Here is a 56,874-nt window from a genome sequence, read left to right on the forward strand (position 1 = left end):
TATTCCCCGAGCCGGTGTCGGCGAATCTGTCGGCTGGTTGACGGAATCGATGGCCGCTGTTTCCTAGCATGGAGACGCAGTCCCTCCCTGTGTAGCAACGGGGGACGCGCCCAGAGGCGCGGGGCCTGCGCGACCCATTCCCAAGGAGACATTTCCGTGAACAGGACATTGCTGCGGCCGGCACTCACCGCGCTGGCCCTTCTCGCCCTCGCCGGCACGGCCACGGCGCAGGACGGCGCCGGCTACCCGGGCAAGACGGTGACCATCGTCGTGCCCACGCCGCCCGCCGGCGGCACCGACCTCATCGCGCGGCTGTTCGCCGACGTGCTGGGCAAGGCCTTCAAGCAGAGCGTGATCGTCGACAACCGCGCCGGCGCCAACGGCATCCTGGGCGTCGACTTCGTCGCCAAGGGGCCGGCCGACGGCACGCGCGTGCTGTTCACCTACGCCGCCACGATGGTGATCAATCCGGCGCTCTACAAGAAGCTGCCCTACGAGCCGCTCAAGGACTTCGCGCCCGTCGCGCAGGTCGGCCGCGGCGGCAACCTGCTGCTGGTGCGCAAGGACCTGCCGCCGAACACGCTCAAGGACTTCGTCGCCCATGCCAAGGCCCACCCCGACAAGCTGAACTACTGCTCGTGGGGCAACGGCTCGGGCGGCCACCTCACGATGGAAAGCCTGAAGAAGCAGGCCGGCATCTCGCTGCTGCACGTGCCCTACAAGGGCAGCAGCCCCTGCGTGCAGGACCTCATGGGCGGCCAGGTGGACGCCGGCTTCGCCGACATCTCCTCCACCATCGAGGTCGTGAAGGCCGGCCGGGTCAAGGCCCTGGCCTACAGCGGCCCCGACCGCCTGCCGATGCTTCCCGACGTGCCCACGATGACGCAGGCCGGGTTCCCGTTCAAGAACTACACCTGGTACGGCTTCTTCGTGCCGGCCAAGACACCGCCCGCCGTCGTCAAGCGCCTGAACGAAGAGATCTACCGCGCCCTGCAGGACCCGGCCGTGACCCAGCGCCTGCGCGAACTCAACTTCACCGACCTGCCGCGCCCCACGCCGGAGCAGTTCAAGGAGGTCCTGCGCCAGGACCTGCAGGACTGGAGCGCCCTGGTCAAGTCCATCGGCGTCACGCTGGACTGACGCCCGTCCACCACGACGCCGGGGCCCTGCCCCCCGCGCGTCCAAGAGAACACCCATGACACAAGAAAAATCCAACCCATCCGCGACCCTCGGCGGTTTCAACACCCTGCCCGGCCAGGGCAGCCACCTGCCCTTCGACGCGCCGCCCAGCGCCAGCATCGCGGGGCGCAAGCTGTCGGAGTCCACGCACGAGCGGCGCAAAGCGGTGCCGCACCTGCGCGACGACGCACCGAACGTGCTGATCGTGATGCTCGACGACGCCGGCTTCGCGCACCCCGACACCTTCGGCGGCGAGATCCACACGCCCACGCTGGCGCGGCTGGCCGGCAGCGGCATCACCTACAACGCCTTCCACAACTGCGGCGTGTGCTCGCCCACGCGCGCGTCGTTGCTGACGGGGCGCAACGCGCACCGCGTGGGCTACGGCCACATCTCCGAATACGCCACCGACTGGGACGGCTACGTGGGCGTCATTCCCAAGAGCGCCGGCACGATGGCCGAGGTGCTGGGGGCCTGGGGCTACAACACGGCCGCCTTCGGCAAGTGGCACAACACGCCCGCCAACCTGACCACGCAGATGGGCCCCTTCGACCGCTGGCCCACCGGCCACGGCTTCAACCACTTCTACGGCTTCCTGGGCGGCGAGAGCTCGCAGTACGAGCCGCGCCTGGTCGAGAACACCACGCTCATCGAACCGCCGCGCGACGAGGGCTACCACCTGAGCGAGGACATGGCCGACAAGGCCTGCGGCTGGCTGCGCCGCCACCGCGCCATCACGCCCGACAAGCCCTTCCTGATGTACTGGGCGCCCGGCGCGGTGCACGGCCCGCACCACGTCTTCAAGGAATGGACCGACAAGTACAAGGGCAAGTTCGACGACGGCTGGGACGCCTACCGCGAACGCGCCTTCGCGCGCCAGAAGGCGATGGGCTGGATTCCCGAGACCGCCGAGCTCACGCCCCGGCCCGAGACGCTCGCCAGCTGGGACAGCATTCCCGAGGCCGAGCGCCCGTTCCAGCGCCGGCTGATGGAGGTCTACGCGGGCTTCCTGGAGCACACCGATGCGCAGATCGGCAAGGTCGTCGACGAGCTGGAGCAGCTCGGGCTGCGCGACAACACGCTGGTGTTCTTCGTGTTCAGCGACAACGGCGGCAGCGCCGAAGGACAGAACGGCACCGTGGTCGAGCTGCTGGCGCAGAACCGCGTCTCCACCAAGATCTCGCAGCACCTCGAACTGCTGGAAGGCCTGGGCGGCCTCGACGCATTGGGTGGCCGCAAGACCGACAACATGTACCACGCCGGCTGGGCCTGGGCCGGCTCCACGCCGTTCCAGAGCACCAAGCTGATCGCCGCGCACTTCGGCGGCACGCGCACGCCGCTGGTCGTGTCGTGGCCGCGCGGCATCCGGCCCGACACCACGCCGCGCTCCCAGTTCCACCACGTCAACGACATCGCGCCCACGCTCTACGACATCTTGGGCATCACGCCGCCCATCGAGCTCAACGGCGTGCGGCAGGATTCGCTGGACGGCATCTCGATGGCCTACACCTTCGCCCATCCGCAGGCCGAGGGCCGCAAGGGCGTGCAGTACTTCGAGGTGGCGGGCAGCCGCATGGTGCACCACGACGGCTGGACTGCGGGCGTGTTCGGCCCGCGCATTCCGTGGGTCGCGGGCGCCGCGCCCGGGCTGGCCACCTGGGACCCGGACAACGACGTCTGGGAGCTGTACCACGTCGCGAAGGACTACGCCCAGGCGCACGACCTGGCGCAGGCGCAGCCCGCCAGGCTGGCGCAGATGAAGGAGATGTTCGCCGTGCAGGCGGGCATCAACCACGTCTATCCGCTGGGCGCGATCTACCACCTGACGCTCAAGCCGCAGCACCGCATCGCGCCCCGGCATACCTCGTGGCACTTCAGCGCCGACATCACGCGCATTCCGGAGAACTGCGCGCCCAACATCAAGACACGCAGCCACACGGCCAGCGTCGATGCCACGCTGGGCGAGCGCGCGAGCGGCGTGCTGTTCGCGCTGGGCGGCTTCAACGGCGGCATCTGCCTGTACCTGGACGACGGCCACCTGGCCTACGAATACAACATGCTCGGCATGTACCGCTTCAAGGCGCGCTCGCCCGCGCGCATCGCCGCCGGACGCCGCGCGATCGACGTCGAGTTCACGATGAGCGACGGCACGGCGCCCCAGCGGCCCGCGCGCGCCGTGCTGCGCGTCGATGGCGTGCAGGTGGCGGCGTGCGACATCGGCGTCACGGTGACGGCCATCTTCTCGGCCTGCGAGACCTTCGACGTCGGCTGCGACCTGGGCTCGCCGGTGGCGGCGGAGTACTTCGACCGTGCGCCGTTCGGCTTCGACGGGCACATCCACGATGTCTGGCTGCGCTATGCGGAGGCCCAGTCGTGAGCACGTTCATCACTGAAGCAGACGCCTACGCCATCGGCATCGAGGCCTACACCTACGCCTATCCGATGGTGGTGATGGAGCTGACGCGACGCGTCGCCACCAACGTCGCGCAGCCCGACGGCGCGCGCGTGCGCGGGCCGATGAACCGCTTCGTGCACGTGCCCACCTACCCCGACGCCGGCTTCAAGGACGTGGTGCGTCCCAACGCCGACACGCTGTACTCCAACATCTGGTACGACGTCGGCGACGAGCCGCTGGTGCTGACGCTGCCGGACATGGGCGAGCGCTACCACGTCATTCCGTTCTACGACCTGTGGACCGACGTGTTCGCCACGCTGGGCACGCGCACCAACGGCAACGGCGGCGGCCACTTCGCGCTCGTCGGCCCGCGCTGGCAAGGCACGCTGCCCGAGGGCGTGCGCGCCATCGTGAGCCCGACGGACGTGGGCTGGATCGTCGGGCGCATCCAGACCAACGGCGCGGCCGACTATGCCCATGTGCACACGCTGCAGGCCGGCTTCGAGGCCGTGCCGCTGTCCGCGTGGGGCCAGCCCCATGACCCACCCGCCGGCCAGGTCGACCCGGCGGTGGACATGCGCCCGCCCGTCGAACAGGTGGCCGCGCTCGATGCCGGTGCCTTCTTCGCGCTCTTCGCCGAACTGCTCCAGCGCAACCCGCCGCATGCCACCGATGGTGCGCTGCTGCTGCGCATGGAGCGCATCGGCCTGGTCCCCGGCCGCGGCTTCGCACTGGCCGAAGCCCCCGAGGCCGTGCAGCGTGCCCTCAAGCGCGCCGCGCCCGATGCCTACCGGCGCATGCTCGAGCGCGCACCGGCGATGCGCATGGTGCGCAACGGCTGGAGCCTCGGCAGCAATGTGGGCGTCTACGGCAACGACTACCTGGCGCGCGCCTTCGTCGCCTACGCCGGCCTGGGTGCCCTGCCGCGCGAAGAGGCGATGTACCCGCGCTCGGTCTGCGACAGCGAGGGCCAGCCGCTGTCGGGCACTTCACGCTATGTGCTGCACTTCGACGCGCACGAGTTGCCGCCGGCCGATGCGTTCTGGTCGCTGACGCTGTACGGCCCCGACCAGTTCTTCGTCGACAACGCGCTGAACCGCTACGCCATCGGCGACCGCGACGCGCTCGCCTTCAACGCCGACGGTTCGCTGGACCTGTACATCCAGCACGCGTCGCCGGGCCCGGCCAAGGCCCCGAACTGGCTGCCCGCGCCCGCCGGCCCCTTCAGCATGAACCTGCGCCTGTACGTGCCGCAGGCGCCGGTGCTCGACGGGCGCTGGGCACCGCCCGCGCTGAAGCGCCTGCCCTGACCGTATCGACTGCATCGTCTCCCACCCGAAAGGCACTCACTTCATGACCCGTTCCCGCTTCCGCGCGCTGCGCGCGCCCGGCCTGTGCATCGTCGGGCTCCACCTGGCGGCCGGCGCCGCCCTGGCGCAGGCCGACTACCCGAGCAAGCCGATCCGCATCATCGTCCAGTACCAGGCCGGCGGCTCGGCCGACGCGCTCGCGCGGCTGGTGGGCGACGGGCTCGCCAAGCGGCTGAAGCAGCCCGTGCTGGTGGAGAACCGCAGCGGCGCCGGCGGCATCATCGGCACCGACTACGTGGCCAAGAGCGCGCCCGACGGCTACACGGTGCTGCTGTCGGTGCCGGGCCCGATCGCGGCGAACCTGGCGCTGTACAAGAAGCTGCCCTACGACCCGCGCACCGACCTGCGCCACGTGTCGGACATCGCGAGCACGCGCACGATCATGGTCGTGCACCCTTCCGTGCCGGCGCAGGATTTCAAGGGCCTCGTCGAGGCCGTGCGCAAGGCGCCCGGCAAGTACGCGATGGGCTCCTGGGGCCCCGGCGTGCAGCCGCACCAGATGCAGGTCTTCATGGACAAGACCTACGGCACCCAGACGCTGCACGCGGCCTACAAGGGCGAAAGCCCGATGGCGGTCGACCTGCTCAGCGGCGTGATCCAGATGACCGTGGGCTCCATCAGCACCTTCCAGCCCTACGTCGCGGCCGGCAAGCTGCGCGCCATCGCCGTGCCGGGCGCGCAACGCGCCAAGGCCGCGCCCACGGTACCGACCTTCGCCGAGCAGGGCTACAAGGACGACATGTTCATGCTCATGGCGCCGACCTCGCTGCTGGTGCCCGCCAAGACGCCCGACGCCATCGTCGAAAAGCTCAGCCGCGAAGTCGCCGCGGTGGTGAAGCAGCCCGAGGTGCAGCGCCGCATCGAGGACATGGGCGCCGAGCCCATCGGCAACACGCCGACCGAAGCCTCGGCGGCGTACAAGGCGTTCCTGCCCGTGTCGCTGAAGCTCACGCGGGCCACAGGCGTCACGCTGGACTGATTGCGCCGCCGGCCGAGAACCGTGCATCACCCGCCTCCCGATTTCGAACCCCGGGTGTACACCCCGCAGCGCATCGCCGCGGTCGTCGCCACGCTGGCCTCGGACGGCATCCCCGCCGCACAGGCCCTGGCCGGCAGCGAGCTCGACGAGGCCGCGCTGCGCGAGCCCGGCACGCGCGTGTCGTATGCGCAGACGGTCACCGTGGTGCGCAATGCGCTCGCGCTGGCACGCAACCCCACGGTGGCGCTGCGCGCCGGCGCGCGCATGCACCTCACGGCCTACGGCATGTGGGGCTACGCGCTGCAGAGCAGCCCCACCTTCAGCGCGCTGATCGAGCTCGCCATCACGTACCGCCGCACCATCGGGCCGCTGGCCGACATGCACCACGACCCCGCGCGCGCGCCCGGCACCTGCAGCTTCGAGGTGCTGGTATCGCCCGACCCGCGCGACCCGCTCTACCGCTTTGCGCTGGCCTTCACCTTCGCGGCCCACCTGACGCTGGCGCGCGACCTGTACGGCGATGGCTTCGGCTTCACGGGCCTGCGCCTGGCCTGCCCCGCGCCCGAGCACGGCGCGGGCGTCTGGGAGGCGTGGTTCCAGTGCCCCGTGCAGTTCGGGCAGCCCGACAACGCGCTGCAGTTCGACCAGGCCTGGTGCACGCGCGCGCCGCGCCTGCACGATCCGCTCACGCACGCCATGGCCAGCGAGAGCTGCCAGCAGTTCGTGGCCGGACTCGCGCATGCCGGCGGCATCGCCGCGGCGGTGCGCCGCACGCTGGTGGAGCAGATGCCGTGGCGTTTTCCGAGCATCGAGTCGATGGCCCGCACGCTCGCGCTGGAGCCGCGCACGCTGCGGCGGCGGCTCGCGACGCATGGCACCACGTACCGGTCGATCCTCAACGAGGTGCGCCTGCGGCTGGCCATCGAGTACCTGCGCAAGACCCGCATGACCACCGAGGAGATCGCGGAGCGCCTGGGCTACAGCGAGGCCGCGAACTTCAGGCACGCCTTCGTGCGCTGGACCGGCACCAGCCCGCACGCCTACCGCCTGGCCTGCGCGCCGTGCTGAGGCCTCGGCTCAATCTTCCGCAGCGATGCGGTGCAGTCGGGGCAGGTCGACCACGGTGACCAGGCGGTAGCCCTCGTTGCAGCCGAGCACGCCCTCGTCCTTGAACTGCGCCAGTTCCTTGCCGACGGTCTGGCGCGACACGCCCAGCATGTTCGCCAGGTCGGTCTGCGACACGCGCAGCTCGGTGTCGCACGGCGCGCCGCTCGCGTCCCCGTAGCGATACACCATGTTGAGCAGCGTGATCGCCGTGCGCCGGCGCACCGAGCCCAGCACCTGGTCCTGCAGGATCTCGGCGCTCATGCGATAGCGCCGCAGCATGGTCTGGGCGATGCTGCGCCACAGCACCGGCTCCGCATCGAGGATGCGCCGCATGGCGGCACCGGGGATGTGGATGATGTGCGAATCGGCGCGCGCATCGAAGGCGAAGATGGGCTGCATGTCGTCGATGAGATGCACCATGCGCGTGATCTGGCCGGCCCCGAGCACCGAGAGGATGTACTTGTCGCCGGCCGCGTTGGTGGCCGCGATCTCGATCGAGCCCGACACGATCACGAACACCTCCCGCTGGTGGTTGCCGCGACTCACGAGCGGCGTGCGGCGCCGGTAGTGCCTGGCGCGCGCGGCGTTCGCCAACTCGCGCAGCCGGTCTTTCGGCCAATCGAGAAACACCGCGCACGTGCTCAGCCCGTGCTCGATCTCTTCCCTTGTGCTCTGCGATACGGGTTGCGGGTATTCCATGGGATGACTCAGCAAAAACTGTTGCCTGGTTGACGGATTCGAAGAGCAGCGATTCCTATCATAGGACCGGCCAATCAAAGAACAACGAGGAACTCCCTAAGTGAGACATGCACGTTCCCTGCCTGCACGCCTGACGCTGTTTCGCAGCACCACGGCGCGTTCGTTGATCCGGCTTCTTGCGTCGCCCATGCGACGCGATGCGCGAACGACGAGACCCCTGCGCGGCATGCGCGGCTCGCGCGACGCGATGCGAATGCCGTGATGCGCGGCCACACGCCCTGCGCGCGCGGCTAGAGGCCGCACCCCTTTTTCCCGAAGTCCCCGAAGGGCATCCGCCCTTCGGAACACCCGAGCCCTGGAACGCAGCGATGCGCACCAGCGGACTCGTTCATCCCTGAAGAAGCAAGCAAAGCAAGACCTGCCATGAAACATCACTCCCTGGCCGCATTGGCTCTCCTCACCGCCGCCGGTACCGCGTCGGCGCAATCGTCCGTCACGGTGTTCGGCATCGTCGACGTCGGCATCAGCCGCTACACGTCCAAGAGCACGTACCACAGCCCCAACCCCTTCGCGCTGCCACCGGCGAACGCCGCGGGCGGCAGTGCGAAGACGAGCCAGACCGCGCTGTCGAACTCGGGCTATGCGGGCAGCCGCATCGGCTTTCGCGGCACGGAAGACCTCGGTGGCGGCCTGGCGGCGAGCTTCTGGCTGGAGTCCGGCATCACCAACGACGACGGCGCCAAGGGCATCACCAACTTCAACCGCCGCTCGACGATGAGCCTGTCGGGTCCGTTCGGCGAACTGCGCCTGGGCCGCGACTACGCCGCGACCTTCTGGAACGACACCGTCTTCGATCCCTTCGGCACCAACGGCGTGGGCACCAACCTCATCGCCAACATCAACAGCCGCATCGCCGCCATCGCCGGCCCCGGCTCCGTCGTGGCCGCGACCGACAACTACATCCGCACCGGCAACTCGATCGGCTACTTCCTGCCGCCGAACCTGGGCGGTGTCTACGGCCAGCTGCAGTACACGCTGCACGAGAACACCAAGCGCAGCGACCAGCCCGGCACGCCGTCGGCCAAGGGTCGCTACGTGGGCGGCCGCCTGGGCTATGCCAGCGGGCCGCTCGACATGGCCATCGCCTACGGCCAGAGCACGGCCGCCGACAGCACCACGCTCAACGCGCTGGGCATCGCGACCGCCACGCAGGAGCGCAAGATCAACGCGCTGAACCTGGGCGCGTCGTACAACTTCGGCCCCGCCAAGCTGTTCGCCGAGGTCTCGCGCGTGCAGGACAAGAACGAGACGGGCACGCTGCAGAACCTGCCGGGCCTGGCGGTTCCGTTCATGAACACCGCCACGCGCAAGGACAAGTACAACGGCTACATGCTGGGCGTGACCGTGCCCGTGGGCCCGGGCCTCATCCGCGCGTCGTACGCCTCGGTGAAGTACAAGAACGGCGCGCCGGCCGCGACCGACCTGAACAGCCTGCTGTGGGGCCTGAACGGCAACCGCGACACCACGGCCAACCAGATCTCGCTGGGCTACGTGCACAACCTGTCCAAGCGCACCGCGCTGTATGCCTCGGTGTCGCGCATCCGCATCAAGGACGGCTGGAACAACCCCGGCGTGATGGGCGCCATCACCGGCGGCTCGGCCGCCTACCTCACGGGCGGCACCGCGCAGGCCGCGGGCTGGGCGCCGCGCTCGTCGATGGGCTACGACTTCGGCATCCGCCACGCGTTCTGAGCGCATGCGAAAAGAGGTACCCATGGCTTTGAAACACCTGTCGCCGTTGCTCATCGCGGCCCTGCTCGCAGGCGGATGCGCGACATCGCCCGCGCCGACCACTTCGCCGTCCGACGTCGGCGAAACACGCCCGGGGTCGGGCTATCTCAAGGGCTACCTGGCCTCGGCCGAGATGCCCGACAGCCTGGCGCTGCTGCCGCCGCCGCCCGAGGCCAACTCGGCCGCGCTGGCGGCCGACGTCGCCGCGTTCCGCAGCCTCACCGCGCTGCAGGGTTCGCCGCGCGGCGCGCTCGCGGTGCGCGATGCCAACCTGCGCTTTCCGGAGGCGGCCTCCACCTTCTCCTGCGCGCTGGGCGTGCGCATCTCCGAGCAGCAGACGCCGCACCTGAACATGCTGCTGCGGCGCACGCTGGCCGATGCCGGCGGCGCCACCTACAAGGCCAAGGAGAAGTACCAGCGCACGCGGCCCTTCGTGGCGCTGAAGGCCGCCAGCTGCACGCCGAAGGAAGAGGCGCACCTGGCCAAGGACGGCTCCTACCCTTCCGGGCACTCGGCGCTGGGCTGGGCCTGGGCCCTGGTGCTGACGGAGCTCGCGCCGGAGCGCGCGGATGCGCTGCTGCAGCGCGGCCGCGCCTTCGCGCAAAGCCGCGGCATCTGCGGCGTGCACTGGCGCAGCGACATCGAAGCGGGACGCCTGATCGGCGCGGCCACCGTGGGCCGGCTGCACGCCAACCCGGTGTTCACGGCGCAGATGAGCGCGGCGAAGAACGAGATCGCGCAGGCACACAGCCGCCCGGACAGCGCCCCGCCCGCAGCCGACTGCGCGGCCGAGGCGAACGCGATCGCGAGCTCCGCGGCGCTGACGCCCTGAACACGCGCCCCCTCGACCACCTCGCCCACGGCCAGCGTGTGTGCGGGTTGTCGAGGGGAACGCTGCGTGTGCGAAGCGGGTAGCCTCGCCAACTCCAACCACTCCAAGGAGACCTCGCATGCGCCATCGTTCCGTTCTGTCATGGGGTGCCGCGGCCTCGGCGGTCGCGCTCCTCGCTGCATGCGGCGCCATGTCTTCGGGCAAGGACGCCAACCCGATGAGCTTCTTCATCACGAGTGCCAATCCCGGCAAGGGCGGCGACCTCGGCGGCCTGGCCGGCGCGGACCGCCAGTGCCAGGCGCTGGCCGCGAGCGCCGGTGCGGGCGGCAAGACCTGGCGGGCCTACCTGAGCGCCGCCGAAGCGGGCGGCCAGCCGGCCGTCAACGCACGCGACCGCATCGGCGCCGGGCCGTGGCGCAACGCCAAGGGCGTGGTCGTGGCCACCAGCGTGGCCGACCTGCACAGCGCGAACGCCAAGCTCGGCAAGGACACCTCGCTGACCGAAAAGGGCGAGGTGGTCTCGGGCTTCGGCGACCCGGTCAACCGGCACGACATCCTCACCGGCTCGCGCCCCGACGGCACGCTCGCACCGGCCGCCGCCGGCAAGGACACCACCTGCGGCAACTGGACGCGCAGCGTCGACGGCTCGGCCATCGTCGGCCACCACGACAAGAAGGGCACCAACCCCGACCCGGTCGCCAACGCCTCGTGGAACGCGTCGCACGGCACGCGGGGCTGCAGCGTCGACCAGCTCAAGCAAAGCGGCAGTGCCGGCCTGATGTACTGCTTCGCCGTGAACTGAGTCCGCAGGGCAGCGCCCCGGCCCGTGCGTCGATCCACGGGCGGGCGCGCTGCGATGTGCCACAGACGACCCATCGGAGGACTTCATGATCCAAGCCACCCAGCCCCTTCGTGCAGCGCCGCGGCGCCTGCTTCTCTGCCTGGGTGCCGCGGCACTCGGCCTGGGCGCCTTCGGGGCAAGCCCCGCGTGGGCGCAGACGGCCTGGCCCAGCAAATCGGTCACGCTGCTGATCGGCTTTCCACCCGGCGGGCAGACCGACTTCGCCGGCCGCGTGTTGACGAACGGCATGCAGGGCGCGCTCGGCCAGCCCGTGGTCATCGACAACAAGGCCGGCGTGAACGGCAACATCGCGTCCGTCGAACTGATGAAGGCACCGCCAGACGGCCACAAGCTGCTGGTAGGCAACGGCTCGATGACGATCATGCCGCACGTGTACACCAAGCTCGGCATCGTCGATCCGCAAAAGATGACACCCATCGGCATCATGCTGCAGTCGCCGCTGGTGCTGGTGGTGCCCGCCACGTCGCCGATCAAGACCTACGCGCAGTTCGCCGAAGAGGTGAAGTCGCGCGCCAAGAGCGGCAAGGGCATCGACTACGGAACGGGGGGCGCAGGCTCGCTGATCCACGTCACCATGGAACTGCTGCGCGAGCGCCTGGGCAACCCGGCGATGAACCATGTGCCCTACAAGGGCAGCAGCCCGGCGATGGTCGACCTGATGGCCGGCCGCCTCGACGCCATGTTCGACGCCACCTCCGTCGTCGCGCCGTTCGTGAAGTCGGGCCAGCTGCGGCCCCTGCTGGTGACCAGCGACAAGCGTTCGCCGATGCTGCCGAACGTGCCCACCGCCGCGGAAAGCGGCATCAAGGACTTCAGCATCATCTCCTTCATCGGCCTGTACGGGCCGCCCGGGTTGAGCCCCGAGGTCGTGAAGAAGGCCAACAGCGCGATGAACGCGGCACTGAAGGAGCCGACCGTCGTCAAGAGCATCGTCGATCGCGGGGACGAGCCCGGTGGCGGCTCGCCCGAGCAGCTCGGCGCGATGACCCGCGACCAGTACAAGATGTGGGGCGCCGTCGTGAAGGCGAACAACATCACGGCCGACTGAGCTTCGGCCCCGCGCCTCGCATCAGGCGCTGAGCACTTCGCGCAAGTGCTCGACGAAAGCGCGCGCCGCATCGGGCAGGCGCCGCCCCGCCATGCTCTGCACCTCGAAATGCCGCTCGTTCATCTCGCGGTCGCGCAAGGTACGCGCCACGATCGTGCCGTTCTCGAGCTGCTGGCGCAGCGCGAGCTCGCCGCAGAAGGTCACGGCCTGGCCGTGTGCCGCGTAGTGCACCAGCGGGTAGAGGTGGTCGCTCGTCAATGCCGCCTCGAGCGGCAGGCGCTGGCGGGCGCAGCTGATGTTGAGCAGCTGGCGCAGCGTCGACGTGGGCGCCGGCAGCGCGAGCGGGTAGTGGACCACCTGCGCCAGCGACACCTGCCGCCGCTCGGCCAGCGGATGCGAAGGCGCCATGACCGCGCACACGGGCGAGGGATGCCGGATCTCGACGTCCAGGCCGTGCTCCGAGCCCAGGCTCACCGTCACGCCGAGGTCGACCAGGCCTTCGCGCACGCGGCGCGCCACCTCGCGCTGCACGCACATGTCGAGCGAGAAGCGGATGCCGGGACAGCGCGCCTGGAACGCAGCCACCAGGGCCGGCAGGAATTCGTAGGCGAAGCCCTCGGTCGCGGCCACGCGCACCTCGCCCTTGCGCAGGCCGCGCAGCGCGAGGATGTCGTCGGTCACGCGCTCGATGTCGAGCCAGGCCCGGCGCGCGTGCGCCGCCAGCAGCTCGCCGGCTGAATTGAGCGCCATGCCGCGGGCGCGGCGCTCGAACAGGAGGGTGTCGAGCTCGCGCTCGATCCGGCCGATCTGGCGGCTCACGGCCGACGGCGCCACGTTCAGCCGCACGGCCGCCTCGGTGACCGAGCCGACGCGCGCCACCTCCAGGAAGTAGCGCATCGACTCCTCCTGGAGCACGCGCTGGTTGATCGGGCGTTCGGTGCGCGCCCCGGTGCGGGCGGGAGCTGGAGGCTTGGAAGTGGGAGATTTCATCGGCGTGGTCTGCGTTGCGCCAGCAGCAACGCAACCTTCCAATCATTGTGCTTGCTACACCGCAGGGCGTGCCCCAGCATTTCCCCTCCCCCTCTTCTCTTCGCTCTACGGAAGGACCCTGTCAATGAACGCTCCCCGTTCGCAAGCGCCGCAGCGGCGCTGGTGCTGTGCCGTCCTCGCGGGCCTGGCCGCCTGCCTCGGCATGGCCGGGCCCGCGCTGGCACAGGCGCAGGCGCAATTGGCCTACCCGACGCGCCCCGTCACGCTGGTGGTTCCGTACCCGCCCGGCGGCAGTGCGGACACGGTGGGACGCCTGGTCGGCCAGCGCCTGTCGGAGGAACTGGGGCAGCCGGTGCTCATCGACAACCGCCCCGGTGCCGGCACGGCGGTCGGCGCCGCGTTCGTGGCCAAGGCATCGCCCGACGGCTACACGCTGCTGCTCGGATCGGGCTCGACCCTCACCATGAACCCGGCCATCCGCCCGAACCTGCCCTACGACGCCCTGGGCAGCTTCGAGCCGGTCGCGATCGTCGCGCGCATTCCGCTGATCCTGCTGGCCAACAAGAACGTGCCCATCGGCAACGTCAAGGAGTTCGCCAACGCGATGCGCGCAGCGCCCGACAAGTACTCGTACGCGTCCTTCGGCACGGGCACGTCCTCGCACTTCACCGGCGAGATCATCCTGCAGGCGGTGGGCGCGAAGATCATGCACGTGCCCTACCGGGGCAGCGCGCCGGCCATGACGGACCTGATCGGCGGCCAGGTGCCGTTCTCGGTGGACACCGTCACCGCCGCCATTCCGCAGCTCAAGGGCGGCAAGGTCAAGGCGATCGCCGTGACCACCCGGCAGCGCTCCTCGCAGCTGCCGCAGGTCCCGACCTTCGCCGAGGCGGGCTACCCCGAGGTCGATGCCGACACCTGGATCATGGTCGTGGCGCCGAAGGGCACCCCCGCCCCGGTGCGCGAGCGGCTGGAGAAGACACTCGCCAAGATCGTCGCCACGCCCCAGGCCCAGGCGGCTCTGCAGGCCCAGGGCGCGGAGCCGGCCTTCGCCGGCGCCGCCGCCTCGCTCGCGCAGATCGAACGCGAACTTCCACTCATGCGCGCCGTCGCCCGGCGCGCCAACATCCAGGCCGACTGAGTGCGGCACATTCCGAGAGCCATGACCCAACCTTCTTCTTCCTCCGATCTCGTCGAACTCTCCGCCGTGGAGCTGCGACGGCTGATCGGCACGCGCGCCCTCTCGCCGGTCGAACTGCTCGAAGCCTGCATCGCGCGCATCGAGCAGCTCAACCCCTTCGTCAACGCCGTGACTGCCACCTGCTACGAGCGCGCCCGCGCCGAGGCCCGCGCCGCGGAGCGGGCCGTGAAGAGCGGCGAGCCGCTGGGCCTGCTGCACGGCCTGCCGCTGGGCGTGAAGGACCTCGAGCCGACGGCGGGCCTGCTGTCCACCATGGGAACCCCCGCCTTGCGCAACCATGTGCCATCGAACGACATCGAGCTGGTGCGCCGCCTGCGTGCCGCCGGCGCGATCGTGGTGGGCAAGACCAACGTGCCCGAGATGGGCGCCGGCGCCAACAGCCGCAATCCGGTCTGGGGGGCCACGGGCAATCCCTTCGACCCCAACCTCAATGCCGGCGGCTCTTCGGGCGGTTCCGCCGCGGCCCTGGCGCTGGACATGCTGCCGGTGTGCACCGGCTCCGACACCGGCGGCTCGCTGCGCATCCCGGCCGCCAAGTGCGGCGTGGTGGGCCTGCGGCCGTCGCCGGGCATCGTGCCCAGCGTGCGCAAGAGCCTGGGCTGGTCGCCGATCTCGGTGGTCGGTCCGATGGGCCGCGATGTGGCCGACGCCTGCCTCCAGCTCGCAGCCACGGCGGGCCCGCATCCGGGCGATCCCTTGAGCTATCCGCTGGAGGCGTCGGCCTTTGCGCGGCCGGCGCCGCTGGACCTGTCGCGCCTGCGCGTGGCATGGACCACCGACTTCGGCCTGTGCGATGTCGACCCGTCGATCCGCCGGACGATGCACGATCGCATGGCCGCCATGCGCGGGCTCTTTGCGGCCTGCGACGAGGTGCGCTTCGACCTGGGCGAAGTGCACCGTTGCTTCGACGTGCTGCGCGCGGAGGCCTTCGTCGCCGGCATGCGCGAAACCTACGAACGCGCCCCCGAGAGCCTGGGCCCGAACCCGCGCAGCAACTACGAGATGGGCGCGCGCATGAGCCTGCCCGACGCGGCCTGGGCGCAGACGGAACAGACGCGCATCCTCCAGCGCTTCCAGAAGGTGTTCGAGAACTACGACCTGGTGCTCTCGCCCACGACACCGGTGTCGCCCTTTGCCTGGACGCAGTCGCATGCGCTGCAGATCGACGGTCGCCCGCAGGAGAACTACTACCGCTGGCTCGCACTGACCTACGTGGTGACGCTGACCACGCACCCTGCGATCAGCCTGCCGTGCGGCACCGACGAGCGCGGCATGCCCTTCGGCCTGCAGGTGGTGGGGCGCTTTCGCGGCGACCTCGCGCTGCTGTCGGCCGCGCAGGCGATGGAACAGGCCTTCGCGCCCGACCCGCGGCTGCGCCGGCCACGGCCCGATCTCGCACGCCTTCGCAAGGCCGAGCCGGCCCTCGACTCGATCGTGACCGCGCCGCCCGACGACCGGCACGCCAGCGTGCCCACCGACGGCGCCCCGGCACCGGTGGTCTGAGGTCCGCGCCGCGTCAGGCGCTTCGCTTCAGCAAGGTGGCCAGAAGCGCCAGGGCCCCGGTCAGCTCGTCGAAGCCGGGGCCGCCCAGGCAGATCCGCAGGCCGCTCGCCTTGTCCTTCGGGTTCGCCATCAGGGTCTGCGGCGGGGTGAGCTTCACGCCGGCTTGCGCCGCCGCGGCCACGACACCTTCGGCGGCATCGCGTCGCATCGGCAGCCAGACGTTGTAGGCATCGGGATGCCAGACCAGCTCGCCGGCAGCGAGCAGCGAGACGGCCAGCCTGGAACGCCGCCGGGCCTCGTGGCGCAGATCGCGCTGGACCGAGGCGACCACGCCGGTGGCCAGCCATTCGTCGACCACCGCGCAGGAGAACGCCGACGGCGCCATGGGCACATCCTGCAGAAGTTCCTGCGCCGGGCCGCACAGCTCGGGCGGCAGTGCCAGCACGCCGACCTGCAACCCCGGCCCGAGCGACTTGGAGAGCCCGTTCACATGCAACGCGATGTCGGGCGCCAAGGTGGCCAGTTGGGGCAAGCCGTCGGAGGCCGCTGCGTACACGCCGTCTTCGATGATCCAGGCACCCGCGCGGCGGCACACCGCCACGATGGCGCGCCGTCGCTTCGCGCTCATCGTGGCCGTCGTCGGGTTGTGCAGCGTCGGGGTGAGGTAGACCGCCGTGCCACCGGCGGGCGCCACGCCGTCGAGCGCCTGTGCGAGCGCCTGCGGCACCATCCCTTCCGCGTCCATCTCGACACCCTGGATGCGACACCCCTTGCGCCGGGCCAGCGCGAGGGCGCCGGGGTAGGTGATCCGTTCGGTCAGCAGCACGCCTTGCCGCCCGCACACCAGATCGAAGGCCAGCGACAGCGCCTGGCGTGCGCTGCTGGTCAGGACCAGCTGCGACGGATCGACGGCCAGGCCGATCGTTTCGAGCCAGCGGGCGAGAACGCGGCGATGTTCCAAGTGTCCGCCGGGTGGCGCGTACAGGTTGAAGTGATCCGCGTCGATCTTGCGCGCGATGCCCGTCAGCGTGCGCGCCAGCACGCGCGCACCGAGCGCGGCCGGCGGCGCGTTCGACGACAGATCGATCTGCCGGTCGCCGTGCGCCTGGTGGATCGCCACGAAGGTTCCCCTGCCCTTGACGCTGCGCGTGAGGCCCCTGCGCTCCAGGAGGGCATAGGCCTTCGTCACGGTGCCCAGGCCGATCTGCAGCGTCTTCGCCAGGTCCCGATGGGCAGGCAGGCGATCGCCGCCTGCGAGCCGCCCCTCGACGATGTCGTCGGCCAGGGCCAGCACCACGCGCTCGGTGGCGTTCGTGCCGTTGCTGGCCAGACGGGGCGTCCAGGAGGATCGAAGGAGCACGTGCGCGGCCTCGCAAATAAAAGTGTCACGTGACACTTTTTGAATATTCCAATAGTGTAACTTTCACTTCTCGGCCTCCGGAAGGCAGGCCGCCGAAGACATCTCTTGGTTTTGGAGCACCCGCATGGCCGTCAGCCAGATCGCACTCGTCTACGGGACGTACCTCATCGCCACTGCCAGTCCGGGGCCGAGCAACATGGCCATCATGGGCACCGCGATGCGTGACGGCCGTCGCCCCGCGCTCGCGCTTGCGGCCGGCGTTGTCACGGGCTCGCTTTTCTGGGCGATCCTGGCGGCGACCGGCGTTTCCGCGGTCCTGACCGCGTATGTGCAGGCGCTCGTCGTGCTCAAGATCGTTGGCGGCCTCTACCTGCTGTACCTGGCTTTTCGCGCGGGCCGGTCCGCCATGCGACCTGGCGCCGACGCGGTGAACGGCAGCGCGGAACGCGGTGCATTGCGCTACCGCACCCTCTACCGCCAGGGCGTGCTCATGCACATCGGCAACCCGAAGGCGATCATGTCGTGGATCGCGATCATCTCGCTCGGCGTGCGCCAGGACACGCCCGCTGGCGGGTTGCCGGCGATCGTGGGCGGTTGCGTGCTTCTCGGCATCATGGTGTTCGGCGGCTACGCGATCGTCTTTTCCACCGCATCGATGATTGCGCTGTATGCGCGGTTGCGACGCTGGATCGAAGGCGTGCTCTCGGCGGTGTTCGCGGCCGCGGGGCTGAAGCTGCTGGTCTCGCAGAACTGAATCCAATGAATCCCAGCGAAAGACCACGCTCATGAGCATCACCGTCCACATGGTCGACGTCTTCGGCGCCGGCCCGCTCTCGGGCAATCCGCTGGCGGTCGTCACCGGCGCCGACGCCCTCGCCACGCATGACATGCAGCAGCTGACGCGCTGGTTCAACCTCTCGGAAACCGCGTTTGTCTTCGCACCCACGCACCCGGAGGCGGACTACCGCGTGAGGATCTTCACCCTCGACCGGGAGATGCCCTTTGCAGGGCACCCCACGCTCGGCAGCTGCCACGCCTGGCTGTCAGGCCCGGGCGCGCCCCGGCAACAAGCCACGGTGATCACGCAGGAGTGCGGCGCAGGGCTGGTCCAGATTCGGCGCGACCAGGGACGGCTTGCGTTCGCCGCGCCACCGCTGATCCGCTCGGGCGCGCCGACCCCGGCCGAACTCGACGATGCACGGCGGCTGCTGGGCATCGAAGCCAACGACATCCAGGACGCCGCCTGGATCGACAACGGCCCCGGCTGGCTGGGAATCCGGTTGGCGTCGGCCGACAAGGTGCTGTCTCTGGAGCCGGCCCGCCGCTGGCCCACCCGCATCGACGTCGGCGTGGTCGGCCCTCATGCCGAGGGTGGCGATGCGGCCTTCGAAGTGCGCGCCTTCTTCACCGACCATCTGGGCGCCATCGTCGAAGACCCCGTCACGGGAAGCCTCAATGCCTCGCTCGCGCAGTGGCTCTTCGCCACGGGCGTGGCACGCGACGACTACGTCGCCGCACAGGGGACACGCCTGGGCCGGCAGGGCCGCATCCACCTGACCCGCGACGACGCCGGCCAGGTCTGGGTCGGCGGCGACACGCGCACGCACGTCAAGGGCGAACTGGACGGCCTCTGATCCGTTCACGCAACGCCTGCACAGACTTCACTCTGACTTCACCTGCGTTGCGCACACTACGTTTCGACAGCGGTTCGGCGCTGGTAGAGGCAAGGGGAAGAAAAAAGTAGCTCAGGGAAACGCCTCGATGCCGACCGCTGTCACCTTTCATCGCCCATCGAGAAGGGCGCAGGCGCACTCATCGCAAGAAAGGGCCACGGGCCAAGGATTACCATCGGCCGGGCGCACGCCGCGCCTCCCACGCCCATGACCGTCGTCACCGCCCCTGTGCCCCCTGCCATCGCCCAAGAAATGCCCGCACCCGACGGCCCGCTGTCGCGCGCGAGGCCGGGGCGCGAACGCATCATGGCGGCCATCCGCACGGCGGCCGTGACCGAATTCAGCCTGCACGGCCTGAAGGGCACCTCCACCCAAGCCATCGCCGCGCGCGCCGGCCTCACCAAGCCCCAGCTGCACTACTACATCGCCGGCAAGGAAGAGCTCTACGAAGAGCTGCTGATGCAGGTGCTGCATGCCTGGAAGGTGGTGTTCTCGTTCGAGGACGCCAGCGACCCGACCACGGTGCTGGGCGACTACATCCGCAAGAAGCTCGACCACGCCTTCGACAACCCGGAGATCTCGCGCATCTTCACGCGCGAGGTGCTCGACGGCGGACGCAACCTCGACCGCTACTGGCCCAACGCGCAGGCGTGGACGCAGAAGAAGGTCGACATCATCAACGGCTGGATCGCGCGCGGGCAGATGCGCCCGCTCGATGCGCGCCTGCTGCTGATGCACATCTGGGCCATGACCCAGAGCTACGCCGACTACGCGATCCAGACGCGCGTGATGCTCGGCCTGCCGCCCGAAGCGCCGATCGACCGCGAACCGATCGCGCGGGAACTGGTGGCGTTCGTCCTGGGCGGCTGCGGCATCAAGGCCTGAACTCCGCGCCGCCCTCGCTCAGCCCACGCGCGCCTCCCAGACCTGGCCCGTCGGGTCGGCCAATGCAAGCCGCATCATCTCGATGAAGCGGCGCAGGCGCGCCGGCTGGAAGCGCGCGTGCGGGTAGGTCAGGTAGACGGGCAGCGGCGCCACATGCCATTGCGGCACGAGCTGCACCAGCCGTCCGGCGGCGATGTCCTCGTTCAGCAGCCAGGCCGAACCCAGGCAGGCGCCCAGTCCCATGCGCGCCGCGCTTTGCAGCGCATAGAGGCTGTCGGTGCTCATGCGTGGACGGATCGGCACGCGCGCGATCTCGCCGGTCGGCCGGTGCGTGAGCAGCACCTCGTTGCGATAGAAGGTGCGCAGCGCGAGCCACGGCAGCTCGGCCAGTTCCGCCGCGTGCGCGGGCGGTGAGCGGCCCTCCAGCAGCGAGGGCGCGGCGACCACCACGCGCGGGACCTCCGAGACCTTGACCGCCACGGCCATGGCGTCGGTCATCTCGCCGACCTGGATCGCGCAGTCGACGCCTTCGGCGATGAAGTCGGGCCGGCGGTCGTTCAGCAGCCATTCGACGGACACGCGCGGATAGGCGCGCAGGTACTCGGCCAGCGGGCCGACCAGCAGCAGCTGGCCCAGCGCATGCGGCGCCACCACCCGCAGCGTGCCCTCGGGCTCGTCGCCCACGCCGCGCAGGTCGGCTTCGAAGGCGTGCCAGTCGGCGATCAGCTCGCGGGCGCGCTCGTAGCAGCGCTCGCCGTCTTCCGTGAGCTTCATGGCGTGCGTGGAGCGGCGCAGCAGCCGCACGCCCAGCGAGCGCTCCAGCGCCTGCAGGCGACGGCTCACGGTGGGCTGGGTGGCCCCCATCTGCAGCGCGGCGGCCGACAGGCTGCCGGCCTCGACGATGTGAAGAAAGGTCTGCATCAGCTCGATGCGGTCGACAGCAGGGGACGTGGACATGGCCTTATTTATACGTTTGGCGTATGGGCATTGTGCGATCCGCGGGACTACCAAGCCAAGCCCCCAGCGGGCACATTCCAACCCTTGCTTCGATAATCGAGGGTTAACACCATGTCTTCCATTCAAACCACGCATGCACCGGCCTCAGCGCCGGAGCACGGCCTGCCGGCCTCGCTGATCCTGCTGCTGGCCGCCGGCGCGGGCCTGTCGGTGGCGTCGCTCTACTACGCCCAGCCGATGCTCGGGGTGCTGGGCGCCGACATCGGCGCCTCCACCCGTGCGGTGGGCTTCATTCCCACGCTCACGCAACTGGGCTATGCGCTGGGCATCCTGCTGCTGGCGCCGCTGGGCGACCGCTTCGACCGGCGCCGCATCGTGCTGATCAAGGCAGGGGCGCTGTGCGCCGCACTGCTGGTGGCCGGCGCGGCACCGTCAATCGGCGTGCTGCTCGCGGCCAGCCTCGCGATCGGACTGGCGGCCACGATGGCGCAGGACCTCGTGCCCGCCGCCGCCACGCTGGCGCCCGACGCCACGCGCGGCAAGACGGTCGGCACGGTGATGACGGGGCTGCTGCTGGGCATCCTGCTGTCGCGCGTGGTGAGTGGCTTCGTGGCCGAGCACTTCGGCTGGCGCGCCATGTTCATCACGGCCGCGGCCAGCATCGCGCTCATCGGCGCCGCGGCCTGGCGCGGGCTGCCGCGCTTTCGGCCGACGACGCACCTGGCCTACGGCGCCCTGCTCGGCTCGCTGGGCACGCTGTGGTCGCGCCACGGCACGCTGCGCCGCGCGGCGCTGGCCCAGGCGCTGCTGGCCGTGGGATTCAGCGCCTTCTGGTCGACGCTGGCCGTGATGCTGCACGGCGCGCCCTTCCATCTGGGCAGCGCGGCCGCAGGCGCCTTCGGCCTGGCCGGCGCGGCGGGCGCGCTGGCGGCGCCGCTGGCCGGGCGGCTGGCCGACCGGCGCGGACCGGAACTGGTGACGCGCCTGGGCGCGGGGCTGGCGCTGGTGTCGTTCGCAGCCATGGGGCTGGCACCGCTGATGACGCCGCATGCGCAGCTGTGGCTGCTGGCACTCGCAGCGATCGGCTTCGACCTGGGCATGCAGGCGGCGCTGATCGCCCACCAGACGATCGTCTACGGCATTGAGCCCGGTGCGCGCAGCCGACTCAACGCCGTGCTGTTCACCAGCATGTTCATCGGCATGGCGACCGGCTCGGCGCTGGGCGCGCTGGTGCTCGCTTCTTGGGGCTGGGCCGGCGTGACGGCGCTGGCGACCGCCACGGCCGCCGCCGCGCTGGCGGTGCGGCTCTGGCCGCGCCAGGCAACGTAGTCGCATCAGTCGCGGGCTGACGCCCGCCTCCCCAGTCCGGTGCACCCGGACTGGCACGTCGCTTGCATAACCTGACCAGTTGCTCTGATTGATTGGTCAAATTCATGCACGTCCGCGTTGCCTGCCGTCTGTCGATGGAAACCAGCGCCCCCGCAAGCCCGGAGGAGGCGCGTTTCGCATGAACACGCCCACGCTGCTGGACAACGCACGGCTGCCGCGCTGGCTGCTGCCCGCCGACTGGCCGCAGCGCCGCGGGGTACCCGAACTCGCACGCATCGGCATCGAAGCCGGCCGCGTCCGGTCGGTGCAGCCCGCGAGGGACATCACGCCGGGGTCCGGCTGGGACCTCGCCGGCACGCTCGCCCTCCCCGCCTTCGTCGACGCGCACACGCACCTGGACAAGGCATTCACGCTGGCGCGCATGCAAAAGGTGCAGCCCGGCCTGCTCGGCGCGATCGACGCGATGCTGGCCGACCGCGTGCACTGGACGCCCGCCGACGTGCGCGAGCGCGCATCGCGCGGCCTGCAGTGGGCCTGGGCATGCGGCACCGCCCATGTGCGCACGCACGTCGACTGGTGGGAGCCCGACGCGCTGCCCATCGCCTGGCCCGTCATGGCCGAGCTGGCGCAGGAATGGGCCGGCCGGGTGCGGCTGGAGCAGGTCGCCCTCATCAAGCTGCCCCTGTTCGAAGACGCGTCGCAGGCGCTGCGCCTGGCGCGGCAGGTGAAGGCCACCGGACCGCACGCGCTGCTCGGCGGCTTCGTGCACTCCACCAATTGGAGCGAGAACGCGCTGCGCAACCTGCTGTTGGCGGCGCAGGCCTGCGAGCTCGACATCGACCTGCACGTGGACGAGGAACTCGACGCCTCGGCCGTGGGCCTGCAAACCACCGCGCGCCTGCTGCGCGAGATCGGCTACGAAGGCCGCGTGGTCTGCGGGCACCTCTGCGCGCTGGCGGTGCAGCCCGAGGCGCAGGCCTTCGCCACGCTGGACGCCGTGGCACGCGCGCCGATCACCGTGGTGTCGCTGCCCGCCACCAACCTGCTGCTGCAGGACGCCGTCACCGGGCGCACGCCGCGCCAGCGCGGCATCACGCTGGTCAAGGAAGCGCATGCGCGCGGCATTCCGCTGCTGTTCGCGAGCGACAACGTGCAAGACCCGTTCTGCCGCCTCGGCAGCTTCGACCCCGTCGAGGCGCTGGGCACGGCCGCGCTGGTCGCGCAGCTCGACGAGCCCTTCGACACCTGGTCGCAGGCGCTGTGCCGCAGCGACTGGCTTGGACGCACGCCCGCCACGACGGCGCCCACGCTGGTCGGCGCGAAAGCCGACCTGGTGCTGTTCACGCAGGCAGACCGCCACGGCTGGCCCTCGCGCAGCGCCACCCGCGTGGTGCTGCGCGACGGCCGCGTGACGCACGGCGACGCATCGCCTTTCTTCCCTGAATAAAGAACAAGCAAGGACCCCCATGCTCCACGGCTACATCCCGCCCCACCGCTTCCTGCCCTACCTGAGCTGGACCGAAATCGCCGCCCTGCCCGACCGCGAGAACACCGTCATCGTGCTGCCGTGCGGCGCGATCGAGCAGCACGGCCCGCACCTGCCGTGCTCGGTCGACAGCGTGATCGCCTCGGGCGTGATGGGCAAGGCGCTCGAGAAGCTGCCGGCCGAGGTGCGCGCCTTTGCTCTGCCGCCGATCACCTACGGCAAGTCGGAAGAGCACCTGCACTTTCCCGGCACGGTGACGCTCACAGGCACCACGCTGCTGTCGACCATGATCGAGATCGGCGAGTCGGTGTATCGCTCGGGCTTTCGCAAGCTGCTGTTCGCCAACGGACACGGCGGCCAGCCGCAGGTGCTGGAGATGGCGGCGCGCGAACTGCGCCTGCGCCACGGCGACTTCGTGATCGTGCCGCACGGCGTGTCGCGCCTGCCCAGCGCGGCGAGCCGGCAGGTGAGCGAGCAGGAGAAGAAGCTCGCGATGCACGCGGGCCATTCCGAAACCGCGCTGATGCTCGCGCTGTCGCCCGACACCGTGCACATGGAACGCGCGGTGGCCAACTTTCCGCCGCCCTTCCCGATCAAGCTGCTGTCGGCCGACGGCCGCCCGGCCTGCGCCTGGACCGCGCGCGACTTCGGCCCCAGCGGCGTGATCGGCGACCCGACCAGCGCCACGCGCGAACAGGGCCTCGAAATCCTGGACACGCTCTCGGACAGCTGGGCCCAGGCGCTGACCGAGCTTCATGCGCTGCGCTGGGTCGTGCGCGAGGAAGCCACCTGGGAGCGCGGCCACCAGCAGGGCTTCATCCAGCAGTCGTTCGTGCCGGCCTGAGGCGCGCTCCTTGCAACGGCTTCACTCTTCTTTTTCATCCCGCCTTCGAGAGGTCCCCACCATGCGTTCCTTCGCTCTTTCCCTGGCCGGCGCCGCCGCGCTCTCGCTCCTCACGGCCGTCGCACCCGCCCAGGCCCAGGACAAGTTCACCTACATGACCAACTGGTATGCGCAGGCCGAGCACGGCGGCTTCTACCAGGCGGTGGCGCAGGGCATCTACAAGAAGCACGGCCTGGACGTGACGATCCGCATGGGCGGCCCGCAGGTCAACATCACGCAGATGATGGCGGCCGGCCAGGCCGACTGCATCATGGGATCGAGCGACATCCAGATGATGCAGGTGCGCGAAGGCGGCGTGCCCGTGGTCAACGTGGCGGCCTTCTTCCAGAAGGACCCGCAGGTGCTGATCGCGCACGACGACGTCAAGAAGTTCGAGGACCTCAAGGGCAAGACGCTCCTGATCGGCGCGCAGGCCAACCGCGGCTACTGGCCATGGCTCAAGGCCCGCTTCGGCCTGAAGGACGAACAGACGCGCCCCTACACCTTCAACATCCAGCCCTTCGTGGCCGACCCGAACACCGCGCAGCAGGGCTACCTGACCTCCGAGCCCTACGCCATCCAGAAGGCCGGCGTGAAGAGCACGGTGCTGATGTTCAGCGACCACGGCTACCCCTCCTACGCGGTCACCGTGTCGTGCATGGACAAGACGGTGAAGGAGCGCAGCAAGCAGGTCGCGGCCTTCGTGAAGGCCTCGGCCGAAGGCTGGAAGAGCTACTTGGCCGACCCGGCACCGGCCAACGCGCTGATCAAGAAGGACAACCCCAACATGACCGACGACCAGCTCGCCTACAGCGTGGCCAAGCTCAAGGAGATGGGCATGGTCACCGGCGGCGATGCGGCCAAGCTGGGCATCGGCGTGATCACCGATGCGCGCGCCAAAGCGAGCTACGACTTTCTCGTGGCCTCCAAGCTGCTCGATCCGGCCAAGGTCGACTTGGCCAAAACCTACACGACCGAGTTCGTGAAGGACGCCAAGGTCTTGCCCTGAACCTCGCCGCGCCATGAACCGCATCGAACCCCACACCCTCGCGCCGCCGGTGGCGCCCGCCGTGCCCGCCGTCGAGATCCTCTCGGCCGAGAAGACCTACCCCAACGGCACGCAGGCGCTGCTGCCGGTGGACCTGTCGATCGCCGAAGGCGAGTTCGTCACGTTGCTCGGCCCCTCGGGCTGCGGCAAGAGCACGCTGCTGAAGATGGTGGCGGGCATGCTGGAGCCCAGCGACGGGCGCCTGCTGGTGTGGCGCAAGCCCGTGGCGCAATTGCACGACTGCCCGCACAAGATGTCGTTCGTGTTCCAGTCGCCCACGCTGATGCCCTGGGCCAGCGTGCAGACCAATGTGCGGCTGCCGCTGGATCTGGCCGGCGTGCCGCGCAAGGAGGCCGATGCGCGGGTGACGGAATCGCTCGCGCTCGTGGGGCTGGAGAAGTTCGCCAGTGCGCTGCCGCGTGCGCTGTCGGGCGGCATGCAGATGCGCGTGTCGATCGCGCGCGGGCTCGTCACGCAGCCCGACCTGCTGCTGATGGACGAGCCCTTCGGCGCACTCGACGAGATCACGCGCCACAAGCTCGACGCCGACCTGCTCGAGCTGTGGCGCAAGAAGAAGCTCACGGTGATCTTCGTGACGCACTCGATCCACGAGGCGGTGTTCCTCTCGAGCCGCGTGGTGATGATGGCCGCGCGGCCGGGTCGCGTGGTCGAGCAGTTCCAGATCGACGAGCCCTACCCGCGCCAGGCCGACTTCATGGTCACGCCCGAGTTCGCGCGCTACGCGAAGCAATTGCAGGACAGCCTGCTGCGCGCGAGCACCGCCGAAGAGGAGACCGCGCCATGAAGACAGCGACAAAGCCCGCGACGCCCCTGTTGAGTCAGCCGCGCGTGCAGCGCGTGCTCTATCCGGTGCTCATCGGCGTGGTGCTGGTCGCGCTGTGGCAGTGGATGGTGGTGGCCATGGAACTGCCGCCCTACCTCGTGCCCTCGCCCTGGCTGATGGTGCAGACGCTGGTGACCGACTGGGCGCCGCTGGGCAGCGCGCTCCTGGTCACGCTGAAGATCACGGTGCTGTCTTTCGCGCTGGCCACGGTGGCGGGCGTGCTGATCTCGTTCCTGTTCGTGCAGAGCAAGCGCATCGAGACCGCGCTCTTTCCGTACGCGGTGCTGCTGCAGGTCACGCCCATCGTGGCCGTGGCACCGCTGATCATCATCTGGGTGAAGAACCCCGTGGCGGCCATGACGGTGTGCGCGGCGCTGGTGGCGCTGTTTCCGATCATCAGCAACACCACGCTGGGCCTGCGCAGCATCGACCCCGACCTGCAGAGCTACTTCAAGCTGAACCGCGCCACGCGCTGGCAGCAGCTGGTGCGCCTGCGCATTCCGAGCGCGCTGCCGTACTTCTTCGGAGGCCTTCGCATCTCCAGCGGCCTGGCGCTGATCGGCGCGGTGGTGGCGGAGTTCGTGGCCGGCACCGGCGGCTCGGGCGCGGGACTGGCCTACCAGATCCTGCAGGCGGGCTTCCAGCTGAACATTCCGCGCATGTTCGCGGCCCTGCTGCTCATCTCCCTCACCGGTGTCGCGCTCTTCGTGCTGATGGCCTGGCTCACCAAGGTGGCGCTGGGCTCGTGGCACGCGAGCGAACTTTCCCAGGACTGAAATCGACCATGAACGCTCCCGCTTCCGCCATCGAGCAACTGCTGCTCGAACTCCCCGACCTCGACTGGATCACCGACGAAGGCCGCGTCACGCGCCTCTCGCAGGACTTCTCCTGGTTCAGCCCGGTGCTCACCCGCCAGCTGAAGGACAAGCGCGCCGACGTGGTGGTGCGCCCGCGCACCGAAGAAGACATCCGCGCGGTGGTCGGCGCCTGCGCGCGCCGCGGCGTGCCCATCACGATCCGCGGCAGCGGCACCGGCAACTACGGCCAGACCACGCCGCTCGCCGGCGGCGTGGTGCTCGACATGACGGGCTACAACGCCTGCCTGTGGGTGCAGCCCGGCGTGGCGCGCGCGCAGGCCGGCATCCGCCTGGGCGAACTCGAGAAGCAGACGAAACCCACCGGCCAGGAGATGCGCTGCGTGCCCTCGACCTACCGCAGCGCGACGCTGGGCGGCCTGTTCGGTGGCGGCTTCGGCGGCGTGGGCTCGATCAACTACGGGCCGCTGGGCGCGCCCGGCAACGTGCTGGGCATTCGCGCGATGACCATCGAGGCCGAGCCGCAGGTGGTCGAGCTGCGCGGCGCCGAAGCAATGCGCATGCACCACCTGTGGGGCACCAACGGCCTCGTGCTGGAGCTGGAGATCGCACTGGCGCCCGCGCATCCGTGGCTCGAGACGCTGGTGACCTTCGACGACTTCGAGAACGCGCTGAACTTCGCGGACAAGCTCGCGCATGCACCGGGCATCGTGAAGCGCGGCGTCACCTTCTTCGCGGCGCCCATCGCCGACCACCTCGCGCAGCTGGCGGCGCACCTGCCCAAGGGCTGCCACACGGTGCTGTCGCTGGTGGCCGAGCAGAGCGAGCCGGCCATGATGCTGCTGGTGCAGGCGCACGGTGGTACCGTGGGCTACCGCAAGACGGCCGCCGAAGTACAGAAGAGCAACCGCACGCTGATGGAGTTCACCTGGAACCACACGACGCTGCACGCGCTGAAGATCGACCCGACGTTGACCTACCTGCAAAGCGGGTTCATCCCCGGCCGGCATGTCGAGCAGGTCATCGAGATGGAGAAGCTGCTGGGCGGCGAGGTCATGATGCACGTCGAGTTCCTGCGCAACGCGGCGGGGCTCCTGACCTGCAGCGGGCTGCAGCTGGTGCGCTTCAGCACCGAGGATCGCCTGAACGAGATCATCGACATCCACCGTGCGCACCAGGTGCACATCAACAACCCGCACGTGAACATCGTGGAAGACGGCAAGGCCGGCGGGCCGCTGCCGCCGGAAGTCATCGAGGTGAAGAGACGCTTCGATCCGATGGGCTTGCTGAACCCGGGCAAGCTGCGCGACTGGCCGGTGAAGGCGGCGACCGCGAACTGAGGGCGGCCTCAGCGAGCGTCCGTCAGCCCTTGCGCGCCGCGCTGCTTCGCTGTGCCGGCGCCAGTGCCTTGAGCGCCTGCACGAACTCCTCGAGGAGTGGGGAGCGGTAGGTATTCGGACGTGAAAAAAGCGAGATGCGCCTCGGAATCGACAGCGCGTCAACGGGAATCACCTTGACGCCACGCGCCTGGGGCAGTGCGAGCACGGAGACCGGGACGATGCCCATCAGATCGGTCGCTGCAAGCACCGGCAGCGACCATGACGCATTGAAGTGCACCTCGATCGCGCCTTGCGGCGGCGTCGCGCCCGCAGAGCGAAACACCTCGTCCAGCTTCGCGCGCGCAGCCGAATGAACGGACGGCAACACCCAGGAAAACTTCGACAGATCGCCCATCGCGAGACGGCGACGCGCGAAGACCGGATGCCCCACGCGCGCCACGGCGACGAGCGCATCGGTCAGGAGGTCCTCATGCACCAGGCCGTGCGGCATGGATTCATAGGTCGGAATCACGGCGACATCGAGCAGGCCCTGGCGCGTCCAGTCGATCAACTCGTCCGAGGACGCCACCTCCAGGCGCACATGCATGCCCGGGCGACGGGGCTGCAGCGCCGCAAGCGCCGGTGAAAGCACGGCATCCAGAACCGCCAGCGTCGCGCCCACGCGGATGAGCCCGGCGCGTCCTGCGCGGACGTCGCCCGCATGACGAAGCGCCTCGTCGTGCTCGGACTTCATGCGTTGCGCACGTTCGCGGAACGCGACGCCGAACGGCGTGAGCGTCATGCCGTGGCCCGAGCGCTCGAAGAGACCGAGCCCCATCTCGTCCTCCAGCCGACGGATCGCCTTGGAAAGCGCCGCGGCCGTCACCGTCAGGCTGGTTGCCGCACGGGCCAGCTGCCCATGGCGCGCCACTTCCAGGAAGTAGTCGAGGTCACGTGCCGAGAAGGACATGAATAAAAGTTAACGAAAACTTCCCAAATGGAAACACCCGAATCCTAGCCGTTCCTAGACTGCAGTCGCAATGAGTCCTTCCATGAACCCACCCAACATCGTTCTCATCCTTGCCGACAACCTCGGCTGGGGCGAGCTCGGCTGCTACGGCGGCGGGGCGCTGCGGGGCGCGCCAACGCCACGCATCGACGCGCTCGCCAGCCAAGGCCTTCTGCTGCAGAACTTCAATGTCGAGAGCGATTGCGTGCCGACGCGCTCCGCGCTGATGAGCGGGCGGCATCCGATCCGCACGGGCTGCCTGCAATCGGTGCCGCCCGGCCTGCCTCAGGGCCTGGCACGCCGCGAGATCACGCTGGCGCAGTTGCTCTCGGCACAGGGTTATGCGACTGCGCACTACGGCAAATGGCACCTGGGCGATGTTCAAGGCCGCTTCCCGAGCGACCGGGGATTCGACGAGTGGTACGGCATTCCGCGCACCACGGACGAGAGCCAGTTCACGGCCAGTGTCGGCTACGACCCGAGCGTGGCGGACATCCCGTACATCATGCAGGGCCGTGCCGGTGCGCCTTCGGAGAACGTGGAGGAATACAACCTGGATTCGCGCCGACGCATCGATGAGACGCTGACGAACCGGGCCCTGGCATTCATCCAGCGCAACCACGCGGCACAGAAGCCGTTCTTCCTTTATCTGCCGCTCACGCACCTGCATTTCCCCACCCTGCCTCACCGCGATTTCGCGGGTCGCACCGGCCATGGCGATTTCGCCGATTCCATGGTCGAGATGGACCACCGCGTGGGCCAGGTCATCGACGAGATCGAGCGCCTCGGCATTTCAGAAAACACCCTCTTCATCTTCGCGAGCGACAACGGCCCCGAGTTCCGCGCCCCTTACCGCGGCACGGCCGGCCCCTGGCGCGGCACCTATCACACGGCCATGGAAGGCAGCCTGCGCGTCCCGTGCATCGTGCGCTGGCCAGGCAAGATCGCCGCGGGCCGGGTGAGCAACGAGATCGTGCACGTCACCGACCTCTTCTCCACGCTGGCACGCGCGGGCGGCGCCCGCATTCCCGAGGACAGGCCGATCGATGGCATCGATCAGATGCCTTTTTTCCTCGGCGAACAGAAGTCCTTGCGCGAGGGCTTTCTCTTCCATATCAAGAACGAACTGCGCGCAGTGAAGTGGCGCGACTGGAAGCTGCATCTCTACTGGGAGCCCGAGGTGAACGAAGGCAAGGGCAAGCTCGAGTCGCCCTATCTCTTCAACATCACGCGCGACCCCAAGGAGGAGTCGGACGTGCTTGTCTACAACACGTGGGTCCTGGGGCCGATCCAGCGGATGGTCCGCGCCTTCCATCAGAGTGCGACAGCACATCCTCACACGGCGCCGGGCGCGCCGGACTGAGGCCGCGGAATCCCTGACGCGCTCGCGCATCTCCCCACCGTCCCAGAAGGCTCACCCCATGTCCAAGCATCCAGGCGGCCGCCGAGGCCTCTTTCTGATCTTCTGCGCATTCACGGCGCTGGCGTCTTCTGCGGCGCTCGCGCAAGAGAAGTACCCCTCTCGAGCGATCACCTGGGTCGTCGGCTACCCACCCGGGGGAAGCGTCGATGTCGTCACGCGCCTTGTCGCCCGCAAGCTGGAAGCGACGCTCGGCCAGCCCATCGTGGTCGACAACAAGCCCGGTGCCACGGGCTCGCTCGCGCTGCGGTATGTGGCAACCCAGCCGGCCGACGGCTACACCCTGGTGACGGTTCCCGGCCCGGTGCTCACGAGCATCCCGATGCCGCAGATCGGCAAGGAGATGAGCGCCATCGCCATGCTCGCCAAAGGCTCCACGGTCCTCGTGGGACCGGCACGGCCCGATGCACCCAAGGACCTCAAGGCCTTGCTCGCGGACGCCTCCGCCCACCCGGACAAGTACAGCTACGGCTCCTCCGGCAACGGCACCGGCCAGCACCTGACCGGAGAACTCATCCAGGCACTGACGGGCGTGACGATGACACATGTGCCCTACAAGGGCGGCAACCAGGCGGTGACCGACGTGATCGGTGGACAGATCCCGCTGGCCGTCCTGGGCATCACGCCCGTGCTGCCGCACATCAGGTCCGGCAAGCTCAAGGCGTATGGGGTCTCCACGGCCGCGCGCTCCGCCTCCTTGCCCGAGGTGCCGACACTCAGGGAAGCCGGCATTGCCAACTTCGAAGCCAGTCAGTGGTTCGTCCTCGCTGCGCGCACGGGCCTCCCGGCAGACCGAAGCGATCGCCTCAACGAAGCAGTGGCACAAGCCCTGAAGGACCCGGAGGTCATGAAAGGCTTCGAGAACGTCGGCATGTTTCCTGAAGTCCACAGCGCGAAGCAGATCGCCGACTACATCCACACCGACATGCGGCGCTGGGCAGACCTCGTGAAGAAGAACAAGATCGCGATCGACTAGGGATGTGGGGCGCACCCCATCGATGAGACCGCGGGGTCGTCCGAACGAAGCCGCCTGCTGAGTGAGGCGGCGAAGCACAACCGACAGCCGCCTCGCCAATGAAAAGGGCGTTCACTGAATTTCAGTGAACGCCCTGGGTCGTTGTGTGGTGGGCTGGGGTCTACCGAATGATGCCCTAGAACGATTGCGTTTATTGGAAATCTGGATTTCTCTCGTTGGTTTGTTCCCCGCCTTGTTCCCCGGTCTTCGTCCAGCAATAGGCCACGACCCACGTCAGGGGACTTGCCCGTCCTGGGACCCCAAGCGCTCCGCGATGGCATCAGCGAGATGCCTTGCTCGGCTAACGCCGTCATGTCGGCGGTACGCCGGCAGCGGCGGCGCGCCTTGTTCGACACGACCTCCGCAAGCAGCAGTGCCAACGCGCTGCAGGACATGTCCTGGCAGCAGTTCGAACTGCTGGTCGGTGAAGGATTCCGGCGACGCGGGTATGCGGTCAAGGAGGTCGGTGGTGGCGGAGCCGATGGTGGCGTGGATCTGGTTCTCACCAAGGCCGGAGAGAAGTCCTTCGTTCAATGCAAGCGATGGAAAGCCTTCAAGGTCAGCGTCTCCACGGTACGGGAGCTCTATGGCGTGATGGCCGCACACGGCGCAGCGGGCGGCTTCGTCGTGACCTCCGGGCGCTTCACGCAGGAGGCCACCGCCTTCGCCAAAGGCCGCAATATCCGGCCCATCGATGGGCCGGCACTCATGCGGCTCCTGCACGAAGCGCGCGGCAACCCTCAAGAGCTTCGCTCAAGTCTATGAGCATGAACTCGTCGGCGTGCTGGACCTTTACGCAGGTCGTGCCGCTGAGATACTGTGCGACATGGTCCCGCCGTCTATGAGACAAAGACCGGTAAGAGACACCGCCGAATACGAGACTATCGAACGGCACTGTCTCGGATTGCTAGTCGCCGCCGTGAAAACAGAGCGCGGCAAGGCGACTCTGCGCACACTCCATATCGAGACAAGCATGCATGCATGCCTTACGCTGGAACAAAGGTCAGAGGCTCAAGGCAAACGACTTCTTCGACTACCAGCACGCAGCCGCAGCTGTCGGTTGCCGAACGAAACGGAGTAGCGCGTCCGGCTCACTCCTTCCGCGAATTCCGATTCACCCTCACCTCTCAGCCAGCCAGGTCTTCCGAGTCCTCCACCGAAATTCACGCGACGCTTGAGTAGCCAGACACAGAGACCATGATCCCATCGGGTTGTCGGCCTTGTCGTCGACCTTGGCCCGAAGCGAATCGATGTCCGTTGAGCCCGCTGGGCTCGCGGTGAATTTCAGTTCCGCGAGATAGGTGACCGAGCCGTCGATCTGTCGACCTGCGGCGATGTCGGTTTTGAACTGGTGCGCCAGCGCGGCCAGCGAATCTGCTGCGCTCACACCGCGGAGCGCGTTGGCCGGAGTCACGCGAGTCGATGGGGTGGTCCAGTGCTGCCAACGTTGGAGCAACGAAGAACGCAAGACTCATCCAGAATGTCCTTGGCCAAGCGGGTGCGGCGCGGCCCACGATGACTCAGGCGGGTTCCATGGCGATAGGCGAAAGCCGTGAACAAACCACGCCCTTTGCCTTGGAGACTTCCGCTTGAGGCTGGCGTGCGCCAGCGTCAAATCAGAAAGCGTGACGAATACCGAGGTCGTAGCCGACCGAGGTCTTCGGCGTGTAGCCAGCGATGCCAGCGAAGGCACCGCTTGTCGTCAGGCCATTCCCGATCCGCGTGTTGTCGCTGTTGCTCACGCGAGCCACCGTGGCGTACAGGGAGGTGCGCTTCGACAAGTAATGCACGTAGCCTAGAGCCCACTTGCTGGCCTTAGGATTCTGTAGACCGAAGACCTGGGTCGCGTTTGCGCCGAGACCCGAGGTGCCAGGGATACGGATGTCGCTGTAATTGAGGGCCGAGTACGACGCGCGGATCAGGCCAGAGCCAACCGGCACGGTAGCGCCGATGAGCCAGCCCTTGGCACCCGGCTCGGTGAAGGCGAAGATGTCGGTGACCGTCGGAGTGGCACGGTCGGTCTCGTTCTTGGCAGAGGCGTACTCACCGAAGAGCTTGACGGCGCCGAAGTCATACGAAGCGCCGAGGTTCCAGCTCTTCAGGGTATTCGTCGTGCCGGCGAAGAAGTTGTCGCCAATCGTGGCCTCACCGTAGGCGGCGGCAACGTCCAGCGGGCCATTGGCGTAGCCGAAGCGGCCACCGACGTATCGACCAGCGCGCTGCGTGCTCGGCATGTTCGGGGTCAGGGTGCCCGGGTCATACTTCGTCGCTTCGTTGAAAGCGTACATGACCTGGCCGTAGAAACCGCCCAGGTTCGGGGGCAGAAAGTAGCTGACCGAATTGCTGGCGCGAATGTACATGCTGTTCGCGGTGAAGCCCGAGGGAGCACCAGGGCCGAAACCATTCGCGGTCGCGATCAGGTTGGTACCAACGCCGCTGGTGCCGAACGGATCGAACACGAGGTCGTTCCAGGAGGTCGGGACAAAGTCACGGCCCAGACGGACTTCACCGAAAGCGCCCGAAAGGCTCACGGTCGAACGACGGTTGAAGAAGCCAGTCACCGGGCTGCTGGCAATGTTGCTGACGTCGCCACCGATAGCGCCGGTGTCATTGGCCAGGCCGGCTTCGAGCCAGAAGCTGGCAGCCAGGCCACCACCGAGGTCTTCCGTGCCGCGGAAGCCCAGACGGCTCGCGTTAGAGCCGCCGGGTGCCAATTTGATCGCGCTCGTTTTGACGCTGGTACCGAGCGGGGAATCCGCCTTGTTTGAATAGCCGCTGATGGCAGCGTCAATCACGCCGAATAGCGTAACCGACGACTGAGCTGAGGCGGCGCCGGTGAGGGTCAACGCCGTCAAGGAAGTCAGGGCAGACAGGGATATCTTCATACAGGTCTCCACCCCGCATGTCCACTGAAAACGCCCCGTCAAAGAAGGTCACACCCAAACGTAAAGCTCCCCGCGCAAGCGGCCGCCCTGCTGCCGATGCAGCGGTGGGGCAACAGCGCATCCTCGACGCCACGATCTTGCTGTTGAAGACGCGAGCGCCGGAGCACCTGAGCATCCTGGAGATCGCAGGCATCGCCGGCGTAACTCGCACCTTGGTGCGCTACTACTTTGGTGACCTGAGGGGGGTTCTCAGGGAAGCGACCGAGCAACTGATGGGGCAGTTGCAGGACCGGATGGAAGCAGCGTTGGTTTCACGCGGGCCGCTACCCGAGCGCGTGTATCAGCGGCTCTTGCTTCGGTTGGAATTCATGCGTGAACATCCCCACTTCGAGCGGCTGGCGCTGTCGGAGATCTATCACGGAGAGGATGCCAACGGGTCGCAGGGTAAGACAGGAAATTCGCTGCAGCGAATCAGCCGACGTGCCATGGAGCTGACAGCAATGCTCTTGGACGACTCTCCAGCCGACGTGGATCCGCGACATATCCACCTGACGATACTTAGCGTTTCGGCGTTCATCCCAACAGCTCAGCCCCTTTTGGATCACCTGTTTGGCAAGGGTCCGAAGGGCGACCGCGAAATAGAGAAATACTTGCGATTCGTCTCACAGATGCTCGCGGATAGGATTCAGCAGCGCCCCTGACCGCTCACGGCGAAAGCTAGCGCCAGATGGGCCCCATCCGGAGGGCCATTTTCTGAGGTCCGCAACGAATGCAGCACATTTCCGCAGAGCAGCGAGCGGGTAACTCGGCCTCTGGACTGACCTCGGCGGCCCATGCTTTCTCCCTCCTCCCTCCCGGGCCGTCCTTGCCCGCCTTTGTGCAGGATTTTTCTTGGACGCTATTGCTCCAAAGATCGCCATCACGTCGTCGAACCAACGGGGCCCGGCTTGCTTCCAACGCGTCGTCTGAAAACTAAAGTCGAACTATTTCATTGGTGCAAGAACGGCGGCCCCCAACTGGGGGCATGTGCCCCGTCCGGCCCGCAGGAGAGCTCCCAGATGGTTGCACCGGCCTCGACCAGCGCAGCTACGTCCGCTTCGCAGCTCTCGCGGTGCATGTCCAGTTTGTCCAGAGATAGTGGGCCTGGCCCGTGACGCCGCCAAGTGTCCGACCGCCGTACTTCGCACCGTCGCCTCAGTCCCCATGCGCTGAAGCCGACGCACAGTGATCCATTACGGCCGGCCTGGCGTAGGAAGAAGAGACTCTCCTCCTGCCCCCACCGCCATGTCCCAAGCCTCGAGCACCTCCACTGCCATCCATTGGGTTGAACAAGGCCTGGTGCCCGACGGCGCCGTTCGGGTGGGGGTGCGGCGGCTGCTGCGCCAGCGCTTGGTCGAGCTGGACAGCGGCGACCCGGAAGCCGTCGCCCTGCGTTCGGAGGCATTTTTCGATGAACTGCGCGAGGCACCGCTGGCCCTGCTGCCCGAGAAAGCCAACGAGCAACACTACGAGCTGCCCGCCGAGTTCTTCACAGGCGTGCTGGGGCCCCACCGGAAGTACAGCTGCTGCTGGTGGCCTGAGGGGGTGCAGACGCTTGAGCAGGCGGAGGCGGCAGCCTTGGCCGAGACCTGCGCACGTGCCGGCCTGGCGGATGGGCTGCGCATTCTGGAGCTGGGCTGCGGCTGGGGCTCGCTGAGTCTGTGGATGGCCGAACACTTCCCACGCTCCCGCATCACGGCGGTCTCCAATTCGCACTCGCAGCGGCTATTCATTACGGCCGAGGCCGCCACACGCGGCCTGGACAACCTCGAGGTGATCACCTGCGACTTCAATGATTTCGAGACCGGCGATCGCTTCGACCGGGTGGTGTCGGTGGAGATGTTCGAGCACCTGCGCAACTGGCCGCGCGCCTTTTCGCATGTGGCCCGCTGGTTGAAACCGCAGGGACGGTTCTTCATGCACGTCTTCGTTCACCGCGAAGCGCCCTACCCGTTCGAGGAGCGCGATGCCAGCGACTGGATGAGCCGCCACTTTTTCTCCGGCGGCATGATGCCGAGCGACGATCTCGCCCTGCGCTGCCAGGACGACTTGCGCCTGCTGCACCGCTGGCGCTGGGATGGCCGCCACTACGCGCGGACCTCGGCCGCCTGGCTGGCGCGCATGGACGCCCGGCGGGTCACCCTCATGCCCCTGCTGGCCGCCGTCTACGGAGAGCGCGACGCGCCGGTGTGGTGGACCCGCTGGCGGCTTTTCTTCATTTCGGTGGAAGAGCTATTCGGCTACGCCGAGGGTGGCCAGTGGTGGGTCGGCCACTACCTGTTCGAGAAACGGTGATGCTGTCGCTCGCATGCCTGGGTCTGGCGATCGCCCTCGGCCTGGCGTTGCCCGTCTGGGTGTTCAGCGTCGTGGTGCGTGACGCCAGCCTGGCGGACCGGATCTGGCCCCTGATGATCGCGGCGCCGGCCCTGGCCTACGCCGGCGCCGATGCCCGCGCGCTCGACGCCCGCAGCATCTGGATGCTCGGGCTGCTGCTGGTATGGGCTTGCCGGCTGGCGCTGCACATCGGGCGTCGCAACTGGGGCCACGGCGAAGACCGCCGCTACCAGGCCATGCGTGCGCGCAACGAACCGCACTTCGGACTGAAAAGCCTTTACCTCGTGTTCGGGCTCCAGGCGGTGCTGGCATGGATCGTCGGCTGGCCGCTGCTGGCCGCGTTCGCGCACCCGTCGCCCCTCTCCTGGCTGGACGTGCTGGCCCTGCTGCTGGCCGGCGGCGGTGTGGTCTTCGAGGCCGTGGCCGACGCCCAGCTCGCCCGCTTCCTGCGCAACCCGCGCCGCGAGGATGCGGTGATGGACCGCGGCCTCTGGGCCTGGTCGCGCCACCCCAACTACTTCGGCGAGGCCTGCGTTTGGTGGGGCCTTGGGTTGGCAGCGCTGTCGGCGGGCGGATGGGCGGTGGCGTGGTGCCTGGTGTCTCCGCTGCTGATGACCGTCCTGCTGCTCAAGGTGTCGGGCGTGTCGCTTCTGGAGCACGACATCGCCGAGCGCCGGCCCGCCTACCGCAGCTACGCGGCACGCACCAGTGCCTTCATCCCCTGGCCGCCGCGGCGTGGCGCCCGTCCATGAAGCACCGGGCCTTGGGGCTGATGCTGGCACTGGCGACCTGCCTGGCCGTGGCACAGGAAGGTGACGAGGAAGCGGGCGAATGGCACTTCACCGCCATGCTCGATGGCAAGCCGATCGGGACCCATCGCTTTGTCGTCGGCGGCACGGCGGCGAGGCGCAGCGTCGACAGTCGCGCCCTGTTCACCGTGCGCGTGCTCGGCATCCCGGTCTACCGCTACCGGCACCAGGCCGAGGAGCGCTGGGCCGGCGACTGCCTGCGTGAGCTGCGCGCCGAGACCGACGACGACGGCACCCGCCAGCAGATCGCGCAGCGCTTCGACGGCGACTGCCCGATGAGCTTTGCCTACTGGAATCCCCGGCTGGTGAAACAACAGCGCCTGATCGATCCCCAGACGGGCAAGGTCGAGCCGGTCCGCTTCGAGCCGCTGCCCGATGCGACCCTCGAGGTCCGCGGTCAGCCCGTGCGGGCGCGCGGCTGGCGACTGCAGGCGGCGCAGCAGCGCATCCGCATCTGGTATGCCGCCGACAGCGGACGCTGGATCGGGCTCGACGCCGACACCAAGGGCGATCGCCAACTGAGCTACCGACTGACCTCTCCTGCACGGAGCACCCCATGAAGCCATCCCCGCGTACCTTGCTCGCTGCCTACCTGTGGGCGCTCGTGTGTTTTCTTGTGCTGGATGCCGTCTGGCTGTCGGTCATGGGGCCGCGCCTGTACCAGCCTGCGCTCGGTCCGCTGATGGCGCCGCAGGTCGACTGGACGGCGGCGGCGCTGTTCTATGCGCTCTACCTGGTCGGCCTGGTCGTCTTGGCGATCGCGCCGGCACTGGAGGCTGGCGAGCCCGCCGTGGCGTTGCGTCGCGGCGCGCTGCTCGGGCTCGTGGCCTACGCGACCTATGACCTGACGAACCAGGCCACGCTGCGCGACTGGCCCTGGGCCGTCACGGCCGCCGACCTGGCATGGGGCACGGCCGTGAGCGGCGTGTCGGCATGGGTCGCGGCGCGCCTCACATCCCGACCAGCGCGCCGAAGAAGCGTGCAATAGCCCCGTCGAAGCGCAGCCGGCCGTCCAGCGAGGCCAGGCAGATGCACTCGCTGCCGTCCTGGACCACCGGCTGGTGGTTGATCTCGGCATCGGCCGCATCGAAATCGCCGGCGCCGAACAAGGCCCGGCCATCGTGGAAGCGGCCGTGCAGCACCTGGGTGAACTCCTGCCCCTGGTGCGTGTGCTGCGGCAGGTACTTGCCGGCCGCGATGCGCAGAAGAAAGACGTTGGCCTCCGGGGCCTCGGGCACGGTCACACGGCTCCAGCGCATGCCGGGGCCGATCCAGCGCCAGGGCGTGGCACTGCAATGAGCGAGCGCGCGCGGCCAGCGCGCACCGGGCGGCAGCGGTGGGGGCGCGCTGACCCGCACGGGGGCGGGTTCAGCGCCTTCGTGCGCATCGATCCGGGCCCAGGTGCGCGACAGCGCGTCATCGGCAAGCGGGACCGCTTCCAGGCCGTCGAGCAGGATGCCGCCCACGGCATCGAGTGCGCGCGCGCGCTCGCGGCACAGCGGGCACAGTTCCAGGTGGCTGGCCAGGACCAGTCGCATGCCAGCCGGCAAGTGGCCGGAGGACCCAGCCAGCAGCAGGTCGTCGTCGGGGTGGTGTCGGATGTCCATCGTCAATGTTCCAGCAGGCGGCGCAGTTGGGCGACCGCCAGGCGCACGCGCGACTTCACCGTGCCCAGCGGAATGCACAGCTGGGCCGCGATGCGGGCATGCGGCGCGTCTTCAAAATAGGAAAGGTGCAGCACCTGCTGCTGCTCGGGCGGAAGCTGGCGCAGCGCGCCGCGCAGCCGTTCGCTCAGGCGCGCGTCGTGCAGCTGGTCTTCGACGGCCGGGTCGTTCGACTGGAGCAGGTCGAAGTCGACTGCGTCTTCAGACGACTGCACACCCTGGCGCCGCCGCAGCGCGTCCACACGCAGGTTCCGCGCGATGGCGAAGATCCAGGTCGTGGCGGCCGCCCGGGCCGGATCGAACAGCGCGGCCTTGCGCCAGACGGTGACCAGGGCTTCCTGGGCCAGTTCCTCGGCCTGGATGGCCGGGCTGCCGCTGTGCATCAGGTAGTGCTTGATGCGCGGCGCGAAATGCGAGAACAGCTGCGCGAACGCGTCCCGGTCCTGTCGCTGCGCCACGGCGGCCATCGCCTCGGCCCAGAGGTCGTCGGGCAAGGCAGATGGCTCGGAATCGGGGGAGACAACGGTCAAGAGGGACGCTCGACGACTGCGGGGCAACGGAGTGCCCGCAGAGGGGTTGGACGGATCAGGAGCCGCGGTCATGTGCTGTCATACGCAAGGAAGCCGCGTTCGGATCATCGCAGCGGCACGCCGGCAATCCAAACGGCCATTTCCTGCGTACAGGCAGCACGACCCGACGGAGACTCTCCATGCTGCCTCTTCTTGCCCCGTCTGCCGCCTTGCCGACGCCAGCCTCCGTGCCTCCCGAGCAGCGCATCGCCGTCGTCGGCACCGGCATCTCGGGCCTGTCCTGTGCCTGGCTGCTGTCCCAGCGCCACGAGGTCACGGTGTTCGAGAGCGAGCCCCGGCTGGGCGGCCACAGCCATACCGTGGACGCCCCTGGCCGGGAAGGCCCGGTGCCGGTGGACACCGGCTTCATCGTCTACAACGAGCCCGCGTACCCGAACCTCACCGCGTTGTTCCAGCACCTGGCCGTGCCGACCGCGGCCTCGGACATGTCGTTCGCAGTGAGCCTGGACGCCGGCGGGCTCGAATACGCCGGCACCGACCTGCGCGGCTTGTTCGCGCAAAAGCGCAACCTGGCGCGCCCCCGCTTCTGGGCCATGCTGCGCGACCTGCTGCGGTTCTACCGCGAGGCTCCGCGCGATGCGCAGGTCGCAGGCGACCAGGCGCTCGACGACTACCTGGATGCCCACGGCTATGGCCGCGCGTTTCGCGACGACCACCTCTATCCCATGGCTGCGGCCATCTGGTCCACGCCAGCGGCGCAGGTGGGGCGCTATCCGGTTGCCGCCTTTGTGCGGTTCTGCGAGAACCATGGGCTTCTGCAGATCAGCGGCCGCCCCATCTGGCGCACGGTGGTGGGCGGCAGCCGCGAATACGTGCGGCGCCTCAGCCAGCCTTTCGCCGACCGCATCCAGCTGGACCGGGCCGTGCTCGAACTGCATCGCGAGCCGGCAGGTGTACGGCTTCGCACGAGCGCCGGCTGGTGGCCCGAGCGCTTCGACCAGGTGGTCTTGGCCACCCATGCGGACCGCTCGCTGGCGCTGCTTGACGCACCCACCGGTGCCGAGCGTGCCCTGCTCGGTGCCCTGCCCTACAGCCGCAACCTGGCCGTGCTGCACCGCGACCCGGCCCTGATGCCGGCGCGGCGCGCCGTGTGGTCGAGCTGGAACTACCTCGGCACGCGCGGCAGCGGCGCGGCCCCGACGGTGACCTACTGGATGAACCGCCTGCAGCCCCACCTGCCGCAGGGCGCGGCGGCCGAGCCGCTGTTCCTGACCCTGAACCCGGCGGTCGACCCACGGCCCGAGCACCTGATCCGCACCGAGGTCTACGACCACCCGCTGTTCGATGCCGCGGCCATGGCCGCGCAGCGCCAGCTGTGGCAGCTGCAGGGCCAGCGCCGCACCTGGTTCTGCGGCGCCTACTTCGGCGTCGGCTTCCATGAGGACGGATTGCAGGCCGGCCTGGCCGTCGCCGAAGCGCTCGGTGGCGTGCGCCGGCCCTGGCGCGTGGCGCAGGAGTCCGGGCGCATCCATCTGCCGCAAGGCGCGCAGACCGTCGCCTCATGAACGCGCACGAAGGCTCGGCGCTCTACATCGGGCGCGTCATGCACCAGCGGTTGCGGCCGAGGCGGCACCGGCTGAGCTACCGGGTCTACAACCTGCTGATCGATATCGACGAACTGCCGCAACTGCACGCCCGGTTGCGCTGCTTCTCGGTGGACCGGTTCAACCTGTTCAGCTTTCATGCCGCCGACCATGGCGACGGTTCGGGCCGCGACCTGCGGGCCCAGGTGGAAGCGCGGCTGCGCGAGGCCGGCCTTCCGACCGGCGGCGCGATCCGGCTGCTGGCCATGCCGCGACTGCTCGGCCATGTGTTCAACCCGCTCAGCGTCTGGTTCTGCCATGCACCCGGCGGCGCGCTGCAGGCGCTGCTGTACGAGGTCAACAACACCTTCGGGCAGCGGCACAGCTACCTGATCCCGGTCGCTGACGACGGCGCGCCCATCGTCGAGCAGCACTGCGACAAGCAGATGTACGTCTCTCCCTTCAACGGCATGGACCTGCACTACCGGTTCCGCGTCGCACCGCCGGGCGAGGCGGTCTCGGTCGGCATCAGCGTGCACGACGCGGCCGGCGCCGTGCTCAACGCGCAGCTCGACGGCCAACGCGCCCCCCTGAGCGACCTGGCGCTGCTGCGCGTGTTCATCACGCATCCGTTGCTGACCCTCAAGGTGGTGGCCGCCATCCACTGGCAGGCCCTGCGTCTGTGGATCAAGCGCGTGCCGCTGCATCCGCGACCGGCTGCCCCCGAGCGCGACCTCACCATCGTTTCTTCGAACAAGACCCCATGAGCCTGACCACACCTTCCGCACCCGCTCTCGATGCCGCTCCGGTCTTCTCCCCGCTGCGCCGGCTGCTGGCCCGCACGCGTTTCGGCCGGCTGTCCTTGAGCCTTCCGGGCGGCCGATGCATCGAGGTGGCCGGCCTCGAACCCGGGCCGCACGCGAGCCTGCGCCTGCTGAGCTGGCGCCCGCTGCTGCGCCTGGCGCTGCAAGGCGATCTGGGCCTGGCCCTGTCATTTCGCGATGGCGAGTGGGAAAGTCCGGACCTGCTGGCCTTGTTCGAATTCGGCCTGGCCAACGAATCGGCCTGGGGATCGCTGCTCAAGGGGCGCGGGCTGGCGCGCTGGGCGGCGCGGCTGCGGCACCTGACCCACAGCAACAGCCGGCGCGGAAGCCGGCACAACATCGCATTCCACTACGACCTGGGCAACGCGTTCTACCGGCACTGGCTGGACGACAGCATGTTGTATTCGAGCGCGATGTTCAGCGACGCCGGCGACGACACGCTGGAAGCCGCCCAGGCGCGTCGCCTCACTGCCATCGCCGAAATGCTCGACACCCCGCAAGGGGGCGACGTGCTCGAGATCGGCTGCGGCTGGGGAACGCTGGCCGCGAGCCTGGCCCGCCGGCACGAAGCGCGCGTCACCGGCGTCACGCTGTCGAGCGAGCAACTGGCCTTCGCCCGCGAACGCGCACAGGACTGGGGCGTGGCCGACCGGGTCGACCTGCGGCTGCAGGACTATCGCGACGTGCAGGGCCGGTTCGACCGCATCGTGTCCATCGAGATGATCGAGGCCGTCGGCGAAGCCTACTGGCCCACCTACTTCGCCACCTTGCGCGAGCGCCTCCAGCCCGGAGGCGTGGTGGTGCTGCAGGCGATCACGATCGCCGATGCGCAGTTCGACAGCTACCGTCAGGGGACCGATTTCATCCAGCACTGCATCTTTCCCGGCGGCATGCTGCCCAGCCCGCGCGTGCTGCGGGAACAGGCGCAACGCGCAGGGTTGGTGATCGAGGCTTCCCGCTGCTTCGGCAAGGACTACGCGCGAACCCTGGCAGAGTGGCGTCGCCGATTCCTCGCCGCCTGGCCGCAGATCGAGCCGCTCGGCTTCGACGCCGCGTTCAAGCGCTTGTGGACCTACTACCTCTCCTACTGCGAGGCCGGCTTCCACGCGGGGCTCGTCGACGTCGGTCTCTACCGGTTGCGCGTCGCCGACGCCGGAACTGCCTGATCGGTCGGCGCAGTGCGGCCGCCCCCTTCCTTCTTCTTAACAGGGTGACGCACCGAAATTCCGGCTGTTCTGAAATACCCTGCGCGAACGCAGCAACTGCTGCCCGTATTGCGCGGCCTGCCGGGACAATGCCGATGAGGCTGCCAGAGACGCGGTCCTGGACGCGATTCTTCTGGCTTGCGATAAGCCCGCCTTCGATGACTGGGCGACAACTGCCGGTAGCTGTCGCTCACCCCACGCCTGCCATGCGTGTCGCAGGAAGCGGCCCACTCGAAAGCTACAGCGGCTCGTCGTCCGTCCGCGGCTGCGATTCTCTCGTCAGTGTCTTGGCCAGCAACCGCAAGGTACTCGCAGAGGCTGCCGTGGCCTCGGAAAGAACGGCCCCGCGCCGGTAGGCCAGTCCCAGGTCCATCGAGGGCACTGCGCTTGATACCACCGTCCTGCGAATGCGCCCGCCATCGTGCGACCATGGGCGAAACACCAGATCCGACAGGATTGTCACACCCACGTTCTGTGCAACGAGGCTGCGCACGGCCTCGATCGATTTGGTGCGGAACACGACCTTGGGCTTGAGCTTCATCGCGCTCCAGTAGCGGCCCACGGTGTCCACGTGCTCGTCCATGTCCAGCAGCACGAAGGGCATCTGCGCGATCTCGCGCAGCGACACCGACTTCTGCGCCACCAACGGATGGTCGAACGAAGTCCACAGACGGCGCTCCGACTTCAGCAGGTTCTCGCGCCGGATATCCGGCGCGCGCGAGAGGTTCGACACCAGGACCACGGCCAGGTCGAACTCGCCGCTGCGCAGGCCGTTCTCGATCTCCTGCCGGTTGCGCTCCACGGGCTCGAACTCGACCAGCGGCAGTTGCCTGCGCATCGCGCCGATGATCTTGGGCAGCATGTATTCGGACACGGTGTCGGTGATGGCGATCTGCACCCGCCCCTCGACCGAGGACACCGAGTTGCGCGTCTCCTCTACCGCCGCATCGAGCGTATGCAGCATGTGCTCCGCATGCCGAAGGAAGCCCTCGCCCTGCACCGTGAGCCGCAGCCCGTCGGAGTGCCGCGTAAAGAGCTGCACCTTCAGCGTCGACTCCAGGTTCTTGAGCGAAGTGGTCAGCGACGGCTGACTCACATAGCAGCGCTGGGCTGCGCGGGACACCTGCCCCGTGTGCGCTGCGGCCACGAAGTGCTGCAGCTGCTTGATCGTTATCGACATAGATACATCCTATATCGCTCTATTGAAAATAGATATTATGAATTGTCGATGGCAATTCCTAACATCCGGGCAGCACGCCATGTCAGGCGTGTGACGAGGACGCCCACCGTTCCAGCAGCAGTAGCAGGAGACCCCCATGCCATCGACATCACACACTTCCGCCGGACACGGCGCCCACCCTCCTGTATCCCAAGAGGCCTCGACCGATGCCGGGCTGTTGAGCCGCCTGGGCCTGCGCTTCACTGCCTGGGCCGAGCGCTGGTTTCCCGACGCTTTCGTGTTCGCGGCCATCGCCGTGGTGGTGGTCGCAGGCGCCGCGCTGCTGAACGGATCGAGTCCGCAAGCGGTGGCCAAGTCCTTCGGCGACGGCTTCTGGAGCCTCATTGTTTTCACGATGCAGATGGCGCTGGTGGCCGTCGGCGGCTACGTGGTGGCGACCTCGCCGCCAGCTGCGCGACTCATCCGCAAGCTGGCCGCACTGCCCGTGTCGGGGCGCCAGGCCATCGCGTACGTGGCGGCGATCAGCATGATCCTGTCACTCTTCAACTGGGGCATCTCGCTGATCTTCAGCGCGCTCTATGTGCGCGCGCTGGCCGGCCGCCTCGACCTGCGCATGGACTACCGCGCGGGCGGCGCGGCGGCCTACCTCGGCATGGGCGCGACCTGGGCGTTGGGGCTCAGTTCGTCGGCGGCGCAGTTGCAGGCCAACGCCAGCAGCCTGCCCAAGAGCATTCTTGACATCACCGGCGTGATCCCGTTCAGTCAGACCATCTTCCTGTGGCAGTCGGTCGCCATGGCGCTGGTGTTGATGGTCGTGTCGGTGGCCATCGCACTGTGGTCGGCGCCCGACGCGAAGCACGCGGTCACGGCGCAGGACCTGGGCGTGGACCTCACGGAGGCCAAGCCCGCTTCCGCCGAGTCCGCCGAGCGCCGCCCCGGCGAGTGGTTCGAGCGCAGCCCGCTGCTCACGCTGCTCCTGTGCGCGCTGGGCTTCGGCTGGCTGGCGCAGGAGTTCATGGCCAAGAGCCCGCTGATCGCGATCTCGGGCCTCAACACCTACAACCTGCTGTTCCTCATGATCGGGCTGCTGCTGCACTGGCGCCCGCGCAGCTTTCTCGACGCGGTGTCGCGCGCAGTGCCGTCGACGGCGGGCGTGATCATCCAGTTCCCGCTGTACGGTGCCATCGCGGCCATGCTGACCGGCGCCAAGGGCGACGCAGGCATCACGCTGTCGGACCGCATCGCGCATCTGTTCGTGAGCATCTCCAGCGTCGACAGCTTCGCCGTGGTGATGGGCGCGTATTCCGCCGTGCTGGGCTTCTTCATTCCCTCGGGTGGCGGCAAGTGGATCATCGAGGCGCCCTACGTCATGCAAGCGGCCAACGACCTGAAGGTCCACCTGGGCTGGGCCGTGCAGGTCTACAACGCGGCCGAGGCGCTGCCCAACCTGATCAACCCGTTCTGGATGCTGCCGCTGCTGGGCGTGCTGTCGCTGAAGGCACGCGACATCGTGGGCTTTACCTTCCTGCAATTGCTGGTGCATGCGCCGCTGGTGCTCTTCATGCTCTGGGCCTTCGGGCGCACGCTGAGCTATGTCGCGCCGGTGATGCCTTGAGCCGCGCAGATTCCGGATGCAAGTGATGACGACGACGGCGCCCACGCAAACCAAGCAGGGCTACTGCACGCTCTGCCGTTCGCGCTGCGGCACGCTCAACGAGGTGCGTGACGACATGCTGGTGTCGGTTCGGCCCGACGCTTCGCACCCCACCGGCCAGGCGATGTGCATGAAGGGCAAGGCCGCGCCCGAGCTCGTGCACAGCCCGCACCGGCTGCGCTACCCGATGCGCCGCACGAGGCCCAAGACCGAGGCGGATCCGGGCTGGGTGCGCATCGGCTGGGACGAGGCATTGGCCGAGACCGCACAGCGCCTGAGCGCCATCAAGGCCGAGAGCGGTGCCGAGTCGGTGGTGTTCGCCGTGACCACGCCCAGCGGCACGCCACTGACGGACAGCATCGACTGGATCGAGCGCTTCGTGCGCCTCTTCGGCAGCCCCAACATCTGCTACGCAACCGAGGTCTGCAACTGGCACAAGGACTCCGCGCACGCCTTCACCTTCGGCTGCGGCATGCCCGCGGCCGACTACGCACAGGCCGAACTGATCGTGCTGTGGGGGCACAACCCAGCGAACACCTGGCTGGCGCAGGCCAACGCGATCGGCCGAGGCCGCGCGAACGGGGCGAAGATGGTGGTGATCGATCCGCGCCCCACGGCGCTCGCGCGGCAGGCTGACAGCTGGCTGCCCGTGCGGCCCGGAACCGATGCGGCACTGGCGCTGGGGCTGATCCACCTGCTGATCGCGGACGCGCGCTTCGACGAAGGTTTCGTGCGCGCATGGACCAATGCCCCGCTGCTGGTGCGCGGCGACAACGGACACTTCCTGCGCGAGCAGGACCTGTGGCCCGATGCCCAGGGCAACCGCTTCATGGCATGGAACGACGCGCTTGGCTGCGCGGTGCCTTATGACACCGAGCAGGCGGCGCAAACTCAGGACGCCGCCCACTTCCGCCTGCGCGGCGCGGTCGAGATCGACGTGGGTGCACATCGCCTGTCGTGTGCGCCAGCTTTCGAACTGCTGGCCCAGGGCTGTGCCGCCTACACGCCGCCGAATGTCGAACGCATCACCGGCGTTGCCGAGGCTTCGCTGCGCGCAGTCGCCGACCTCTTCGGCACTTGCCGCCGCGTGGCCTATCACGCCTGGACCGGCATCGGCCAGCACACCAACGCGACGCAAGCCGAGCGCGCGGTCGCCACGCTGTATGCGTTGTGCGGCAGCTTCGACCGTATCGGCGCGAACCGCGTTCGCGTCGGTCCGCGCGTCAACGCCGTCAACTCGCTCTCATTGCTGCCCGATACGCAGCGCGCCAAGGCGCTCGGTCTGGCGCAGCGCCCGATCGGCCCTCCCGCACACGGCTGGGTGACGGCGCGCGACACCTACCGCGCGATTCTCGAAGGCGAGCCTTACAGGGTGCGCGCGATGATGGCCTTCGGCACCAACCTGCCCGTGTCGCAGGCCGACAGCGCGCTCGCGCACCAGGCACTGTCGCAGCTCGAGTTCCATGTGCACTGCGACTTGTTCGAAACACCCGCCGCCCGATACGCCGACATCCTGCTGCCGGTCAATACACCCTGGGAACGCGAGGGCCTGCGCATCGGCTTCGAGATCGACGACCGTGCGGCCGGCTGGGTGCAGTTGCGCCAGCGCATGGTGACGCCACGCGGTGAATCGCGCGCCGACAACGACGTGCTGTTCGATCTGGCCGTTCGCCTGGGCATGGGGGGCGACTTCTTCGGCGGCAGCCTCGACGCGGGCTGGAACCATATGCTCGAGCCGCTCGGCCTCACGGTCGACCAGTTGCGTGCCCGGCCCGAAGGCATGGCCTGCGCCATCGACGCGAGCGAGCAGAAGTACGCCCGCGCCACGCCCACCGGCGTGCGCGGCTTCGACACCCCGACGCGACGCGTCGAGCTCTATTCCGAAACCCTGCTGCGCCACGGCCAGCCGCCGGTCGCCACCTTCGTCGAACCGGCAGACACGCCGCGCGATGCGAAGGCCACGCGCCAGGGCCGCTTTCCCTATGTGCTGAGTTCGGCCAAGAACGGCTTCTATTGCCACAGCCAGCACCGCAGTCTGGCCTCGCTGCGCAAGCGCGCGCCCGATCCGGTGGCCGAATTGAGCCCCGCGCTCGCGGCCGCCAAAGGCATCGTCGACGGCGACTGGATGCGCATCCGCACGCGCGTGGGCGAGGCCCGCTTCGTCGCACGCGTCACGCCCCAACTGGCGGACGACGTCATCGTGGCCGAGTTCGGCTGGTGGCAGAGCTGCCCCGAGCTCGACCGCGATGGCCTGCCGATTGAAGGCGCGTTGGGCAGCAACTTCAACGCGCTGATATCCGCTGACAGCTGCGATCCGGTGAGCGGTTCGGTGCCGCATCGCTCGTTTCTCTGCGACATCGAACGCGACCCGGCCACAGAGATGCGGCAGCGAAAGTGGTCCGGCTACCGCCCCTTCCGCATCAGCGCGCTGCGGCCCGAGGCCGACGGCGTGCTGGGCATCCACTTCGAGCCAGTCGACGGCGGCGAACTGCCCGATTACCGACCCGGTCAGCACATCGAGATGCAATTGCATCTGGACGATGGCACGCAGGTCACGCGCGCCTACTCGCTCACGGGTGCGGCCGAGGTGCCGGGCCGGCGCAGCTACAGCGTGGCCGTGCGCCACCAGCGCGGCCGCTCGGCCGACGGCACGCCGCACGAGGGGCGCGTGTCGAGCCATCTGCACCGCGCGTTGAAGGTCGGCGACACCCTCGCGCTGCGGGCGCCGTCCGGCGGCTTCGTGCTGCCGCGCCACTCGCCGCAGCCGCTGGCCTTTTTCGCGGGCGGCATCGGCATCACGCCCTTCATCAGCCTGCTCGAATCGCTGCCCGACGGCGCGCAGGGTCCGGCCATCTGGCTCTACTACGCCAACCAGAACGGCACGACCCACGCGTTTCGCGAGCGCATTGCACAGCACTGCGCGCGGCTGCCGCAGTTGCAGGTTGTCGACCACTACAACGCACCACGGCCGCAGGAGCGCCTGGGCATCGACTACCAGTCGGACCGCTTCATCGACGCGAGCGTGGTGGACGACGCGTTGATCGCGCAGCGCGCCCGCTTCTACCTGTGCGGACCGCCGGCCATGATGGACGCGGTGACCGCCGGCCTCGTGGCGCGGGGCGTTCCGCGCTTCGACATCTTCAGCGAGGTCTTCCGTTCGCCCACCACGCCGCCCACCGACGGCGACCAGCGCTTCACCGTCAGCTTTGCGCGCTCAGGCCGCGCCCCCGCGACGTGGACGCCCCGGCAGGGCACGTTGCTGACCTTTGGCGAATCGCTCGGCGTGCAGATGGCCAGCGGGTGCCGTGTGGGCCAGTGCGAGAGCTGCGCCGTGCGCCTGTTGAGCGGCAAGGTGCGCCATCTGCACGGCAGCGAACCGGAAGACCCGGCCGTGTGCCTGGCCTGCCAGGCCATCCCGCTCGAAAACGTGGTGCTCGAGGCATGACGGCCGGCACCTTCATTCACCTGATTCCCTCCGCAACCTCATGAAGATCATCGATACCGAAAGCACCCGCCGTGCGCTGCCCTTTGACCGCCTGATCCCGGCCCTTCGGGAGATGTTCATCGCCGGCTGCGAGGTGCCCTTGCGGCACACGCATTCGCTCCAGGCCGAGGCGGACGCCTCGCCCCGCACCGTGCTGGTCATGCCGGCGTGGCAGCACGGCCGCTACCTGGGCATCAAGACAGTGACCATCTTCCCGGACAACGCGCAACGCGGCCTGCCCGGACTGTTCTCGACCTATGTGCTGTACGACGCCAGCACGGGTGAGCCGCTGGCGCAGATCGACGGCAACGAGATCACGTCGCGCCGCACCGCTGCCGCATCGGCCCTGGCCGCGTCCTATCTCGCGCCTGCCGATGCGTGCAGCCTGCTGGTCGTCGGCTGCGGGCGTGTCGGCAGTCTGATTCCCGAGGCCTACCGCGCCGTGCGTCCGATCGAACGCGTGGTGGTGTGGGACCGCGACGAATCTGCGGCGAAGGCACTCGCTGCGCGGCTGTGCGCGCAGAACATCGAGGCGGTCGTTGCGCCGGATCTCGCCAAGGCGGTGAACGACGTCGACATCGTGAGCTGTGCCACGCTCGCCACGCAGCCGGTGGTGCAGGGAGCGTGGCTGCGGCCTCGCAGCCACCTCGACCTGATCGGCAGTTTCACGCCGCAGATGCGCGAAGCCGACGATGCCTGTTTCGCTGGCGCACGTCTGTTTGTCGATACGCAGGAAGCGTTGCAAAAGAGTGGCGAATTGCTCGGGCCCCTGTCGCGCGGCGTGTTCGCCGCCGACGATGTGGCAGGGGAGTTGGCCGACCTGGCCACGGGCCGGATCAAGGGACGCGCCGATGGTGACGGGCGGACCGTCTTCAAGGCCGTGGGCACCGCCTTGGAGGACCTGGCCGCGGCAGTGGTGGTCTACGAAGCTTCCGATTCGACCTGAGACACTTACCTTGGCGGGCCGCTAAGCGCTGGGCGCCTCCTGCACGTGTGCGGCAGGCAAGCCCCGCGCATGCGCCTTCAGGCAGGCAATGAAATCCATGAGCGTGGCCGAGACGTGCTCGCGGTTCCACACCACGGTGATGGGGCCGAAGCGGATGTTCGAATCGATGGCGACCTTCCGGAACAGCCCCAGCGAGGCCATGTAGTCCGCCATGGATTCCGCACACACGCCGACATAGTCACCCTTTTGCAGCAGCGCCTGCATCATGGCCAACGAGGCGGTTTCTGCCTTGGGCACAAGCCACGATGCCTGTTGCTCGATGAGATAGGCATCCATCTGGATGCGGGTGAGCGTGCCAAGGGGCGGCATCACCCAATGCTCGCGCAGCACGTCGGCAAAGCCCAGCGGCTGGTTGCGGTTCCAGTGCTTGCTGCCCTGGCCGATGACGATGCTCACCCGGTCGTCAAAGAGCACGTGGTGCGCCAGTTGCGGCTGGTGCGCCCGCGCATCCAGAACGCCGATCACGGCATCCATGGCACGCGTGTCCAGGCCTTTGAGCAGGTCGTCGAACAGGCCGTCGTGGATGGACACGGCCACATCGGCATGGCGCTGCTGGAACGCGGTCACGGCTTCGGGCAGGCCGCCGGCGATGCCTGCCCAGACACTGCCCACGTTCAGTCGCGGCACGCGTCCCGCAGCCACCGCATGCATTTCGAGGCCGGTACGGGCGATATCGCCCAGCACCGTGATGGCCAGGCGTTTGAGCAGATGCCCGGCAGGCGTCAGTTGCACCTTGCGCCCGCGCACCACCAGCGGCGTGCCCGCCACGCGTTCGAGCTCTGCCAGCCAGTGCGACATGGCAGATTGCGTCATGTGCAGCCGCGCCGCCGCTTCGGTCAGCGTGCCCGCCTCGTCCAGCACCAGAAAGGACTCCAGATGCCGGACCTTGATGCCTCGTGCCCATGACAGGCCTTCCGAACGCTCGATCATGAGTAAACCTTCATGCATCCATTTTGCATTTTCGCTAGGCAGATGGCAGGGGTTGTCATGAAAATTACTTCATCTTCCATGACAGACCTTCTGAGGAATCCCTGTGCCCAAAGCAATCACGAACATCTACAAGATCCTGATGGGTGCCGCGGTCGCGGCCGCCACGGCCACCACCGTGTTCGCGCAAGCCTCCTACCCCAGTCGTCCCGTGCGCCTGATCGTGTCGCAGGCCCCGGGCGGCAGCAGCGACACCATCGCACGCATGTGGGCTGAACACGCAGGCAAGGCCATTGGCGCCACCATCGTGGTGGAGAACAAGCCCGGTGCGGGCGGCCTCATTGCCGCACAGAACGCGCTGAATGCGCCCGCCGACGGCTACACCTTGCTGCTGGGCAGCGTGTCGCTGATGGTGCTCAATCAGTTCACCTACAAGCCACTGCCCTACAACCCCGAGAAGGATTTTGTTGGCGTGACCATGCTGACGACGGTGCCGTTCGTGCTGTCGGCCAACCCGGCCACGGGCATCAAGACGCTCAAGGATCTGACAGAAAAAGCCAAGGCGGCACCCGGCAAGCTGAACTTCGCGTCCGCCGGCTTGGGCAACTCCACCCACCTGGCGGTCGAGCTCGTGTCCAATGCCCTGGGCATTTCGATGACCCACATCCCTTACAAGGGTGAGGCCGACGGCATCTTGGCCACCATCGGCGGGCAAACCGAAGTGATGGCACCGGTGTATGGCACCGCCCTGCCCCACATCAAGAACCACAAGCTCAATCCACTGGCCGTGTTGTCGCCGCAACGCACTCCTGAGCTGCCCGATGTGCCCACCCTGGGTGAGCTGGGTGTGAAGGGCTTTGACAACATGGGCTGGAGTGCCGTGGTGGCGCGCGCCGGCACGCCGGCCGACATTGTGGAAAAGCTCAACAAGGCGACGACGGCCTTCCACCAGAGTCCCGACGTGCAGGCCAAGCTCAAAAGCATGGGCGTGATCCCCATGTCCGGCCCTTCCGCGCTGGTCATGGAAACGGCGGCGCGTGACGCCAAGGCCTGGGGGCCCACGCTCGGGGCGCTGAACCTCAGCGCCAAGTAAGCCGGCGACCGCGCAAGCGCCGCCCCTTTTTCGTCCATCTTCACCCCTTGCCGTATCACCGATGCAGCAAGGGGCTCGTCATCACACCTCATGAAAAAAGAAGCAATGGTGGTCTGCCCGCAGCCGGAGGCCGCCGAGTCCGGCATCGACATCCTGCGTGCAGGCGGTAACGCGGTGGATGCCGCCGTGGCCACCGCGCTGGCCCAGACCGTGGTCGATCCGCTGATGTGCGGCATCGCAGGTTTCGGCACCGCCGCCGTGTACCTGCCGGGCGCCCAGGTACATGAATATTTCGACTTCCACTCGCCCGCGCCGCTGGCGGCCAGGGAAAACATGTGGGAGCACCTGCTCGAGGGCGAGACCAAGGACGGCTTCGGTTTCATCCTCAAGGGCCGCGTCAACGACATCGGCCCCCAGTCCATCGGTACGCCGGCCACGCTCAAGGGCCTGGAGGCCATGCACCAGGCGCACGGCCGCCTGCCGTGGCAGCAGGTGGTGGAGCCCGCCATCCGCTGGGCCGCGGACGGCTACTTTGTGCGACCCGGCATGCACGCCTTCTGGATCGACGAGCCCACCATGGGTCGCGTCGGCAACCTGGAGCGGCTGCAGTACTGCGAGGAAAGCCGCCAGCTGTACTGCCGCCCCGATGGCCGCCCCAAGCCCATCGGCGCACCACTGCGCAACGAAGGCATGGCCGCCGTGCTGCGCCAGATTGCTGAAGAAGGTGCGCGCCCGTTCTACCAGGGTGACCTGGCGCTAAAAATGGTGACGCACCTGCAGTCGCTGGGGGCGCTGATCACGCTCGACGACCTGGCCCGGTATCAGGTGCAGCGCAACCCGCCGTTGGTGGGCCGCTACCGCGACCGCACCATCACGACCAACCAGCCCCCGGGCGGCGGCGCCATGCTGCTGGAGATGCTCAACATCCTCGAGCACTTCGATCTGGCGAGCCTGGAGCACAACAGCCCCGCCTACCTGCAGCGGGTGTGCGAGGCCATGAAGAAGGCGACGATCGACAAGGACCGCTGCATCGGCGACCCGAAGTTCTTCGATGTGCCGCTGGATCAGCTCCTGTCCAAGGACATGGCCCGGGAAGTGGCCGAGCAGATCCGCACGGGCCATCGCTTCAACGTGGAGCGCGTGAACCCTGGCGCACCCGTGCCACGCGACACCACCCACCTGAGCGTGGTGGACGCCGACGGCAACGCCGTGTCCCTGACCCACTCGCTGGCCATGCCCTCGGGCATCATCACCCCGGGCATGGGTTTTCTGTACAACGGCTGCATGGGCGTGTTCGATCCGCGTCCGGGCCGCGCCGGCAGCATCCAGCCGGGCAAGAGCCGCTTCACCTCGTCCTGCCCCACCATGACCTTCAAGGACGGTGAGCTCGACGTGGTGCTCGGCGCCCCCGGTGGCACGCAGATCGCCATGGGCGTGCTGCAGGTGCTGCTCAACGTGATCGACCACGGCATGGAGATGCAGGCAGCGGTGTCGGCACCTCGCTTCTCGTCCACCAGCAACGCCATCGACGTGTGCAACCGCATTCCGCGCTCCACCACGCGCGCGCTGGAAGCACAGGGCTACGCCATTGGCCGCAACCCGTACAACTACACCATCGGCTGGGTGCACGGCGTGCAGGTCCAGGCCGATGGCCTGCACGGCGGCGCCGACCCCGGCCGCGATGGCGTGGCGTACCGGCTGCGCATGGATCCTGCGCACTGATCGGCCACCGTTTTCAGCTATCGACTGTGTGGCTTATGAGGAACTCATTCCCATCCCGCCTTCTTTGCATGTAGCCAGCCGCGCCTATCTGCTTTGCAGCGGAAGCGGGCATCCATCTCAACAGCCCGAAGGGCAGCTTATGTCCAAGGGCCGACTTCGCGAAGCTAGGGAATGTAGACGAGGCCAAGCGCCCACAGGTGACGCTCCGTCCCCCTAGCGCAGTCGTCTGTCTGTGGAAGTCCCATGCCGTCAAGCTGTTGGTTTTCGCCGATCTCTGACCCTAGATTTCCATCGGATACTGACCCACCCGCTTGGTGAGCCCGAAGGCCTCACGATGTGGATAAGTGCTTGATACCCTCCCTTTTTAGGTTGAGACTGTGTGGATCTGCCGCGGATTGCGCCGCTGTTTGCGCGATTTGGTTGCCTCGATCGAGCGTCAGGTCGCGAGCTTTTCGGCATAGGGATTGAGCTTGCTTGAACTCGTCCGCTTGGCGTAGCGCGGCTCTTCATCGCCGGCTCGCAGGTACTTCTTTACGGTGTTGCGAGACAGGCCTGTACGCCTGGCTATCTCGCGAATGGACATCTGCTCGCGCAGGGCCCAGGTCTGATGACACTCAATGTCGCCGCGTCTATCACTCCTAGGATCCCCTGCTTTAAAAATGAGCAGGGTAGGGTTTTACGTGGGTCAGTCTTAGACGGAAATTGCTGCGTTAACTGGGTCAAATTTCGGCGGCTATCAACAAACCGATTCCCCAATGAAAAAGGGCGTTCACTGAACTTCAGTGAACGCCCTGGGTCGTTGTGTGGTGGAGCTGGGGGGATTTGAACCCCCGTCCGCAAGCCTTCATCGCGCAGTTCTACATGTGTAGTGATCTGATTTGAGTCTCGCTTCCGGAGTCGCGCAGTCACACGCTAAACCGGACGCCAGCACCCTATTTTCTCGCCCCGACCCAAGGTACCCGGATCGGAGCCAGCCCATGTAATTATCCTTGCAGCCGGGAGGTCAGGATTGCTCCAGACCCCCTTGCCCAGCCCATCGGCCAACTGTTGCAAGGCTCACTGGCAATTAAGCAGCGAGTGCGAAACGTTCGTCGTTTGCAGTTAGTTTGTTTGAATCTGTTTTACGAGCGCATTCAGCTCGACATGCCCCGCTGCGACTCCGAACCCACGTCGAAACCAGTGCAGCCCCAAGCGACTCATTTTAGGCGCTATTGAGTAACTTCAAGAGCTCAAGGGGTGAAGAGATTGAAGCATCGGCCTCCCAGAGCGCCGCATCGGCCTGCGAACCCATGTAGCCGTAGGTCGCGGCCACGGTTCCCATGCCCGCGGCGCGGCCCGCGATGATGTCGCGCTCGTCGTCTCCCACGTAGATGCAGGCCTCGGGCGCCACGCCGAGACGGCGCGCCGCCTCGTGCAGCGGCTCGGGGTGCGGCTTGGCGAATGGTGTGGTGTCGCCGCTCACGATCGCGCCCGCGCTCGCGAAGAGCGGCATCGCAGCCGTCAGCGGTTCGGTGAAGCGGGCCGACTTGTTGGTGACCACGCCCCAGCGCAGGCCGCGCTCGCGGATCGCCTCGATCAGCGGCGCCACGCCGTCGAACACCAGGGTGTTGAGCAGCATGCGGCGTTCGTAGCCGACGTAGAACTCCTCGCGCAGCGCGTCGAACTCCGGCGCATCGGGCGTGATGCCGAAGGCGATGCCGAGCATGCCGCGCGCGCCGGCACCGGCCATCGGGCGGTAGCGCTCCAGCGGGTAAGGCGCCAGGCCGCGGTCGGTGCGCATCTTGTCGGCCGCCGCGCCCAGGTCGGGCGCGCTGTCGATCAGCGTGCCGTCGAGGTCGAACAGGATGGCCTGTGTGGTCGTGCTCCCGATCTTCATCATCCCTGCGCCTCCGGCAGCGCCGGCTTCTGGGTCGCGAAGAGGTAGTTGACGCTGGTG

49 protein-coding genes, 1 other RNA gene and 2 pseudogenes (1 of these 52 cut by a window edge) are annotated in these 56,874 nt (G+C 68.2%); 37 read left to right on the forward strand and 15 right to left on the reverse strand.

Annotated features, from left to right (window positions below):
- Positions 1-156 precede the first annotated feature (156 nt).
- From AC1RAD_RS28540 to AC1RAD_RS28560, 5 genes are read left to right on the forward strand one after another with little or no spacing between them, the layout of a single operon-like run.
- Positions 157-1,140, forward strand: a complete 984-nt coding sequence (locus AC1RAD_RS28540; protein WP_492738452.1) for a Bug family tripartite tricarboxylate transporter substrate binding protein — start codon at positions 157-159, stop codon at positions 1,138-1,140.
- A 55-nt stretch (positions 1,141-1,195) separates the two neighbouring features.
- Positions 1,196-3,556 (forward strand): arylsulfatase, encoded by a 2,361-nt coding sequence (locus AC1RAD_RS28545; protein ID WP_492738454.1) that lies wholly within the window; start codon positions 1,196-1,198, stop codon positions 3,554-3,556.
- The gene (locus AC1RAD_RS28550) at positions 3,553-4,884 is read left to right on the forward strand and encodes a DUF1254 domain-containing protein (protein ID WP_492738456.1); all 1,332 of its coding nucleotides are present in this window, start codon (positions 3,553-3,555) and stop codon (positions 4,882-4,884) included. The genes AC1RAD_RS28545 and AC1RAD_RS28550 overlap by 4 nt, the downstream gene beginning before the upstream one ends.
- A 43-nt stretch (positions 4,885-4,927) precedes the next feature.
- Positions 4,928-5,923, forward strand: coding sequence for a Bug family tripartite tricarboxylate transporter substrate binding protein (locus tag AC1RAD_RS28555; RefSeq protein WP_492738458.1), 996 nt, complete (start codon positions 4,928-4,930; stop codon positions 5,921-5,923).
- A 54-nt stretch (positions 5,924-5,977) separates the two neighbouring features.
- On the forward strand, positions 5,978-6,991 hold the full coding sequence (locus AC1RAD_RS28560) for an AraC family transcriptional regulator (protein ID WP_492738460.1): 1,014 nt from the start codon (positions 5,978-5,980) through the stop codon (positions 6,989-6,991).
- Between the two features lie 9 nt (positions 6,992-7,000).
- Here AC1RAD_RS28560 and AC1RAD_RS28565 read toward each other — a convergent pair whose 3' ends face one another.
- Complete coding sequence (locus AC1RAD_RS28565; protein ID WP_082817968.1) at positions 7,001-7,729, reverse strand: Crp/Fnr family transcriptional regulator; 729 nt, start codon at positions 7,727-7,729, stop codon at positions 7,001-7,003.
- Between the two features lie 423 nt (positions 7,730-8,152).
- On the opposite strand from AC1RAD_RS28565, the gene AC1RAD_RS28570 reads away from it, so the two are divergent.
- From AC1RAD_RS28570 to AC1RAD_RS28585, 4 genes are all read left to right on the forward strand, one after another.
- Positions 8,153-9,481: a porin gene (locus AC1RAD_RS28570; RefSeq protein ID WP_492738462.1), complete on the forward strand. Its 1,329-nt coding sequence runs from the start codon at positions 8,153-8,155 to the stop codon at positions 9,479-9,481.
- A gap of 22 nt (positions 9,482-9,503) precedes the next feature.
- A complete protein-coding gene (locus AC1RAD_RS28575; RefSeq protein ID WP_492738464.1) occupies positions 9,504-10,352 on the forward strand; it encodes an acid phosphatase in 849 nt (282 codons plus the stop codon).
- 118 nt (positions 10,353-10,470) lie between these two features.
- Entirely contained in the window at positions 10,471-11,154 is a 684-nt protein-coding gene (locus AC1RAD_RS28580) for a hypothetical protein (RefSeq protein ID WP_369644166.1), read from the forward strand.
- Between the two features lie 85 nt (positions 11,155-11,239).
- A complete protein-coding gene (locus tag AC1RAD_RS28585) occupies positions 11,240-12,262 on the forward strand; it encodes a Bug family tripartite tricarboxylate transporter substrate binding protein (RefSeq protein ID WP_062470813.1) in 1,023 nt (340 codons plus the stop codon).
- A gap of 21 nt (positions 12,263-12,283) precedes the next feature.
- Here AC1RAD_RS28585 and AC1RAD_RS28590 read toward each other — a convergent pair whose 3' ends face one another.
- Positions 12,284-13,189, reverse strand: coding sequence for a LysR family transcriptional regulator (locus AC1RAD_RS28590; RefSeq protein WP_492738558.1), 906 nt, complete (start codon positions 13,187-13,189; stop codon positions 12,284-12,286).
- A gap of 187 nt (positions 13,190-13,376) precedes the next feature.
- Between AC1RAD_RS28590 and AC1RAD_RS28595 the strand changes: the two genes are divergently transcribed.
- Both AC1RAD_RS28595 and AC1RAD_RS28600 read left to right on the forward strand, forming a co-directional pair.
- On the forward strand, positions 13,377-14,393 hold the full coding sequence (locus tag AC1RAD_RS28595) for a Bug family tripartite tricarboxylate transporter substrate binding protein (protein ID WP_492738467.1): 1,017 nt from the start codon (positions 13,377-13,379) through the stop codon (positions 14,391-14,393).
- A 21-nt stretch (positions 14,394-14,414) separates the two neighbouring features.
- Positions 14,415-15,956: an amidase gene (locus AC1RAD_RS28600; protein WP_492738469.1), complete on the forward strand. Its 1,542-nt coding sequence runs from the start codon at positions 14,415-14,417 to the stop codon at positions 15,954-15,956.
- Between the two features lie 13 nt (positions 15,957-15,969).
- Here AC1RAD_RS28600 and AC1RAD_RS28605 read toward each other — a convergent pair whose 3' ends face one another.
- Entirely contained in the window at positions 15,970-17,316 is a 1,347-nt protein-coding gene (locus AC1RAD_RS28605) for an aminotransferase-like domain-containing protein (RefSeq protein ID WP_492738471.1), read from the reverse strand.
- A gap of 124 nt (positions 17,317-17,440) precedes the next feature.
- Between AC1RAD_RS28605 and AC1RAD_RS28610 the strand changes: the two genes are divergently transcribed.
- The 3 genes from AC1RAD_RS28610 (at position 17,441) to AC1RAD_RS28620 (ending at position 19,874) form a co-directional block, all read left to right on the forward strand.
- Positions 17,441-18,070, forward strand: coding sequence for a LysE family translocator (locus AC1RAD_RS28610; protein ID WP_492738473.1), 630 nt, complete (start codon positions 17,441-17,443; stop codon positions 18,068-18,070).
- Positions 18,071-18,101: 31 nt separating this feature from the next.
- Complete coding sequence (locus AC1RAD_RS28615) at positions 18,102-18,950, forward strand: PhzF family phenazine biosynthesis protein (protein WP_492738475.1); 849 nt, start codon at positions 18,102-18,104, stop codon at positions 18,948-18,950.
- Between the two features lie 291 nt (positions 18,951-19,241).
- Complete coding sequence (locus AC1RAD_RS28620; RefSeq protein WP_492738559.1) at positions 19,242-19,874, forward strand: TetR family transcriptional regulator C-terminal domain-containing protein; 633 nt, start codon at positions 19,242-19,244, stop codon at positions 19,872-19,874.
- A gap of 18 nt (positions 19,875-19,892) precedes the next feature.
- Here the strand turns inward: AC1RAD_RS28620 and AC1RAD_RS28625 are convergent, their stop codons facing one another.
- Complete coding sequence (locus AC1RAD_RS28625; RefSeq protein ID WP_159275093.1) at positions 19,893-20,831, reverse strand: LysR family transcriptional regulator; 939 nt, start codon at positions 20,829-20,831, stop codon at positions 19,893-19,895.
- A gap of 111 nt (positions 20,832-20,942) precedes the next feature.
- Here AC1RAD_RS28625 and AC1RAD_RS28630 point away from each other — a divergent pair, with 111 nt between their 5' ends.
- From AC1RAD_RS28630 to AC1RAD_RS28660, 7 genes are all read left to right on the forward strand, one after another.
- Positions 20,943-22,160: an MFS transporter gene (locus AC1RAD_RS28630; RefSeq protein WP_492738477.1), complete on the forward strand. Its 1,218-nt coding sequence runs from the start codon at positions 20,943-20,945 to the stop codon at positions 22,158-22,160.
- A gap of 178 nt (positions 22,161-22,338) precedes the next feature.
- Positions 22,339-23,607, forward strand: coding sequence for an amidohydrolase family protein (locus tag AC1RAD_RS28635; RefSeq protein WP_492738479.1), 1,269 nt, complete (start codon positions 22,339-22,341; stop codon positions 23,605-23,607).
- Between the two features lie 19 nt (positions 23,608-23,626).
- Positions 23,627-24,490 carry a creatininase family protein gene (locus AC1RAD_RS28640; RefSeq protein ID WP_492738481.1) on the forward strand — a complete coding sequence of 288 codons (864 nt, stop codon included), beginning with the start codon at positions 23,627-23,629 and terminating at the stop codon, positions 24,488-24,490.
- A gap of 61 nt (positions 24,491-24,551) precedes the next feature.
- Positions 24,552-25,538 carry an ABC transporter substrate-binding protein gene (locus AC1RAD_RS28645; RefSeq protein ID WP_095744428.1) on the forward strand — a complete coding sequence of 329 codons (987 nt, stop codon included), beginning with the start codon at positions 24,552-24,554 and terminating at the stop codon, positions 25,536-25,538.
- Positions 25,539-25,551: 13 nt separating this feature from the next.
- A complete protein-coding gene (locus AC1RAD_RS28650) occupies positions 25,552-26,382 on the forward strand; it encodes an ABC transporter ATP-binding protein (RefSeq protein ID WP_492738483.1) in 831 nt (276 codons plus the stop codon).
- Positions 26,379-27,197, forward strand: a complete 819-nt coding sequence (locus AC1RAD_RS28655; protein WP_492738485.1) for an ABC transporter permease — start codon at positions 26,379-26,381, stop codon at positions 27,195-27,197. Before AC1RAD_RS28650 ends, AC1RAD_RS28655 begins: the two co-directional genes overlap by 4 nt.
- An 8-nt stretch (positions 27,198-27,205) precedes the next feature.
- A complete protein-coding gene (locus AC1RAD_RS28660) occupies positions 27,206-28,576 on the forward strand; it encodes an FAD-binding oxidoreductase (RefSeq protein ID WP_492738487.1) in 1,371 nt (456 codons plus the stop codon).
- 22 nt (positions 28,577-28,598) lie between these two features.
- Here the strand turns inward: AC1RAD_RS28660 and AC1RAD_RS28665 are convergent, their stop codons facing one another.
- Positions 28,599-29,525: a LysR family transcriptional regulator gene (locus AC1RAD_RS28665; protein WP_492738489.1), complete on the reverse strand. Its 927-nt coding sequence runs from the start codon at positions 29,523-29,525 to the stop codon at positions 28,599-28,601.
- A gap of 82 nt (positions 29,526-29,607) precedes the next feature.
- Between AC1RAD_RS28665 and AC1RAD_RS28670 the strand changes: the two genes are divergently transcribed.
- The 3 genes and pseudogenes from AC1RAD_RS28670 to AC1RAD_RS28680 all read left to right on the forward strand — a co-directional run.
- The gene (locus AC1RAD_RS28670; RefSeq protein WP_492738491.1) at positions 29,608-30,927 is read left to right on the forward strand and encodes an arylsulfatase; all 1,320 of its coding nucleotides are present in this window, start codon (positions 29,608-29,610) and stop codon (positions 30,925-30,927) included.
- 58 nt (positions 30,928-30,985) lie between these two features.
- On the forward strand, positions 30,986-31,960 hold the full coding sequence (locus tag AC1RAD_RS28675) for a Bug family tripartite tricarboxylate transporter substrate binding protein (RefSeq protein WP_492738493.1): 975 nt from the start codon (positions 30,986-30,988) through the stop codon (positions 31,958-31,960).
- A gap of 345 nt (positions 31,961-32,305) precedes the next feature.
- Positions 32,306-32,743, forward strand: a pseudogene (locus tag AC1RAD_RS28680) (restriction endonuclease); the annotation flags it as partial.
- 376 nt (positions 32,744-33,119) lie between these two features.
- Here AC1RAD_RS28680 and AC1RAD_RS28685 read toward each other — a convergent pair.
- Both AC1RAD_RS28685 and AC1RAD_RS28690 read right to left on the reverse strand, forming a co-directional pair.
- On the reverse strand, positions 33,120-33,413 hold the full coding sequence (locus tag AC1RAD_RS28685; RefSeq protein WP_492738495.1) for a hypothetical protein: 294 nt from the start codon (positions 33,411-33,413) through the stop codon (positions 33,120-33,122).
- A gap of 202 nt (positions 33,414-33,615) precedes the next feature.
- Positions 33,616-34,884, reverse strand: coding sequence for a porin (locus tag AC1RAD_RS28690; protein WP_492738497.1), 1,269 nt, complete (start codon positions 34,882-34,884; stop codon positions 33,616-33,618).
- Between the two features lie 17 nt (positions 34,885-34,901).
- On the opposite strand from AC1RAD_RS28690, the gene AC1RAD_RS28695 reads away from it, so the two are divergent.
- From AC1RAD_RS28695 to AC1RAD_RS28715, 5 genes are all read left to right on the forward strand, one after another.
- Positions 34,902-35,585 (forward strand): TetR/AcrR family transcriptional regulator, encoded by a 684-nt coding sequence (locus AC1RAD_RS28695; RefSeq protein WP_492738498.1) that lies wholly within the window; start codon positions 34,902-34,904, stop codon positions 35,583-35,585.
- 583 nt (positions 35,586-36,168) lie between these two features.
- Positions 36,169-37,218, forward strand: a complete 1,050-nt coding sequence (locus AC1RAD_RS28700) for an SAM-dependent methyltransferase (RefSeq protein WP_492738500.1) — start codon at positions 36,169-36,171, stop codon at positions 37,216-37,218.
- Positions 37,218-38,009 carry a DUF1295 domain-containing protein gene (locus AC1RAD_RS28705; protein WP_492738502.1) on the forward strand — a complete coding sequence of 264 codons (792 nt, stop codon included), beginning with the start codon at positions 37,218-37,220 and terminating at the stop codon, positions 38,007-38,009. The genes AC1RAD_RS28700 and AC1RAD_RS28705 overlap by 1 nt, the downstream gene beginning before the upstream one ends.
- Positions 38,006-38,626: a DUF6134 family protein gene (locus AC1RAD_RS28710; RefSeq protein WP_492738503.1), complete on the forward strand. Its 621-nt coding sequence runs from the start codon at positions 38,006-38,008 to the stop codon at positions 38,624-38,626. Before AC1RAD_RS28705 ends, AC1RAD_RS28710 begins: the two co-directional genes overlap by 4 nt.
- Positions 38,623-39,054 (forward strand): DUF2177 family protein, encoded by a 432-nt coding sequence (locus AC1RAD_RS28715; RefSeq protein WP_492738505.1) that lies wholly within the window; start codon positions 38,623-38,625, stop codon positions 39,052-39,054. Before AC1RAD_RS28710 ends, AC1RAD_RS28715 begins: the two co-directional genes overlap by 4 nt.
- On the opposite strand, the gene AC1RAD_RS28720 is transcribed toward AC1RAD_RS28715, so the two are convergent.
- Positions 39,017-39,673 carry a ChrR family anti-sigma-E factor gene (locus AC1RAD_RS28720; protein WP_492738507.1) on the reverse strand — a complete coding sequence of 219 codons (657 nt, stop codon included), beginning with the start codon at positions 39,671-39,673 and terminating at the stop codon, positions 39,017-39,019. The genes AC1RAD_RS28715 and AC1RAD_RS28720 overlap by 38 nt on opposite strands.
- 2 nt (positions 39,674-39,675) lie before the next feature.
- Entirely contained in the window at positions 39,676-40,224 is a 549-nt protein-coding gene (locus AC1RAD_RS28725) for a sigma-70 family RNA polymerase sigma factor (protein WP_492738509.1), read from the reverse strand.
- Between the two features lie 215 nt (positions 40,225-40,439).
- Between AC1RAD_RS28725 and AC1RAD_RS28730 the strand changes: the two genes are divergently transcribed.
- From AC1RAD_RS28730 to AC1RAD_RS28740, 3 genes are read left to right on the forward strand one after another with little or no spacing between them, the layout of a single operon-like run.
- On the forward strand, positions 40,440-41,825 hold the full coding sequence (locus tag AC1RAD_RS28730) for an NAD(P)/FAD-dependent oxidoreductase (protein ID WP_492738510.1): 1,386 nt from the start codon (positions 40,440-40,442) through the stop codon (positions 41,823-41,825).
- Positions 41,822-42,610: a DUF1365 domain-containing protein gene (locus tag AC1RAD_RS28735; protein WP_492738512.1), complete on the forward strand. Its 789-nt coding sequence runs from the start codon at positions 41,822-41,824 to the stop codon at positions 42,608-42,610. The genes AC1RAD_RS28730 and AC1RAD_RS28735 overlap by 4 nt, the downstream gene beginning before the upstream one ends.
- The gene (locus AC1RAD_RS28740) at positions 42,607-43,833 is read left to right on the forward strand and encodes a class I SAM-dependent methyltransferase (protein WP_492738514.1); all 1,227 of its coding nucleotides are present in this window, start codon (positions 42,607-42,609) and stop codon (positions 43,831-43,833) included. The genes AC1RAD_RS28735 and AC1RAD_RS28740 overlap by 4 nt, the downstream gene beginning before the upstream one ends.
- 277 nt (positions 43,834-44,110) lie before the next feature.
- On the opposite strand, the gene AC1RAD_RS28745 is transcribed toward AC1RAD_RS28740, so the two are convergent.
- Positions 44,111-45,052, reverse strand: a complete 942-nt coding sequence (locus tag AC1RAD_RS28745) for a LysR family transcriptional regulator (protein WP_492738516.1) — start codon at positions 45,050-45,052, stop codon at positions 44,111-44,113.
- A gap of 136 nt (positions 45,053-45,188) precedes the next feature.
- Here AC1RAD_RS28745 and AC1RAD_RS28750 point away from each other — a divergent pair, with 136 nt between their 5' ends.
- Genes AC1RAD_RS28750 through lhpI form a run of 3 tightly spaced genes read left to right on the forward strand, consistent with a single transcriptional unit; the run spans position 45,189 to position 51,136 of the window.
- Positions 45,189-46,667, forward strand: a complete 1,479-nt coding sequence (locus AC1RAD_RS28750) for a short-chain fatty acid transporter (protein WP_492738518.1) — start codon at positions 45,189-45,191, stop codon at positions 46,665-46,667.
- A gap of 16 nt (positions 46,668-46,683) precedes the next feature.
- Positions 46,684-50,151: a molybdopterin-dependent oxidoreductase gene (locus tag AC1RAD_RS28755; protein ID WP_492738520.1), complete on the forward strand. Its 3,468-nt coding sequence runs from the start codon at positions 46,684-46,686 to the stop codon at positions 50,149-50,151.
- 40 nt (positions 50,152-50,191) lie between these two features.
- Positions 50,192-51,136: a bifunctional Delta(1)-pyrroline-2-carboxylate/Delta(1)-piperideine-2-carboxylate reductase gene (lhpI, locus tag AC1RAD_RS28760; RefSeq protein WP_492738522.1), complete on the forward strand. Its 945-nt coding sequence runs from the start codon at positions 50,192-50,194 to the stop codon at positions 51,134-51,136.
- A gap of 21 nt (positions 51,137-51,157) precedes the next feature.
- Here lhpI and AC1RAD_RS28765 read toward each other — a convergent pair whose 3' ends face one another.
- The gene (locus AC1RAD_RS28765; RefSeq protein ID WP_492738524.1) at positions 51,158-52,126 is read right to left on the reverse strand and encodes a LysR family transcriptional regulator; all 969 of its coding nucleotides are present in this window, start codon (positions 52,124-52,126) and stop codon (positions 51,158-51,160) included.
- Between the two features lie 103 nt (positions 52,127-52,229).
- On the opposite strand from AC1RAD_RS28765, the gene AC1RAD_RS28770 reads away from it, so the two are divergent.
- Positions 52,230-53,216 carry a Bug family tripartite tricarboxylate transporter substrate binding protein gene (locus AC1RAD_RS28770; RefSeq protein WP_492738526.1) on the forward strand — a complete coding sequence of 329 codons (987 nt, stop codon included), beginning with the start codon at positions 52,230-52,232 and terminating at the stop codon, positions 53,214-53,216.
- A gap of 90 nt (positions 53,217-53,306) precedes the next feature.
- A complete protein-coding gene (gene ggt, locus AC1RAD_RS28775; protein ID WP_492738527.1) occupies positions 53,307-54,938 on the forward strand; it encodes a gamma-glutamyltransferase in 1,632 nt (543 codons plus the stop codon).
- A gap of 439 nt (positions 54,939-55,377) precedes the next feature.
- Here ggt and AC1RAD_RS28780 read toward each other — a convergent pair.
- The 4 genes and pseudogenes from AC1RAD_RS28780 to ubiG all read right to left on the reverse strand — a co-directional run.
- Positions 55,378-55,574, reverse strand: a pseudogene (locus tag AC1RAD_RS28780) (helix-turn-helix domain-containing protein); the annotation flags it as partial.
- A 168-nt stretch (positions 55,575-55,742) separates the two neighbouring features.
- Positions 55,743-56,127: a transfer-messenger RNA gene (gene ssrA, locus AC1RAD_RS28785) on the reverse strand.
- Between the two features lie 12 nt (positions 56,128-56,139).
- Complete coding sequence (locus AC1RAD_RS28790; protein ID WP_492738529.1) at positions 56,140-56,817, reverse strand: HAD family hydrolase; 678 nt, start codon at positions 56,815-56,817, stop codon at positions 56,140-56,142.
- Positions 56,814-56,874, reverse strand: partial view of a bifunctional 2-polyprenyl-6-hydroxyphenol methylase/3-demethylubiquinol 3-O-methyltransferase UbiG gene (gene ubiG / locus AC1RAD_RS28795; RefSeq protein ID WP_062468650.1) — the end only. The gene runs 668 nt beyond the window's last position; the window shows 61 of its 729 coding nt (coding positions 669-729); its start codon lies beyond the right edge, outside the window — the gene reads right to left on this strand; the stop codon is at positions 56,814-56,816. Before ubiG ends, AC1RAD_RS28790 begins: the two co-directional genes overlap by 4 nt.

The sequence above is a fragment of the Variovorax sp. GW823-FHT04B03 genome, from assembly GCF_058796495.1.

Coding starts and splice junctions, on each gene's coding strand:
- AC1RAD_RS28545 (WP_492738454.1), top strand. CDS start 1,196: ATGACACAAGAAAAATCCAACCCATCCGCGACCCTCGGCGGTTTCAAC.
- AC1RAD_RS28555 (WP_492738458.1), top strand. CDS start 4,928: ATGACCCGTTCCCGCTTCCGCGCGCTGCGCGCGCCCGGCCTGTGCATC.
- AC1RAD_RS28565 (WP_082817968.1), bottom strand. CDS start 7,729: ATGGAATACCCGCAACCCGTATCGCAGAGCACAAGGGAAGAGATCGAG.
- AC1RAD_RS28570 (WP_492738462.1), top strand. CDS start 8,153: ATGAAACATCACTCCCTGGCCGCATTGGCTCTCCTCACCGCCGCCGGT.
- AC1RAD_RS28575 (WP_492738464.1), top strand. CDS start 9,504: ATGGCTTTGAAACACCTGTCGCCGTTGCTCATCGCGGCCCTGCTCGCA.
- AC1RAD_RS28580 (WP_369644166.1), top strand. CDS start 10,471: ATGCGCCATCGTTCCGTTCTGTCATGGGGTGCCGCGGCCTCGGCGGTC.
- AC1RAD_RS28585 (WP_062470813.1), top strand. CDS start 11,240: ATGATCCAAGCCACCCAGCCCCTTCGTGCAGCGCCGCGGCGCCTGCTT.
- AC1RAD_RS28595 (WP_492738467.1), top strand. CDS start 13,377: ATGAACGCTCCCCGTTCGCAAGCGCCGCAGCGGCGCTGGTGCTGTGCC.
- AC1RAD_RS28600 (WP_492738469.1), top strand. CDS start 14,415: ATGACCCAACCTTCTTCTTCCTCCGATCTCGTCGAACTCTCCGCCGTG.
- AC1RAD_RS28610 (WP_492738473.1), top strand. CDS start 17,441: ATGGCCGTCAGCCAGATCGCACTCGTCTACGGGACGTACCTCATCGCC.
- AC1RAD_RS28615 (WP_492738475.1), top strand. CDS start 18,102: ATGAGCATCACCGTCCACATGGTCGACGTCTTCGGCGCCGGCCCGCTC.
- AC1RAD_RS28620 (WP_492738559.1), top strand. CDS start 19,242: ATGCCCGCACCCGACGGCCCGCTGTCGCGCGCGAGGCCGGGGCGCGAA.
- AC1RAD_RS28625 (WP_159275093.1), bottom strand. CDS start 20,831: ATGTCCACGTCCCCTGCTGTCGACCGCATCGAGCTGATGCAGACCTTT.
- AC1RAD_RS28630 (WP_492738477.1), top strand. CDS start 20,943: ATGTCTTCCATTCAAACCACGCATGCACCGGCCTCAGCGCCGGAGCAC.
- AC1RAD_RS28635 (WP_492738479.1), top strand. CDS start 22,339: ATGAACACGCCCACGCTGCTGGACAACGCACGGCTGCCGCGCTGGCTG.
- AC1RAD_RS28640 (WP_492738481.1), top strand. CDS start 23,627: ATGCTCCACGGCTACATCCCGCCCCACCGCTTCCTGCCCTACCTGAGC.
- AC1RAD_RS28645 (WP_095744428.1), top strand. CDS start 24,552: ATGCGTTCCTTCGCTCTTTCCCTGGCCGGCGCCGCCGCGCTCTCGCTC.
- AC1RAD_RS28650 (WP_492738483.1), top strand. CDS start 25,552: ATGAACCGCATCGAACCCCACACCCTCGCGCCGCCGGTGGCGCCCGCC.
- AC1RAD_RS28655 (WP_492738485.1), top strand. CDS start 26,379: ATGAAGACAGCGACAAAGCCCGCGACGCCCCTGTTGAGTCAGCCGCGC.
- AC1RAD_RS28660 (WP_492738487.1), top strand. CDS start 27,206: ATGAACGCTCCCGCTTCCGCCATCGAGCAACTGCTGCTCGAACTCCCC.
- AC1RAD_RS28665 (WP_492738489.1), bottom strand. CDS start 29,525: ATGTCCTTCTCGGCACGTGACCTCGACTACTTCCTGGAAGTGGCGCGC.
- AC1RAD_RS28670 (WP_492738491.1), top strand. CDS start 29,608: ATGAACCCACCCAACATCGTTCTCATCCTTGCCGACAACCTCGGCTGG.
- AC1RAD_RS28675 (WP_492738493.1), top strand. CDS start 30,986: ATGTCCAAGCATCCAGGCGGCCGCCGAGGCCTCTTTCTGATCTTCTGC.
- AC1RAD_RS28690 (WP_492738497.1), bottom strand. CDS start 34,884: ATGAAGATATCCCTGTCTGCCCTGACTTCCTTGACGGCGTTGACCCTC.
- AC1RAD_RS28695 (WP_492738498.1), top strand. CDS start 34,902: ATGTCCACTGAAAACGCCCCGTCAAAGAAGGTCACACCCAAACGTAAA.
- AC1RAD_RS28700 (WP_492738500.1), top strand. CDS start 36,169: ATGTCCCAAGCCTCGAGCACCTCCACTGCCATCCATTGGGTTGAACAA.
- AC1RAD_RS28705 (WP_492738502.1), top strand. CDS start 37,218: ATGCTGTCGCTCGCATGCCTGGGTCTGGCGATCGCCCTCGGCCTGGCG.
- AC1RAD_RS28710 (WP_492738503.1), top strand. CDS start 38,006: ATGAAGCACCGGGCCTTGGGGCTGATGCTGGCACTGGCGACCTGCCTG.
- AC1RAD_RS28715 (WP_492738505.1), top strand. CDS start 38,623: ATGAAGCCATCCCCGCGTACCTTGCTCGCTGCCTACCTGTGGGCGCTC.
- AC1RAD_RS28720 (WP_492738507.1), bottom strand. CDS start 39,673: ATGGACATCCGACACCACCCCGACGACGACCTGCTGCTGGCTGGGTCC.
- AC1RAD_RS28730 (WP_492738510.1), top strand. CDS start 40,440: ATGCTGCCTCTTCTTGCCCCGTCTGCCGCCTTGCCGACGCCAGCCTCC.
- AC1RAD_RS28735 (WP_492738512.1), top strand. CDS start 41,822: ATGAACGCGCACGAAGGCTCGGCGCTCTACATCGGGCGCGTCATGCAC.
- AC1RAD_RS28740 (WP_492738514.1), top strand. CDS start 42,607: ATGAGCCTGACCACACCTTCCGCACCCGCTCTCGATGCCGCTCCGGTC.
- AC1RAD_RS28745 (WP_492738516.1), bottom strand. CDS start 45,052: ATGTCGATAACGATCAAGCAGCTGCAGCACTTCGTGGCCGCAGCGCAC.
- AC1RAD_RS28750 (WP_492738518.1), top strand. CDS start 45,189: ATGCCATCGACATCACACACTTCCGCCGGACACGGCGCCCACCCTCCT.
- AC1RAD_RS28755 (WP_492738520.1), top strand. CDS start 46,684: ATGCAAGTGATGACGACGACGGCGCCCACGCAAACCAAGCAGGGCTAC.
- lhpI (WP_492738522.1), top strand. CDS start 50,192: ATGAAGATCATCGATACCGAAAGCACCCGCCGTGCGCTGCCCTTTGAC.
- AC1RAD_RS28765 (WP_492738524.1), bottom strand. CDS start 52,126: ATGATCGAGCGTTCGGAAGGCCTGTCATGGGCACGAGGCATCAAGGTC.
- ggt (WP_492738527.1), top strand. CDS start 53,307: ATGAAAAAAGAAGCAATGGTGGTCTGCCCGCAGCCGGAGGCCGCCGAG.
- AC1RAD_RS28790 (WP_492738529.1), bottom strand. CDS start 56,817: ATGATGAAGATCGGGAGCACGACCACACAGGCCATCCTGTTCGACCTC.